The organism is Arthrobacter sp. GW822-FHT05G07 (assembly GCF_058799755.1).
In genome coordinates this window covers 1-49,138 of sequence record NZ_JBXALT010000019.1, presented here as the reverse complement: position 1 = coordinate 49,138, position 49,138 = coordinate 1, and the positions used below count along the sequence as shown (strand labels likewise).

49 protein-coding genes and 4 pseudogenes are annotated in these 49,138 nt (G+C 62.2%); 34 read left to right on the top strand and 19 right to left on the bottom strand.

Going from position 1 to position 49,138, the window contains the following annotated elements; all coding sequences use genetic code 11:
• The 7 genes from AC1RJY_RS23835 to AC1RJY_RS23805 all read left to right on the top strand — a co-directional run.
• Nucleotides 1-432 (top strand): hypothetical protein (locus AC1RJY_RS23835; RefSeq protein ID WP_498603683.1); only part of this gene is annotated, 432 nt, incomplete at its 5' end.
• Between the two features lie 14 nt (nt 433-446).
• Nucleotides 447-752, top strand: coding sequence for a hypothetical protein (locus AC1RJY_RS23830; RefSeq protein WP_349472055.1), 306 nt, complete (start codon nt 447-449; stop codon nt 750-752).
• A gap of 104 nt (nt 753-856) precedes the next feature.
• A complete protein-coding gene (locus AC1RJY_RS23825) occupies nt 857-1,159 on the top strand; it encodes a hypothetical protein (protein ID WP_253033878.1) in 303 nt (100 codons plus the stop codon).
• Nucleotides 1,160-1,430: 271 nt separating this feature from the next.
• Complete coding sequence (locus tag AC1RJY_RS23820; RefSeq protein WP_349472053.1) at nt 1,431-3,143, top strand: hypothetical protein; 1,713 nt, start codon at nt 1,431-1,433, stop codon at nt 3,141-3,143.
• Between the two features lie 441 nt (nt 3,144-3,584).
• Entirely contained in the window at nt 3,585-4,499 is a 915-nt protein-coding gene (locus AC1RJY_RS23815) for a ParA family protein (protein ID WP_253033881.1), read from the top strand.
• A complete protein-coding gene (locus AC1RJY_RS23810; RefSeq protein ID WP_253033911.1) occupies nt 4,496-4,867 on the top strand; it encodes a ParB family protein in 372 nt (123 codons plus the stop codon). The genes AC1RJY_RS23815 and AC1RJY_RS23810 overlap by 4 nt, the downstream gene beginning before the upstream one ends.
• A gap of 171 nt (nt 4,868-5,038) precedes the next feature.
• Nucleotides 5,039-5,860: a hypothetical protein gene (locus AC1RJY_RS23805; protein ID WP_253033883.1), complete on the top strand. Its 822-nt coding sequence runs from the start codon at nt 5,039-5,041 to the stop codon at nt 5,858-5,860.
• 28 nt (nt 5,861-5,888) lie between these two features.
• Here AC1RJY_RS23805 and AC1RJY_RS23800 read toward each other — a convergent pair whose 3' ends face one another.
• Complete coding sequence (locus tag AC1RJY_RS23800) at nt 5,889-6,458, bottom strand: recombinase family protein (protein ID WP_253033884.1); 570 nt, start codon at nt 6,456-6,458, stop codon at nt 5,889-5,891.
• A 231-nt stretch (nt 6,459-6,689) separates the two neighbouring features.
• On the opposite strand from AC1RJY_RS23800, the gene AC1RJY_RS23795 reads away from it, so the two are divergent.
• From AC1RJY_RS23795 to yiaA, 3 genes are all read left to right on the top strand, one after another.
• Nucleotides 6,690-7,199 carry a hypothetical protein gene (locus tag AC1RJY_RS23795; protein WP_253033885.1) on the top strand — a complete coding sequence of 170 codons (510 nt, stop codon included), beginning with the start codon at nt 6,690-6,692 and terminating at the stop codon, nt 7,197-7,199.
• Between the two features lie 1,041 nt (nt 7,200-8,240).
• Nucleotides 8,241-9,308: an IS110 family RNA-guided transposase gene (locus AC1RJY_RS23790; protein ID WP_253033886.1), complete on the top strand. Its 1,068-nt coding sequence runs from the start codon at nt 8,241-8,243 to the stop codon at nt 9,306-9,308.
• Nucleotides 9,309-9,901: 593 nt separating this feature from the next.
• The gene (yiaA, locus tag AC1RJY_RS23785) at nt 9,902-10,429 is read left to right on the top strand and encodes an inner membrane protein YiaA (RefSeq protein WP_253033887.1); all 528 of its coding nucleotides are present in this window, start codon (nt 9,902-9,904) and stop codon (nt 10,427-10,429) included.
• A 754-nt stretch (nt 10,430-11,183) separates the two neighbouring features.
• On the opposite strand, the gene AC1RJY_RS23780 is transcribed toward yiaA, so the two are convergent.
• The gene (locus AC1RJY_RS23780) at nt 11,184-12,020 is read right to left on the bottom strand and encodes an IS5 family transposase (protein ID WP_253033888.1); all 837 of its coding nucleotides are present in this window, start codon (nt 12,018-12,020) and stop codon (nt 11,184-11,186) included.
• A 97-nt stretch (nt 12,021-12,117) separates the two neighbouring features.
• Here AC1RJY_RS23780 and AC1RJY_RS23775 point away from each other — a divergent pair, with 97 nt between their 5' ends.
• The 4 genes from AC1RJY_RS23775 to AC1RJY_RS23760 are packed head-to-tail and all read left to right on the top strand — an operon-like array spanning nt 12,118 to nt 13,539.
• Nucleotides 12,118-12,393 carry a glutaredoxin family protein gene (locus tag AC1RJY_RS23775; RefSeq protein WP_253033889.1) on the top strand — a complete coding sequence of 92 codons (276 nt, stop codon included), beginning with the start codon at nt 12,118-12,120 and terminating at the stop codon, nt 12,391-12,393.
• 54 nt (nt 12,394-12,447) lie between these two features.
• The gene (ssb, locus tag AC1RJY_RS23770) at nt 12,448-12,990 is read left to right on the top strand and encodes a single-stranded DNA-binding protein (RefSeq protein WP_349472059.1); all 543 of its coding nucleotides are present in this window, start codon (nt 12,448-12,450) and stop codon (nt 12,988-12,990) included.
• Nucleotides 12,983-13,240, top strand: coding sequence for a ParB family protein (locus tag AC1RJY_RS23765; RefSeq protein ID WP_253033890.1), 258 nt, complete (start codon nt 12,983-12,985; stop codon nt 13,238-13,240). Before ssb ends, AC1RJY_RS23765 begins: the two co-directional genes overlap by 8 nt.
• A gap of 5 nt (nt 13,241-13,245) precedes the next feature.
• The gene (locus AC1RJY_RS23760) at nt 13,246-13,539 is read left to right on the top strand and encodes a helix-turn-helix domain-containing protein (protein ID WP_253033891.1); all 294 of its coding nucleotides are present in this window, start codon (nt 13,246-13,248) and stop codon (nt 13,537-13,539) included.
• Nucleotides 13,540-14,017: 478 nt separating this feature from the next.
• Here the strand turns inward: AC1RJY_RS23760 and AC1RJY_RS23755 are convergent, their stop codons facing one another.
• Together AC1RJY_RS23755 and AC1RJY_RS23750 are read right to left on the bottom strand one after the other, a co-directional pair.
• Nucleotides 14,018-14,338, bottom strand: a complete 321-nt coding sequence (locus AC1RJY_RS23755; RefSeq protein ID WP_253033892.1) for a hypothetical protein — start codon at nt 14,336-14,338, stop codon at nt 14,018-14,020.
• Between the two features lie 9 nt (nt 14,339-14,347).
• Nucleotides 14,348-14,587 (bottom strand): helix-turn-helix transcriptional regulator, encoded by a 240-nt coding sequence (locus tag AC1RJY_RS23750; protein ID WP_253033893.1) that lies wholly within the window; start codon nt 14,585-14,587, stop codon nt 14,348-14,350.
• A gap of 427 nt (nt 14,588-15,014) precedes the next feature.
• Between AC1RJY_RS23750 and AC1RJY_RS23745 the strand changes: the two genes are divergently transcribed.
• From AC1RJY_RS23745 to AC1RJY_RS23725, 5 genes and pseudogenes are all read left to right on the top strand, one after another.
• Nucleotides 15,015-15,404, top strand: coding sequence for a MobC family plasmid mobilization relaxosome protein (locus tag AC1RJY_RS23745; RefSeq protein WP_253033894.1), 390 nt, complete (start codon nt 15,015-15,017; stop codon nt 15,402-15,404).
• 3 nt (nt 15,405-15,407) lie between these two features.
• The gene (locus AC1RJY_RS23740; protein WP_253033895.1) at nt 15,408-17,048 is read left to right on the top strand and encodes a relaxase/mobilization nuclease domain-containing protein; all 1,641 of its coding nucleotides are present in this window, start codon (nt 15,408-15,410) and stop codon (nt 17,046-17,048) included.
• 29 nt (nt 17,049-17,077) lie between these two features.
• Nucleotides 17,078-18,274, top strand: a complete 1,197-nt coding sequence (locus AC1RJY_RS23735; RefSeq protein ID WP_253033896.1) for a hypothetical protein — start codon at nt 17,078-17,080, stop codon at nt 18,272-18,274.
• 59 nt (nt 18,275-18,333) lie between these two features.
• Nucleotides 18,334-19,374 (top strand): PDDEXK nuclease domain-containing protein, encoded by a 1,041-nt coding sequence (locus tag AC1RJY_RS23730; protein ID WP_253033897.1) that lies wholly within the window; start codon nt 18,334-18,336, stop codon nt 19,372-19,374.
• A 190-nt stretch (nt 19,375-19,564) separates the two neighbouring features.
• Nucleotides 19,565-19,868 (top strand): annotated as a pseudogene (locus AC1RJY_RS23725) (DUF4193 domain-containing protein).
• 88 nt (nt 19,869-19,956) lie between these two features.
• Here AC1RJY_RS23725 and AC1RJY_RS23720 read toward each other — a convergent pair.
• A complete protein-coding gene (locus tag AC1RJY_RS23720) occupies nt 19,957-20,670 on the bottom strand; it encodes a hypothetical protein (protein ID WP_253033898.1) in 714 nt (237 codons plus the stop codon).
• A 321-nt stretch (nt 20,671-20,991) separates the two neighbouring features.
• Between AC1RJY_RS23720 and AC1RJY_RS23715 the strand changes: the two genes are divergently transcribed.
• The 4 genes from AC1RJY_RS23715 to AC1RJY_RS23700 all read left to right on the top strand — a co-directional run bounded on the left by AC1RJY_RS23715 (nt 20,992) and on the right by AC1RJY_RS23700 (nt 23,514).
• On the top strand, nt 20,992-21,381 hold the full coding sequence (locus AC1RJY_RS23715; protein WP_253033899.1) for a hypothetical protein: 390 nt from the start codon (nt 20,992-20,994) through the stop codon (nt 21,379-21,381).
• A gap of 90 nt (nt 21,382-21,471) precedes the next feature.
• A complete protein-coding gene (locus AC1RJY_RS23710) occupies nt 21,472-21,822 on the top strand; it encodes a helix-turn-helix domain-containing protein (protein WP_253033913.1) in 351 nt (116 codons plus the stop codon).
• Between the two features lie 31 nt (nt 21,823-21,853).
• The gene (locus AC1RJY_RS23705; RefSeq protein ID WP_253033900.1) at nt 21,854-23,311 is read left to right on the top strand and encodes a DUF8370 family protein; all 1,458 of its coding nucleotides are present in this window, start codon (nt 21,854-21,856) and stop codon (nt 23,309-23,311) included.
• A gap of 8 nt (nt 23,312-23,319) precedes the next feature.
• The gene (locus AC1RJY_RS23700; RefSeq protein ID WP_253033901.1) at nt 23,320-23,514 is read left to right on the top strand and encodes a hypothetical protein; all 195 of its coding nucleotides are present in this window, start codon (nt 23,320-23,322) and stop codon (nt 23,512-23,514) included.
• An 836-nt stretch (nt 23,515-24,350) separates the two neighbouring features.
• On the opposite strand, the gene ald is transcribed toward AC1RJY_RS23700, so the two are convergent.
• Nucleotides 24,351-25,466 (bottom strand): alanine dehydrogenase, encoded by a 1,116-nt coding sequence (gene ald, locus AC1RJY_RS23695; protein ID WP_253033914.1) that lies wholly within the window; start codon nt 25,464-25,466, stop codon nt 24,351-24,353.
• Nucleotides 25,467-25,879: 413 nt separating this feature from the next.
• Between ald and AC1RJY_RS23690 the strand changes: the two genes are divergently transcribed.
• From AC1RJY_RS23690 to AC1RJY_RS23665, 6 genes and pseudogenes are all read left to right on the top strand, one after another.
• Nucleotides 25,880-27,136, top strand: coding sequence for an aminotransferase family protein (locus AC1RJY_RS23690; RefSeq protein ID WP_253033902.1), 1,257 nt, complete (start codon nt 25,880-25,882; stop codon nt 27,134-27,136).
• A 206-nt stretch (nt 27,137-27,342) separates the two neighbouring features.
• Nucleotides 27,343-28,113: an MFS transporter gene (locus AC1RJY_RS23685; RefSeq protein WP_263661286.1), complete on the top strand. Its 771-nt coding sequence runs from the start codon at nt 27,343-27,345 to the stop codon at nt 28,111-28,113.
• Nucleotides 28,114-28,152: 39 nt separating this feature from the next.
• Nucleotides 28,153-28,665 (top strand): annotated as a pseudogene (locus tag AC1RJY_RS23680) (MFS transporter); the annotation flags it as partial.
• Nucleotides 28,666-29,748: 1,083 nt separating this feature from the next.
• On the top strand, nt 29,749-29,967 hold the full coding sequence (locus tag AC1RJY_RS23675) for a hypothetical protein (RefSeq protein ID WP_253033905.1): 219 nt from the start codon (nt 29,749-29,751) through the stop codon (nt 29,965-29,967).
• Complete coding sequence (locus tag AC1RJY_RS23670) at nt 29,946-30,395, top strand: hypothetical protein (RefSeq protein ID WP_253033906.1); 450 nt, start codon at nt 29,946-29,948, stop codon at nt 30,393-30,395. The genes AC1RJY_RS23675 and AC1RJY_RS23670 overlap by 22 nt, the downstream gene beginning before the upstream one ends.
• Before the next feature lie 65 nt (nt 30,396-30,460).
• Nucleotides 30,461-30,961: pseudogene (locus AC1RJY_RS23665) on the top strand (transposase); the annotation flags it as partial.
• 78 nt (nt 30,962-31,039) lie between these two features.
• Here the strand turns inward: AC1RJY_RS23665 and AC1RJY_RS23660 are convergent.
• From AC1RJY_RS23660 to AC1RJY_RS23635, 6 genes and pseudogenes are all read right to left on the bottom strand, one after another.
• Nucleotides 31,040-31,723: a LysR family substrate-binding domain-containing protein gene (locus AC1RJY_RS23660; RefSeq protein ID WP_253033915.1), complete on the bottom strand. Its 684-nt coding sequence runs from the start codon at nt 31,721-31,723 to the stop codon at nt 31,040-31,042.
• A 48-nt stretch (nt 31,724-31,771) separates the two neighbouring features.
• Nucleotides 31,772-31,945 (bottom strand): annotated as a pseudogene (locus AC1RJY_RS23655) (LysR family transcriptional regulator); the annotation flags it as partial.
• Between the two features lie 276 nt (nt 31,946-32,221).
• Nucleotides 32,222-33,421, bottom strand: a complete 1,200-nt coding sequence (locus tag AC1RJY_RS23650; protein WP_253033907.1) for an acyl-CoA dehydrogenase family protein — start codon at nt 33,419-33,421, stop codon at nt 32,222-32,224.
• Nucleotides 33,421-34,668 (bottom strand): CaiB/BaiF CoA transferase family protein, encoded by a 1,248-nt coding sequence (locus tag AC1RJY_RS23645; RefSeq protein ID WP_253033908.1) that lies wholly within the window; start codon nt 34,666-34,668, stop codon nt 33,421-33,423. The genes AC1RJY_RS23650 and AC1RJY_RS23645 overlap by 1 nt, the downstream gene beginning before the upstream one ends.
• Before the next feature lie 174 nt (nt 34,669-34,842).
• Nucleotides 34,843-35,718 (bottom strand): 3-hydroxyacyl-CoA dehydrogenase family protein, encoded by an 876-nt coding sequence (locus tag AC1RJY_RS23640; protein WP_253033909.1) that lies wholly within the window; start codon nt 35,716-35,718, stop codon nt 34,843-34,845.
• On the bottom strand, nt 35,715-36,476 hold the full coding sequence (locus AC1RJY_RS23635; protein ID WP_253033910.1) for an enoyl-CoA hydratase/isomerase family protein: 762 nt from the start codon (nt 36,474-36,476) through the stop codon (nt 35,715-35,717). The genes AC1RJY_RS23640 and AC1RJY_RS23635 overlap by 4 nt, the downstream gene beginning before the upstream one ends.
• Nucleotides 36,477-36,648: 172 nt before the next feature.
• Here AC1RJY_RS23635 and AC1RJY_RS23630 point away from each other — a divergent pair, with 172 nt between their 5' ends.
• Both AC1RJY_RS23630 and AC1RJY_RS23625 read left to right on the top strand, forming a co-directional pair.
• Complete coding sequence (locus AC1RJY_RS23630; protein WP_342451805.1) at nt 36,649-38,070, top strand: NAD-dependent succinate-semialdehyde dehydrogenase; 1,422 nt, start codon at nt 36,649-36,651, stop codon at nt 38,068-38,070.
• 92 nt (nt 38,071-38,162) lie between these two features.
• Nucleotides 38,163-39,377: a thiolase family protein gene (locus tag AC1RJY_RS23625; protein WP_253033867.1), complete on the top strand. Its 1,215-nt coding sequence runs from the start codon at nt 38,163-38,165 to the stop codon at nt 39,375-39,377.
• A gap of 488 nt (nt 39,378-39,865) precedes the next feature.
• On the opposite strand, the gene AC1RJY_RS23620 is transcribed toward AC1RJY_RS23625, so the two are convergent.
• Nucleotides 39,866-40,699: an IS5 family transposase gene (locus AC1RJY_RS23620; protein ID WP_253033868.1), complete on the bottom strand. Its 834-nt coding sequence runs from the start codon at nt 40,697-40,699 to the stop codon at nt 39,866-39,868.
• Here AC1RJY_RS23620 and AC1RJY_RS23615 point away from each other — a divergent pair.
• Nucleotides 40,592-41,683: an NAD-dependent epimerase/dehydratase family protein gene (locus tag AC1RJY_RS23615; RefSeq protein WP_263661262.1), complete on the top strand. Its 1,092-nt coding sequence runs from the start codon at nt 40,592-40,594 to the stop codon at nt 41,681-41,683. The genes AC1RJY_RS23620 and AC1RJY_RS23615 overlap by 108 nt on opposite strands.
• On the opposite strand, the gene AC1RJY_RS23610 is transcribed toward AC1RJY_RS23615, so the two are convergent.
• The 6 genes from AC1RJY_RS23610 to AC1RJY_RS23585 form a co-directional block, all read right to left on the bottom strand.
• Entirely contained in the window at nt 41,606-43,477 is a 1,872-nt protein-coding gene (locus AC1RJY_RS23610; protein WP_253033870.1) for a hypothetical protein, read from the bottom strand. The genes AC1RJY_RS23615 and AC1RJY_RS23610 overlap by 78 nt on opposite strands.
• A 13-nt stretch (nt 43,478-43,490) precedes the next feature.
• Nucleotides 43,491-44,282 (bottom strand): hypothetical protein, encoded by a 792-nt coding sequence (locus tag AC1RJY_RS23605; RefSeq protein ID WP_253033871.1) that lies wholly within the window; start codon nt 44,280-44,282, stop codon nt 43,491-43,493.
• Nucleotides 44,283-44,342: 60 nt separating this feature from the next.
• A complete protein-coding gene (locus AC1RJY_RS23600; protein ID WP_253033872.1) occupies nt 44,343-44,678 on the bottom strand; it encodes a hypothetical protein in 336 nt (111 codons plus the stop codon).
• A 12-nt stretch (nt 44,679-44,690) separates the two neighbouring features.
• Nucleotides 44,691-45,884, bottom strand: a complete 1,194-nt coding sequence (locus AC1RJY_RS23595) for a MinD/ParA family ATP-binding protein (RefSeq protein ID WP_253033873.1) — start codon at nt 45,882-45,884, stop codon at nt 44,691-44,693.
• 172 nt (nt 45,885-46,056) lie between these two features.
• A complete protein-coding gene (locus AC1RJY_RS23590; protein ID WP_253033874.1) occupies nt 46,057-46,590 on the bottom strand; it encodes a hypothetical protein in 534 nt (177 codons plus the stop codon).
• Complete coding sequence (locus AC1RJY_RS23585; RefSeq protein WP_253033875.1) at nt 46,590-47,717, bottom strand: M23 family metallopeptidase; 1,128 nt, start codon at nt 47,715-47,717, stop codon at nt 46,590-46,592. Before AC1RJY_RS23585 ends, AC1RJY_RS23590 begins: the two co-directional genes overlap by 1 nt.
• A 277-nt stretch (nt 47,718-47,994) precedes the next feature.
• On the opposite strand from AC1RJY_RS23585, the gene AC1RJY_RS23580 reads away from it, so the two are divergent.
• Nucleotides 47,995-48,732, top strand: coding sequence for a hypothetical protein (locus tag AC1RJY_RS23580; RefSeq protein ID WP_253033876.1), 738 nt, complete (start codon nt 47,995-47,997; stop codon nt 48,730-48,732).
• A partial coding sequence (locus tag AC1RJY_RS23575; protein ID WP_498603674.1) for a hypothetical protein occupies nt 48,729-49,138 on the top strand: 410 nt, incomplete at its 3' end. The genes AC1RJY_RS23580 and AC1RJY_RS23575, both read left to right, overlap by 4 nt.

Genomic DNA, 49,138 nt, shown 5'->3' with positions numbered 1-49,138 from the left:
ACCGTTGTGCTGGGCCTCGTCTCCGCTGGCCTGCTATGGACTGTCGTGGCCACAGACGCCCCGTATTCATCCCCCCAGATGCTCGACTTCGCCACACAGCCCAGCGTTCGCATAAACACCTGGTTAGTGCTGTTCTACGTGGCCTACATTGTCCTTCCCCTGGTGCGGCCGGCGTACCTCGACTCCACGAAGAACCCTCTCCGGACAGGCCGGATGGCTTCAGGCATGATTGCCGGCGGTTTCACCCTCTCCCTCTTGCGCGCCGGAGCGTACCCCGTCGAGTGGTTTGGTAGCGGGAATGTGGTTTACCTGTACATGCTCATCTCCTATGCCTCCACTGCCCTCGTGGTCGTGGGACTCGCGCTGTTTGCTTACGCGCGCAGGAACAGAAAAGTGAAAACCGAGCTGGGATCTGCCCTCTCACTCGATTAGGAAGGCCGGGAGACATGACTACCCCTCAACAAGCGCAGGAAGCAGTCAAAAGCGTCTTAGCGGAAGTACCGCGGGAGCATGAGGCTGCCTATCGCGTCATCTACCAGGCAGTGAAGGTGTGCCTGGCAGATGGCATGGAGCGGCGGGCAGCTGCCGCCTACTTGGGAGTCTCGCGGTGGCGTATCGACCGCCAGGGACGCTACTTTCGGTCTTTGAGAGCGACCAGGACCTTGTTCCGGGATGCCATGGCTGCCAATCCTGCAACTGATCCTGCCGGCGAGTCCGTGGAAGCCATAGTCCGAAGAGCGTGGAAGAAGTAGCCCTCAAAGGGTCCCAAATCCCAAAATTCTTGGTTTCATGACATATTGGAATCATGCAATCTGGAATCTGTCACGAGCTTGCTGGGCGAGTCACACCCCACGCGATGACTCTTTCAAAAAGAGCGACACGCCGCGGCGACGTGCAGGGTTTCGTTTATCAAAACCGCTTAGATAGCACTATGGCAATTCAGAAGCTTGCTCAGGGAGGCCGCCCTTCCAAGGGGCCCCGGCACACGTTTGTGGTCAAGCCCGATCTTGCGCGGGCCGAAAAGCTGCGGGCCATTATGGAAATTCTTGGCACGAACGCAGTTGATTACCTGACACCGCTGGTTGCCAGGCATATAGATTCCATCGACCTTGAAGAACTGCGCAATCAGGAGACATTGCCTATACCGAAAGCCAGTTAATAACTGAAGGCCCGCACATGGCGGGCCTTCGTTAAGTATTTAGTTCAGATCTCGTTCTTGGCGGGATGTCGATCTGAACTTTTGTCCAACACCCACCCAGTGGGTGGATTTTGTCGTTCCCCCGAAGGAGTAACTGCTGTCTATGGTACCGGAAGTCAATTCCGCGTCAACGCACGCACGTAAGGGTGTCGCGGGCCAACCTAGCCCTCAGCAGGCGTGGATCCTTGCACCCCTGATCGCCGGCCAAGCGTCCTACCGCCTAGGCCGATGGATGGGCACCAGGTTCCAATACCCGCGGCCGGCAACTCCGCCCACCATTACGACGTCTCTGCCCGAGCACCCCGCAGCAGTCATGATCCACGGTACGGACGGTTCCGTAGCCACTCTCTGCATCGACTTGGATACATCCAAGGCACTGAAGAGCGTCGTGGACTCAGACGCAGCCCGGCTCAGGAAGCTTCTGAACGAAGCCAACGTCAGCTACGTGGAGGACTTCTCCCCCAGCGGCGGCAGGCACATCTACATTCCCCTTCAACAACGCCTCACCGCCGCCAAAGCCCGCGAGCTTGTCGAAGCCCTCGGCCTTCTCGCCGCAAGCCTGGACCCGAGCCCCCACCAGAACATCACCGACGGCTGCATCCGCGTCCCGGGCTCAAGGCACAAGGCTGGCGGCCACCAAACCCTCATTACTCCCCTATCCCAGGCCTACGCCACCCTCCGCGTCCGCAACTCAGCGCGTGCCATAGCAGCATTGCGCGCCGCACTGGCCCCGGAGCTGGCCCGCAACAAGGCCATCCAAAAACGCCAAGCCAAAGCAGCAACAACAGTACGGACCACTGCTGGACAGCTGCCCGTCGCTGGCCGCAGCGAAACCCCCCTGCGCCGGATTGCACGCACTGGCCTTTACGACACGGCTACGTACGCCAGCGCCTCGGAGGCCCGCATGGGTGTGCTGAACCACTTCGCTGCGTGCGGATGGACCCTGGAAGAGGTACGGAACGAACTCACCGGCCAGTTCCCGGGCCTGGCAGCCCTCTACGGCACGCAAGCCAAACAGGCGCGACTCCTTTCCAGCGAATGGGCCAACGCCCAGGCCTTCACCAACGCCGGCAGCACCCAAAAACGTAAGTCCCGTGAACCCGGAAAAATCAATGCCCTTATTAACAACACAAGCCCCACTGAACCCACAGGGGGGGCACTCAACCGCAGTTCCGCGTCAATCCACCAACTCGTAAACGACTTGGAAAATGTCCTGTACGCCGTCCTGGACCACCGCTTGGCAGCCAGGGGCCGCGAAGGACTCGGCCTCCGCCTCCTGGTCCGCGGCCTGCTGGGTTACATGAGGGCGAAAGAAACGGATCTTCTCGATGTCGGTTGTCGTACGCTTGCGGTCGCGCTGGGAAAGCACCATGTCACCATTGCCCGGTTACTTCCCGTTCTGGCCCAGGCCTCCGATGGAATTCTCACCAAAGTCGCGGATGCTCGCCACAAGACAGCAGACGTCTACCTCATTCAGTTGCCTCGGCACTATCAGCAACTAGCGAGGGAGCTGACGTGGCGCAAAGGACGCATCCATGCCGTGCGACCTGTGTTCCGAAGCCTGGGAGACGTGGCTGCCCTTGTCTATGAATCCATCGAACGAGCTAGGCACTCCCCCACCACCGCGGAGATTGTCCGTTTTACGAGCATCAGCCGCAACGCCGTATCGACCGCGCTGACCGAGATGGAGGCCCTGGGCATGGTTTACCGCGACCACGGTCACTGGAAGAGGAGGGCAGTTAATCTGACTAATCTGGCGGCAAGGCTGGGCGTGTTGGAGGACTACCAGGCCCACATCAGCCGTAACCGGTTCGAACGCGCCCGCTGGCACGCATACCTGGACCGTTTCCGGACCGTTGAGGTTGATGAAGGTGCACTGTACGACCAGGAACGGGAGGAGTATTGGCTGCCTCCTGGGGATGCTGCGATCTGGAACGCCGCATAGACGACGAACCGGGGGCTGCAGCGATGCCCGGGTTGCCTGTACGCATTTTTCCGGTTACCTCCGGCGCACTGAATATGCGGACGACGACAGGACGGGGGCTCCGAGAAAGCTGCCGCAAAACGGCAAGCACTGACGCCCAATGTGGACCGCTTTTGAGATTCATCCTCCGGTCTCCACCGGGGGCCGACAGCGGGGGACAGCGCGACGGAAGAGCTGCAGGGCGGCGCTCAATCGCTTACCTGCAGGGTTTCCTCATGTTGGTCATTCGCTTGCGAATGAAGCGTATACAGCAAAGCAATTGAAACTTGCTTTAGAAGTAAAACTTGCCATAACAGCTTTACTTTTTTGACTTGTGAAAAAAGTAAAGACACGCAAGCCAGCTTCACAAGTGAAACAAGTGCCGCCTGGTTACGCTGGGAACACTTGTGAAAGGAAGATTCGATGAAACACGATCTGGACCGCGGCGCGCTCAGCAGGGTAATCGCGGTAATCAACGGCAAAGGCGGGGTCTTCAAGACCAGCTTGGTAGCCAACGTCGGTGGACTCCTCGCGGAGGCTGGCTCACGCGTACTCCTCGTGGATTTGGACCCGCAGGGCAACCTTGCGGAGGACCTAGGTTATTCCGACAAGGGGGACGGCGGCAGGAGCTTGGCAGCGGCTCTCTGCTTCGGTGCAGAGCCGTCCCTGCTCACAAGTATCCGACCCAACCTGGACGTCATTGCCGGCGGACCCGAACTCGATGATGCAGCAGCGTTTCTCGGAGCCAAAGCCCAAAAGGACCGCGACGCAGCCCACCTAGCCCTGGCAAAGATGCTCGCAACCATCGCGGGGGAGTACGACCTCGTCCTCCTTGACTGCCCGCCCGGAAACGAGCCCCTCCAGGCATCAGCCGTCGCGGCCGCACGGTACGCACTGGTGCCGCTGAAGACAGACATGTCCAGCCGCAAAGGCGTCGCTGCGGTGGCAGCACGCATGGACAGCGTCGTGGGACTCAACCCAGCACTCGATCTCCTGGGTGTTGTCCTGGTGGGAACCGGAACCAACTCAAAACAGGTCCACAAAGTCACCCGCGACCACCTCATCGCCGACTTCGGCACCGACGAAGTGCTGTTCCCAATGACCATCCGACACGCAGAAGCAACTGCCCAGGCCTGCCGGGAGCGCGGGCTACTGGCGCACGAGCTCGAACGGGAACTTAGCAAAGCACCCAAATGGTGGGAGATTCGTCGCGGAGAAGCTAAAGCCACGAATGCAGGGCCAAGGTCTGCATCCAGCGTTGCTGAGGACCTGCATGCAGTCGCCATGGAAGTAACGCGGCGGGTAGCCGCTGCAGAGTCCCAGGAGGTTAGCGCATGAGCACCGAGCAGAACGCCGGCCGGCCCACCCTGGGCTTGCCGCCGCGACCCGCCGCAGCACCCACGACAGATGCACCACTAGCGCGCATGCTCTCCGGGCGCCGCCAGGAGGCGCCGGCGAAGAGGGAAGAACCAAAGGATTCCCCGACTGAGAACATGACGGTAAGCATCCCAACCGCTCTGCGCAATCGCGCCAAGGCCGCGTACAAGGCGACCAGCTACGCCGAGGGAGATAACACCTGGGCACATTTCGTTGCTAAAGCCATCGAAGCAGAAACCCGCCGCCGCGAAGCCGAACACAACCAGGGCGAGATGTACCCCTCATGGGGAGAGAAACTGCCCGGCGGCCGGAGGCTCAAGGATAGCTAACGGGGAAGTACGTCCCCCAAGCCAGATAGCAGTACCCGGGGGAGTGGTCGAACACCACAGGACCCGGGACCGGAACAGAGTAAACAGAGGAGAGAAGTGGGCGAGTCAAGTACCACTAAGGCCCGAATACAGCTGCCGACGTGGTGGGGAAACCAAAAGGATCTGGCGAGGTTGGTCACTTTGGTCAAGTCCCTGCACTCGTCCGCTTCCGCAGAAGCGCTAGAAAAGTTAACGGCCAGCAGGGCAAAAACTCGTGAGCTCAACGAGGCGAGAGTGGAGTCGTTGGCTGCGGCTATCGCAACCAATATTTCAAAAAATGGAGGGGACCCCGGTCGTTTCGCTGATCCAACGACCCTTATGGAAGAGGCCCGCATTCTGGGGTCGCTGGAAGAAGACGGCCATTACACCGCCGAACGCGCAGTTAAGGAACTGGATCTTGAGATGGCAGTCAGCCTAAAGACCTGGGACGAAAGGCGGACCGGTTCCCCTGACGTCCTCATTGAAGATCTGGACGAACGGGAAGTGAAGCGCATCGAACTATCCTTTGGCCAGCAGTACTCAGGTGGGACCTTCCTGCGGCTGGAACTCGGGAAGTATGGTAGTCAGGCGGAACTTGGAGGACCTGTTCACTGGGTTTCGTCAGCCGCCGGTCAACTCAAAGTTGAACTGAAGCGGCAAAGCAGCTGGCTTGGACGCCTCGTTGGTAGTGGATGGGGGCACACGCTAATCGCGGTACCCACCGCCGTGGTAATTGCGTTGCTCCTGCTGCCCTATGTCAAGAGCACATGGGATTTAGTGGCAATAGTTCTCGTTTTAAATGTCCTTGTATCGTTCGTTGCTGCTGCCGTTCTGCAGAAGTTCATCCCCAGATTTGAACTGATGAAGGACGGCAAGCCAAAAATAAAGACCTGGCTTGGATGGGTCGCCGGACTTCTCGGCACCGTCATCATAGGACTTGGGACAAATGCCCTGTCCAAGATGATGGGGCTGTAGAGGTCGGTCAGAACTGGCCGCTGTGAGTTCACCTTGGCGGGAGATGCCGATAGAGGGTTGTGCGCGCCAGTCCAGTCTTGGTGACTATTTCGCGGATGGGCACGCCCTTGTCCCGGAGCATCAAGGCATGTTCGAGCTTGTCAGGATCCACAACGGAAGGACGTCCGGTGTGACGGCCATGGGCGGCAGCTACCGCCCGGGCATGGGAGGCCCGTTCAGCGGCGTAGGTGCGTTCCATTTCTGCGAAGAGGGCCAGCATGACGACGGCCAGCTGCGCCATCGGACTGTCCGGAGTCGATGTGTCGATTCGGAGAGGATCGGCCAGTGTCCGGATCCCGACGCCACGTTCCTTTAATTCGTGAACCAGATTTAGCGTGTCCCGGACCGTCCGGCCTAACCGGTCGAGGGTGTGAACGACAATCACATCTCCTGGGCGCGCCTGGCGCAGCGCTTCATGCAGCCCTGGACGGTCCCTGGTGGCCCCGGACTTCTTGTCTACGTAGACATGCTCACTGTCAATGCCGGCGGCCGCCAGGGCGTCCAGCTGCCGCGCCACGTCCTGTTTAGGCGTTGAAACCCTCGCATACCCGATATCCATTGATGCACCGTACCTAAATTCGCTGTCGTTACGGTTGAATATGGCGACCATTGTGGATTGAATTCCGGGACAATCAGATTACGCGCCGTTCTGCGTATTCAGATGCGAGGGGGAGTGTCCCACCCGGGGTGTCCCGGTTCTAAGGAAGTGAGACATTTTTGTAGTACCTCTCATGCCGCCCACAATCCACGCAGTTGATGGCCGGCTAGGGGGGAGTAAGGGGAATGAGGAATGATTCTGGACATGACACCAGTTCGTACCTCAACTCAGACTAATCAGACTAAAGAGAACCGGAAAGGCTTCGTGGCCTTGATCTCGATTTCTGTTTTGACCTTCGTCGTCTTTGCGGTTATGGCCCAGCCACCTATAGCGAACTTCGTGGGAGCGATGTTCGTAGGAGTTGGAGGCATGCTGATGGTCGGGATTCGCTTTTTTCAGCAAAACGCTGCCAGGGCAGTTGAGGACGCCAAGGAAGCCAACCCAGACAAGGCTCCTGCATTAAAATCCCCGTGGGGCTCCCGCCCCATAACTGCCATGGTTGGCTGGGTGAAGCGGCCCTCATCCGCGGCGAGAAAAGCGGAGCGCGAACGCTTGAAGGCAGAAAAGAGCGAGGCGGCCGCAATTCAGAAGTCAGTCGAAGCCTTCGAAGACCTAGGGTTTGGCCTCTTGGGTCTCGGTGGTCTAATAGTCGCAGCAGCCGCCCTGCAAGGCTGTATTGAAGCAATTTTCGGAACTGTCTGACGAACTCTGATGCCCGTAACCCGACGCGCCTGTTCCGCCGTTCGGATAGCGATTGCATAGGAGTCTTCGGACTCCAACGATTCAGCGGCAACTCCGGGATGTGCCGATGTGGGTTCGCTAGGTCAGGCCGGCCCCTATCCCAGTTCTAAGGAAATGGGACGAAGAGATCTGAGGGAGTTGACCGGCCCTTGGTCGTAGTATCTGGGGCCGAAGGGCGAGTCAACGCAACTGCTACTTGCTTGGCATCCAGCTGTTCCAATCGTGCGTTGACCAGCTGCCAGATTGCCCGGGCTTACCCGGTGTCCCCAGGATGCCAGGCAGTCCTGGACGGCCGGCAACCCGGACGAACCTGGGGGATTCCGTGGGGTGCTGATGAATGGTTCGCAGGGCTCACAGGATCGGGCGTCCGCTGGCGCGGCCGGCTGTTGGGCCCGGCCCCGACGTCGCAGAGCTCCGCCTTGCCCGGACCTGTTGTGTCTACGACGTTTTTTGGCTGCTGTCCTGACGGATTGTACGTGTCCGCTCCGGCCCGTCCAGCCCCTCCTAATTCGTCGCTGATTTCCTTCGGGAATTTCCCGCCCTTGCCCTTACGGGTAGACAGGCCTCCGTCGGCCACAGCTCCGCAAGCTTCGCCAGCAGCCAAAACAACGAGGGAGAGGAGACGCTGGCCGATCACCTAAACCGCCCCGCTCACCGGCAAACATTGTGGTCCGCGCCCGCACCCGTTTCCACCCGCTTGACAGACTGTGAGTCTTTACTTGGCTGGTCCGGGACCGGCTGGCAGGGTTGACGTTGGTCGCTCCGCCGTGGTTGTGACTCATGACAAAACTGGCCCCCCGCGGGTGCCTTGCCTATGAACTGTCCGGCTGCGACGGGGTGACCGGCGCCTGCCCGGCCCACCTCAGTGGCTTGATCAGAAGCATGCCCGACCTCGCGGGGTCGTGGCTCATCACAGGTATGCCCCGAAGTGATCCCTTTCCGGGTCGGCGCCGGTCGTCAGCGACCGGATCATCGCCCGTGCAAGGAAAGGAACCGGACGCTGTGAGCACCATTGTCGCGCATACTCATCCGTTCGTCATCGGCGTGGATACCCACTCCAAAACTCACACCTACGCAGTCCTCACGGCGGCAGGTCAGCACCTCGGGACCGAGACGTTCCCGAACACTGCGGCGGGCCGTGCCCGCGCAATCTCCTGGGCCGGACGCCGCACCAGCGGTGTCGCCGACGCACTGTGGGTGATCGAGGGAGCCAACAGCTACGGTGCGCAGCTGGCGCGCAACGTCACCGACACCGGCTACCGTGTCGTCGAGGCCGCCCGCATGAGCGGTGGCCGGCGCGGGGTCGGCAAGTCCGACCCGCTCGACGCTCAGCGCATCGCCGCCACCGTGCTGTCCCTGCCAAGTGATCAACTGCGGATCCCGCGGCAGGATGAGGGCGTGCGTGCCGCCACACAGATCCTCCTGACCGCCCGCGACGAGCTCGCCGGGGAGCGCACCCGAGCAGTGAACGCGCTCACCGCCCTGTTACGCATCACCGACCTCGGCATTGACGCCCGCCGGCCCCTCGGCGCCCGTACGATCGCCGAGGCCGCGCGCTGGCGCACCCGGGAAGAACCTCTCGCCACCGCAACCGCCCGCACCGAGGCGATCCGTCTGGCCAAGCGCGTCCTGGAACTGGACGCCGAGCTCGACCAGAACATGGCGCGCATCAGCGACCTCGTCGAAGCCAGCCCGGCCGCCGGGCTGCTTCAGAAGACCGGTATCGGCCCTGTCACAGCAGCCAGGACTCTCGTCGCGTGGTCTCACCCGGGCCGGATCAACAGCGAGGCCGCCTTCGCCGCGATCGCCGGCGTGAACCCCATCCCCGCATCCTCGGGCAACACCACACGGCACCGACTGAACCGTGGCGGAGACAGGCAACTCAACCGGGCGTTGAATGTCATCGCGATGGTCCGAATGGTCCACGACCCCGACACCCGCGCCTACGTCGACCGCCGACGCGCCGAAGGCAAGACCGACCGTGAGATCCGCCGCATCCTCAAGCGCTACCTCGCCCGTAGCATCTACCGACACCTCAACACCGCACCAACCTCCAAAATTGGGGGTTGACGAGATATAGAAGCTTCATAGAAGCGTCGGGGGAGAAGGGAACTGCCGGTCACCTAAGCCGCCCCACCCACGTGGAAGGAACACAACCATGAGCGACAGGAGGTCCCGCGAGCCCTACTCGGGAATGCCGACGGAGAGGGGCCCGCCTCCTAAACGACTCGCATGCAAAGTACAAGAGACTCGGCGGCGTGCGTGGCGTCGACCGTGAGGACCTCTACCAGCTGCATGCGTACTCCTCGACGTTTGAAGCATCGATCGCAGCGCGGGCCTACCCGGCAACCAGCGCCGACCTTCCAATGGATGAGCGAAACACCCCGTGGCAGACCAGCAACAGGACGCTTTCGTTCCTAACTTTGCCGACCGAGAAGGATCGTTGCGTACCAAAGCTGGCGCAATGGCTCGGGAACTCTGATGCCTTGCGCTGACCCGCCCGGCCAACCAGTCTCCACCGTGTAGAACGCTTCGTCGAGGGTGGGACTTTCTTTCGCCTAGTGTTTAGTCAAACCGATTGAAAAATGGTGTTCATCGATTCAGACGCTTGAATACGCCGGAAGACATAAGTAATCTGCTCGATCCAACCAAAGGAAAATTACATGGCTGAATCTAAACTTGTCCCGCAGAAGCCCACTGGAGCATTCATCGGCGCTAGCTGGGTTGCGTTGCTCATTGGAGTGTCGTCCTACCTCATCGGTCTTTGGAACGCAACGAGCATGGAGCTTAACGAGAAGGGATACTACTTCACGATCCTACTCTTCGGACTGTTCGCGGTAATCTCGATCCAAAAGACGATTCGAGATCGAGCTGAGGATATCCCAGTCACGAATATCTACTACGGCGTGGCATGGTTCTCCGTTATTGCGTCACTTTCGCTACTGGTCATCGGTCTTTGGAATGCGGATATGCTTCTGTCTGAGAAGGGCTTCTACGGTCTCGCCATGCTGATGTCTCTCTTCGGAGCTATCACCGTTCAGAAAAACGTGCGAGACATGGCAGTGTTTGCCGAAGTCGAGAAAACCGAGAACCCAAAGCGAAAGCTCTTCTCGGGTCAGGACATGCCTGCCGCACCGCCTGGGTCTACTAATCGCCCTAGCTCCAATCCGATCCTCGGCAGACCAGAATGAGTTGAGGCTTTTAGGTATCGAGGCTGGTGTGTTTGCAGGCTGGGTTGTTGAGAAGATGATGCCCAACCCAGAAGATCGCCCTCCTAAGCCGGGAGCCGGACCAGCTTGATCTGGCACAACAAAGAAGAGGGACGACCTGCGGTCGTCCCTCTTTCTTATTCAGTTCGAAAGGCTGACCCTCCTCCGCGGCCAAAGTCCTTCTCGCGTGCAGAGCCGCGCGGCGCCTTGGCGAGTCCCCGTGAGGGTCTTCTTCAGAAGGGATGACGACCTCCCTTCCCACATTCGGAGCGGACTTTCGTGATCAGGCCCCGTTGCAGGCTCCAAAGCACCCGGGGTCTGCTGCCAGGACGTACCTGCGGAATGACCACGCCAGCTGTCATTTTCAGAAGCTGACTGCACTGACTTCCCGTGATTTCGGGGTAGTGCAGATGACTTCTGAACACTGGCTGCTCGATACTCCTCTGCACTAACGCCGCTTCTGCTCGATACTCACCTGCATAAAGGTCACTTCGGCCCGGCACTCCGCCGCCCAGTGGCTTAGTGCAGAGGACTCCTGACATTCAGTGCAGACGACTTCTGAAACTGACACTACCGCCACTTTGCTGACGGCCTGACGTCCCGCTATTCGCACTAAATTCAGCGGAAAAACCCCTAAAACACCGGCAAAAGAGCTATCCATTCAGTTGAATGATTGTTAGAATTGGAGTAGCAAGTCAGCCAGCCGAACCTAACTGAGAACGTGTTGGGAAAGGGCTCATTTTGGTGTTCCTGGCTGCCAGGGGCGGCGTCCGGAGGCCGGGGCCAGCCGCCGGGCCATCAGGCCGATCATGGCCCACTTGACCATCGCCTCGGCATGGGCGGGAAGCCGTTCGTAGTCATGGCCCAGGCGGCGGCAGCGGACCAGCCAGGACAGGGTCCGCTCCACCACCCAGCGCCGGGGCAGGACCTCGAAGGTGCGCTGGCCCTCGGGCTTCTTCACGATCTGCACGGTGATCCGCAGCAGGCGGCGGGCCAATTCCACACACCTGCCGGCGTAGCCCCCGTCGGCCCACACCAACACGATCGAGGGCATCTTCATCCGGGCCTTGTCCAGGACCAGGCGCCCGCCGTCACGGTCCTGCAGGCTCGCCGCGGTGACCAGCACGACGACCAGCAGGCCGAGGGTGTCGACAACCACATGCCGCTTCCTGCCGTTGACCTTCTTGCCTGCGTCGTACCCGCGCGATCCCTTGCCCACGGTGTCGGCGCCCTTGACCGACTGGGCGTCGACGATCCCGGCCGAGGCCATCGGGTCCCGCCCGGCCGCATCCCGGGCGGCAGCACGCAGCGCGTCGTGGATCCGGTCGGTCGTGCCGTCTGCGTTCCAGCGTTTGAAGTACCAGTACACGGTGTCCCAGGGCGGAAAGTCATGGGGCATCATCCGCCAGGCGCACCCGGTCCGGTCCACGTACAGGATCGCCTCCACGATCCGCCTGCGTGGATGGACCGCGGGCCGGCCCCCGGTCTTGACCGGGACCATCGGCGCGATCAGCGCCCACTGTTCATCGGTCAGATCCGAAGGATAGGGGCGCGGAGTTGAAGCATCCTTCATATTCCAATGCTGGACCCGTCGCCCGGTTCAGTCACCGGTAAGAGACCGACAACTTTCCCAACACGTTCTAAGAGTGATACGAAACCGAGGACTGAAAATGACTCTCACCATCTACACCAAGCCCGCCGGATGCTTTGGCTGCACCAAGACCAAGCAGAAGTTCGCAGAGGCCGGCATTGCCTTCCATGAAGTGGATGTCACCACCAACCCGGCAGCCTTCGAGTACATCACCGAAGAGCTCGGCTACTCCCAGGTCCCCGTCGTCATCTATGACAAGGACGGCACCGAGAACCACTGGTCCGGCCTGAACCCGGCCAGGATCGATCAGATCATCAGCATCGAAGCAGTCACCGGCCGCGTCCGCGACGCCTGAACAAACCCCCACCGGAACCGCCAGAACGAAACCAGCAGAGAAGGAACGAAACCAATGTCAGGCGAAACCAGCATCACCGTCATCGGCAACCTCACCAACGACCCCGAACTGCGTTTCACCCCGGGAGGATCCGCGGTCGCGAACTTCACCATCGCCTCCACGCCCGGCATGTTCGACCCGGCCTCCAAAGAGTGGGAGGACGGTGAAACTTTGTTCCTGCGTGCCACGGTCTGGCGCGAAGCGGCGGAGTACGCCGCCGCCTCCCTGGCCAAGGGCAGCCGCGTCGTCGCCACCGGCCGGCTCAAGCCCCGGTCGTATGAGACGAAGGCGGGGGAGAAGCGCACTGTGATCGAACTCGAGGTCGACGAGATCGGCCTGTCCCTCCGCTACGCGGCCGTCCCCCGGGGGTTCACTAAAAGTGAAGGGTCTTCCGGTGCGGACCCGGGTCCGGAGAGTGCGGTAAATGGAGGCATTCACCCGGCGGACGGGTTCGCCATCAGCGCGCGGGAGTACGCCGATGATGACCCCTGGTTCGGTCTGGACGCAAACCCGGGCGGCCGGATTAACACCACGGACCGGGAGGTGTCCGGTGCCTAAAAAGATCGCCGCCTTCACCCCGTACTTCACCGGGGAGGAAGCCGGGCAGGTCCGTGCCGCGTTCCTGGCCGCGGGGCACCTGGAAGGGGATGCGAGCGTGTCGGACTTCATCGTGCGGGCCACCCTGCGGGAAGTGAAGCGGCTGCAACGCAAGCACAACGGCGGCCGGACATGGGAGCCGGTTCCGGCCGGCGGGCTGCGGCGCGGGCAGCGCACGAAAGATGAACTGCTGCACCGGATTGAGGGCTGACCGCCATGGCACGTGACTGTGAGGATGCAGCGGTTGTGCCGGACCCGGAATGCCCCGGAGTACAGTTCCCGCGGATGCTGACGCCCGCCCGGGGGAAGGAGATCCTGAACGTGGGAATGCCGGCCATTTACGCGCTGCTGGCCTCCCAGGATCTGCGCGGTGTACAGCTCGGTGGCCGGCGTGTGTGGCGGGTCAGTGACGAGGACCCCGTCGCGTACCTGGAACGGGCATGTACAGAAACGCAGGACCGTATCGCCGCCGGCACCATGGAGGCCGCGCCCGGCGGGGACGGGGACTAAAAGTACGACCGCGCGGCCGTTCCCTGAAGCTTCCGCCGGCAGCGTTTGTCCGACAGCCGATATTAACCAGCCATGTTCCCACCAGCAGCGTCCAGGGATCGCCACCTGGGTATCAACCAGGACGCCATCAAGGCGCCCGCCGCGGCCACTCCGGACCTCGACTGACCGGCTCCGGGCAGCGCACCCTCCGGGGCTGGAGGGCCGGGACAAGGACGCCATGCCGGGCGCCGCTTCGACCATTGCCAATGCCTGAGCATCACACCCCGGGACGCCCCGGGACGCCCCGGGACGGGCCGGATGACTGGACGCAAAGGCAGCCCCGGGCAGGCACTGGCCGTCACGGAAACGTGGCGGCCATTCCTGCGTCCAGGGGGTCCTGGGAGGCGTGCGGTGTGGTCCGGAGCTGAGACAGCCGGCCCCGTCTTCTGGCGGAACGGGGACGGCTGTGATGGGCCCCGGGGAACGGTCCCGGTTTCTGCTACCCCTGTTCGATGGAAGCTTCCAGGGGGTCCCCGTGGGGCGGGGTGGCGGTGGTGGCTGCGGTGGTGCGTGCGGCTGCCTTGCGGCGGCGGCCGGCCGCGGCGGGTTCGAGTCCGAGTTTTTTGAGTTCCTCGGCGCTCCAGCCGTCTTTGGTGGCGCGCACGTAGGCGCGGTTGGCGTGGCGTTCGGCGTTGGTGAGTTGTTCTGTCAGGTCGGCCACGCGCTGGCGTGCGGTGACCAGGTCGGTGACGGATTCGATGCGGGAGTCCAGCAGTGCGCGGGCCTGGTTGCGGGTGGATTCAATGTCGTGGTTTGCCATGGTCCAACCCTAGCTTCCGGCCGGGACGTTCCGGCGGCACCGGGAGCCGGGTCCGTGACCGGGAAGCCCGTGCAGGTGCGCGTTGGCCGGGTCCGCCAGCCAGTCGGCGAGGTCGCCGGTGTAGTACCCGATGCTGCGCGGTGTGAGCTGGAAGTATTCGGGTCCGATGCCGTGCCGGCGCCAGCGGCGCAGCCGCGCCACAGGGATGCCGTATTCGCGTTTCACAGTGGTCGGTGAGATGAGAGCCATGACTGTACCTTTCGCTTGCCCACAGCCGAAGTTCCTTTCGGCACGCCCGAAAGCACTGGGCCGGTGAGGGAATTGGCCAGTCGGAGGCGCCGGAGCGTGGAATACCGGAGCGGAGCGAGGATATGCCGCGAAAGCCGGCGGTGCAGACTTGCCAAGGAAGGACCGGGCAGTAGCCTGACCAGCCGAAACGGAACGACGCAGTCGTTTTCCAGCGAGCACCGCGCGCAGCGTCCGCATCTTTCATGCCCACCCCGCGCACAGGAGCGGCAAAGCAGAAACCACGACCCGTCCGGAGCAAGCTATACGTTTACACGGGTGTAAATGGCGTGTCGCTCACGGCCCGGTGGTTGTTTGCTTGGCACACTGGCTTGTGTGGTCCCCGGGTTTCGGGGTCGCTGCGCTGGGCTGTTAAGGGATGGGGGAGTGCGTGTCTGAGGAGAGTGCGCCGCGTTCCCGGATTTCCAAGCGACGCCGGGAGAACAAGCCTGCCGGGTCCAAGAAGCGCCGTGACTTGTGGGTCACCGTCGAGGAAGAAGCCGCCCTGGTTGCCCGTGCTGTCCGGGAGAAGGTCACGGTCCCGAACCTGCTTATCACCGCAGCTTTATCGGAGGGGTCGGAGACGCCGACGGAGCGTAAGGCCGTGATGGCTGAACTGATGTCTATCCATACGTTGTTGGCGCGAGTGTCGAACAACGTGAACCAGATCGCCCGGCACGCCAACGCGGGGGATGAATTCCCGCAGGACGCACGCGCAGTTCTCGGGTATGTGCGCGAAGTGGCGATGCGGATTGACCGGACGATTGAGGGGCTGATGTAGGACATGATGCCGAACATTACCCGCGGGTCCCGGATGTCAGGTCTCCTGGTGTACCTGGCCTCCACCGATGCGGATAAGACGAAGAACTCCCACACCGACCCGCACCTGGTGGCAGGGGACGCGGCGATCATGGCCTGGTACGACGACGGGGTCCTGGACCGCGACGACGCGGTCGCGATTGCGAGGCACTTGGACCAGCCCCGCAAGGCCTTCGGCGTTGAGGTCTTGCAGAAGGATTTCCGCTGGGACCCCGTCAGAAAGGAACGCGTACCGAACGGGTACAAGGCCGCCGATGTGTGGCACTGCTCGTTGAGCCTGCGCGCCGAGGAGGGTGCCCTGACGGACCAGCAGTGGGGCGATATCGCCAATGACTTCGTGGACGCCATGGGCTTCACCGGGGCCGGCGGGAAAGCGCAGTGCCGGTGGGTTGCGGTCAACCACGGCACGAGTGAGAACGGCAACCACCACGTTCACCTTGCCGTGTCCCTGGTCCGTGAGGACGGGACCAAGGCCTCCACCCATGGTGACTACAAAAGGGCGCAGCAGACCTGCCGGGAACTGGAAACGAAGTACGGCCTCGAAGAGCTCTCCTCCGTGCACGCGACCCGTGGTTATGACCGGGCCGAGAAGGCCACCGCGGTCCGTGATGACCGCGAAATGCACCGGTCATCCCTGGCGCGGAAAGTCCGCGCCAGCGCCAGCTCCTCGGCGACCGAGGCGGAGTTCGTCCGCCGCGCCCGTGACACCGGATTGTTGGTCCGGCCCCGCTACGCGAAGAACACCACGGACGTCATCGTCGGGTACTCCGTCGCCGAACGCCCCAAACAGGGTGAGCGGCCGATCTGGTTCGGCGGCGGCACCCTCGCATCAGACCTGAAGCTCGGTGCCCTGCGCGAGGAATGGCCGGACTCCCCGCATCTGGCAACGGAGGCCGCGGCGGAATGGAACGCCGCTGCCCGCAACAAACGCACGGTCTCCAGGACCGGCCCCGAGAACGCAACGCCACCGGCGGAAGCATGGGTGCAGTACACCCGGAACGCCACGGCACTGGCGGACCAGCTCCGCACGATTCCGCGGGATGATCACGCGACCTGGGCGAAAGCAGCGCGGGAAGTATCGGGGGCATTCGCGGCCTGGTCTTACCGGCTGGAGCCAACGCCCGGGCCGCTGGCCGCCACCGCCGCTGAACTGTCCCGCACCGCCCAGCTGCGGGCTCCCCGGCAGCACGGCAAACCCGTCGCGCTGCCGTCCATTGCGGGGACGGCGATGTTGTTCATGGCCGCGTCGAGCAAGAGTAAGACTGCAGCACAGACTGCACTCATGGTGCAGCTGATCAACACCGCCTTTGCGGTGTATGAAATGCACGCCCAGTCCGGCCGGACGCGCGAAGCGCAGCGCATCCGCTCAGTGGTGGAGAACCAGCTGGCCCCGTTCACCGGAACCATGCCGAAGGCTGTACCAGTAGGGGCTGCACAGCAGCCCTCTGCAGAGGCCGCAGCGCCGCCCCGGGCGATCGACATTGCCCGGCGCGGCATGGTGCCGATCCGTCCGGGATCCGCGGTGCCGACGACGCTCACGCCGGCAACGCCGGCCAGGACCTACCAGCCCGGCCGACGCGACTCAGGGCCGGGCCTCGATCGATAAAGACCACCACCAACTGCAAGGGGAACAGCATGAGTGAATCAGATGGAATGGATGACGTCCTGGACGGCGGACTGCGGCAGTCGCTGCTGGTCGCCTCACGTGTTGCGGAGACCTTGGCCCGACGCCGGCAGGAAGCTCAGCGGCAGCAGGAACACCAGGACGCCCAGGTGGCGCACGAAGCGCAGGCACGCCTCGCCGCTGAACGCAGCGCGGCCCACGCGGCGCTGGCACCGGTGGAGAAGGATCAGTGGTGGGACAAGGCACAGCCCAACGACATCGCCACGGCACACGCCGTAGCGACAAGCTGGAAGGACCACGACCCGGCCGCCCTGGCAGCCTCGGAAAAAATCCGGCAGGAAGTCCTTGCCCGGTACGGCATCGACACCCACGACGTCGGCGCGGACGCCGCATACCTTGAATCGGGCATCGAAACGATCAGCGCAGAGCAGGCCCGACGCGCCGCGGCCGCCGAACACCGGAAGGGCATGGCTCTCATCGCGGCCGCCCAGGTCGAAGAACTCCGGATGAAGGCAGAGAAGTTGGCGCCGGAAATCGCACGGCACGACGTTCCCTTCGAGTATCTGAGCAACCCGGTCATGGTCCAGACGTTGCAGGCAGCACAGGATGCCAGGACCCCGGTAGCCATCGAAGCGGCCGATGCCGCCGTGAAGGAACGCCTGTACCTGATCGGCAAAGACGGTGTAAACGGTCCCACCATCGACCAGCTGCGGGAAGAAACCACAGCGAATTTCAATGGGGCCGGCGAAGACCACTTCAAGGACGCCGCCTTCGTGGATGCCGCCAAGGACTGGCATGAAGCGAAGCTCCTGGCGGAGGGCGGCTTTACAGGCACCCAGGAGCAGCCGCTGGAGCAACGCTATGCCCGCACCGAAGCCGAACTCTTTGCCCGCATCGAAGGCATGGGGCGCGAGCTCGAAAACCGTGTCACCGGCGGCGACAGCGCACGGGCCAACGACCAAAGGGAAAAGGCCGAGACCGCCGCCGCAGCGGAGTATGGCTCCGCCGGCCATCACCAAGCTTTCGCAGCGTCCCTGGCCGGCACCGCAAGCGAGGAACAGGTGAAGGGCAGGCTCGCAGCCGCCAGGGGTGAAGGAACGCACCCCAGCGCAGCACTCGCCCCCGGCAAAGGCCCAGCGAAGGCGCGGAAGACCAGCTCCGGCGCCACACTGGGGGCGCAGAAATCAAAAAGCGGTCCCAGCCGCTAGGGCTGCCGCTTCACAGCAGCTGCCGTGCGAGCCTGAGTCTGATCGATAGGATCGAACCCATGACAGACGCCCGCGACCTCGCCCTCCCCACCGGCTACTCCGACCTCCTCGGCGATCTCCAGGACCGGGTCCGGGCCACACGCACCAAGGCACTGCGGACCGTCAACACCCAGCTGATCGAGCTGTACTGGTCCATCGGGCAGGCAGTGCGTGTACAGCAGGAGCAGCAGGGGTGGGGGAGCCAGGTCATCAGACGTCTCTCCGAGGACCTTCGTAAGGAGTTTCCGGATATGAAGGGGCTCTCAGCCCGCAACATCCAGTACATGACGACATTCGCCGGAACTTGGGCCGAGGGACCAATTGCGCAGCAGCCTGCTGCGCCATTGCCCTGGGGCCACATCATGGTCCTCCTGGACAAAAAACTCGGTCCCGCCGCCACCCACTCCTACGCCGCCGCAGCGGTGGAGTACGGCTGGTCCCGGAACGTGCTGCTGAACATGATCATGAACAAGACCCTGGAACGCACCGGGGCCGCGCCATCGAACTTTGCGCAGCAGCTTGCTGCGCAGGATTCCGAGCTGGCCCAGCAGGTCGCCAAAGACCCCTACAACTTCGAATTCCTGGGCCTGTCCCGCGAGGTCGCCGAACGTGACCTTGAGCAGGCCCTCATGGACCGCATCACCGACACCCTGCGGGAAATGGGGCCGGGTTTCGCGTTCGTCGGCCGGCAGGTCCACTTCGACGTCGGAGGCGACGACTTCTACCTCGACCTGCTCTTTTTCCACGTCGAGCAGCTCCGCTACTACGTCATCGAGCTGAAGACCGGCAAGTTCCAGCCCGAATACGCCGGGAAGCTGAACTTCTACATTGCCCTGGTCGATGACAGGCTCCGCCGCGAAGCCCACGCCGACACTGTCGGCATCCTGATCTGCGGCAGCAAGAACGAGCACACCGTCCGCTACAGCCTGGGACGGGCCACCTCGCCCATGGCCGTGGCATCCTATACCTACGACGCCCTGCCGGCGGAGGTCCGCAATGAACTGCCCGACGCCGGCCGGCTCACCGCGGCCCTGGACTGGACCGAGGACACGGAAGACTGACGACCGCGGCGGCAATGGGTACTTCGGGGACGGCGCTTTGGCACGTTGTCCGTCCGCATCCCCGGTCAAGGGGGCAGGACAAATTGCCGGGCTCCGGGCGCGGCCGGCCGGTTCCCCTCGGGGAATACCGGGGCCATGGTGTGCGTTGCAGTTCCGTCAGAGAAGAACACCAGAAAAGAGAATCACCGCAGTGGCAGCCGATTACGACGAAGTACGTTCCGACGTCAAGGAATCCCAGGACCGCTCCCTGGAGGCGCTGCAATCCGCCAACGCCCCGGATGCCCGCAGCGTCGTCCGCGACCTCGACGAATCCGACGCCCTGGATGACGCCATGACCCCCCGGCGGGGAGTTTGTCGCCGAGGAACTGATCGTTCAGGTGATTCCCCAGGCCGAGGACGAGTTCACCTGTTACTCCTGTTTCCTGGTCCGGCACCGGTCCCAGCTCGCGCGCGAAAAGAACGGCCACTCGTACTGCAGCGAGTGTGAAGGCTAACGCGCAGCCCCTCCCCATCCCGGAACCAATAGCAGCCTCCACGGCGTGACACAGCCCGCAGGCCAGGCATCCCGACCGGGGGAGCGGATCAGCGGGCGTAAGGGGCAACGTGCCTTTCATCGTTGAAAGGTTCGAACCAGTGCTCCAGTGCCATGGGGGCGAGCCGGAGCTGCTGGTTCAATCGTTCATCGTGCTGGAAACCGTCGAGCGATCTGTCGTACAGCATGTCGCTGTCGGTGTCTTCGAGCATCCTGTCGGTGAGGATGCCCCGCCAGCCCGGGTCAAGGTCCAGGTCGTGGGTGTCTGCGGTGATCTCGACCTGGTCCAGGAGGCACCGTACGGCCAGCTCCTGGGCCACGCAGCTCGGCGGCGTCCAGCCGGCGGCCAGTTTCATGGTCATGTCAGCGGCTACGACCAGGAAACGCCGGGCAAAGAGTCCGTTGTACTTTTCCGCGTACTGCGGCGGCAGGCCCGAGAGAACCCAGGTCCCGGTGATGTCTTCGCGCGTGATCGACTCTTTTTCCTGCAGCGTGTGGATGTCCTGAAACAGCTCATCGATGAGAATCACGGAGGCATGCCAGATGGCACCGGCCAGCAGGCGGGCGCGGCCCAGACTCCGCCGGCGGTCCTCTGCCGGAATACGGGCCATCCAGTCCAGCGTTTCGGAATCCAATCCGGCCAGGTCCTCGTCCGACAGATTCCGGCGATCCGGAATGTAGCCGAGGTCTTCCAGGCTCAGGCCCTGCAGGCGATCGGCGTCGGCGTCCAGTCCGGCAATGATCAGCTCGCGTTCCTTGTCCATGCAGCAGATGCTATCCTGACCGCCGATGCAACGCTTTACTCCTGTGGACCAGGGAGAGGCGGGTGGACACAGCAAATGGTTTAGTTGAACCTTCAACTAAATTAGCTTACATAACGACGGCTATCGGCACCCAAAGTACCGGAGTAGAAGTAGCTGCGACTCTCGGCGCCTCGGCGGCCAGCTGACGCCTTTGCGCGTTTCAGGATCCTAACGCTGACGAGGTGCGTCGAAGAGAACTTCAGCATGGCAGGGAGACCGACGCGCTTCCGGAGGGGTAATTATGGCTTGCAGTGAATATGACCTGCATGCCATAATTAGTACATGATTCTCTTCTGGCCGGACAGTTTCGATGAGCAACTCGATCGGTTGGAAGAGAAGGCTGACGCAGGAGACGAGCGGGCCGAGCTTGTCTTGGATTACACCATTGCGGCGATGGACTATTTGCGAGGGCTGCCTGAGCCGCCCACGGAGGACTCCCTGCGCCTGAAAGAAGTGCGGCAATCAGGCCGTCATCAGGTGTGGAGGGTCGCTCACCCCTTTCATGCCGGCATTGCAGTTCGTGTTATTTGCTGGTTCCCGCCGGGGCAGGCGACGGCGGTTGTGGCTCTGTTCTCCGGGGATAAGGCCAATATCGGGGACATTTTCTACGACAGCGTGGGGTCGCGTGCTGATCAGATAGTTGATCTGTGGGTAGCTGGACAAGAAGACTAAATTTAATAAACCTCAAGTAATTCAAATATAAATTAATCTAAGAATACAATCTAAGAAATGTAAATCTAGTAAAAGAATGAGTTGATCCTGATGGCGATTAGGGGCTTTAAGGAAGGCAACGACAGGCTTGACCGGATGCTTAAGCGTCCAGGTGCTGCGGAACGCGTAGCGCGAATCCAAGAAGAATCTGTGCGCGCTGAGCGCGTCCATGCGATGAATCTAGCGATGATTCGTAAAGCTGGGGATTTGACCCAGACGGATCTGGCAGAGCGCCTAGGTGTGAATCAAAGTGTCATCTCCAAGACCGAGCGTCAGCATGACATGCTTCTATCCACGCTGCTTGAGTATCTAACTGCCGCTGGTGCCGACGAAGCGAAGGTCGTCGTTAAAGTCCGTGGTCAAGAGGTTGAGTTGGACCTCAGGACGATACAACGTCACTAAAGGAACTCGTCTAACAACATATAGAGGTGAAATGCGGTTTTCGAAAGAGTTTGATCTCGCTCTAACGAGCAAAGACGATTGGTTCGACACCATACCGACGCAGGACAGTCCTCTATACGTAGACCCCTATCTCATCTTTGATGATCCTGATCCATTTTGGTCCGAATCGTATGATCACGTCGTTTCCTTCTTCGAACTCGCTGCTGACCTTGTTCTCAAGTCCGGCGGCCAAGAAGATACGCCCGCGTGGAGGAAAGCAGAACGTCTGCTCCATTTTCCAGAGCCTAAGGAGTTTGCTCTCGGCTTGGCGATGGCAAGTCCGGCCGGCTCGGGAACCGGGAAAATGTTTGCGAGAAGGATCGCTACGACGCTTGGCTTGGTTGGCAAGGAGGCTGTGAAGGACCTTTCCTCGATTGCGGGTTTTGCTCTCTTCTGCGAGGGCTTCGGGCGAGACCGTACCAGCGATGTACTCTGCAACATCCTCAAGGCGAAATTTATTGCCTATACACAAGAAGTTGCCGCAAGGCATGACATCCCAATGTCCAAAGTTGAGGTGGTTCATGCCGCCTCGGATCTGAAGAGAGGGAGTTGGTCCGATCTTAAAGTCGACCTGCCAGTGGCCAGTGGTGCGGGGGGAGTCATCCTTACTCCTCGGCGCTTTTTAAAAGACATACCTCGAGTAACACCAGACGGCTTCTGGGACTGGGCAGAGCATGCTGAGTTTGCTGCGCTTAGAGACGATTTGAACTTTGATCTTTCCGTGAGCTTGACGAAATCGCAGAAGGTCGAAGCCGCGAGGAAGGTGGCGAATACACGGCCAGATATTGCCATCAGCTACTTGCAGAAAGAAGCTTCCCGAGCCCACGCGCCCTACGACGTCGAGAGGGATCCCCAGGGCCTGGTCTACTGGTACGAGTCCGGGCAAAAGCTGGCCGCTCTCGCAGATGTATCTGCGTTGAAGGCAGGCCTGCCTTGCGACGACATCGGTTTTCAGGCATGGGTGAAGACATTGGCTGCTACCTTCCAGTATGCTGTCGAAGAAAGTGATGGATGGCGTCTTCTTTGGAATGACGACTACAGAGCGCATCGTCCTGAGAAGATCTGCCAGGCGGTGGCCGGCATGATGTGGCGATCAGAATGTCAGGCAGCGGGTGTGGACTTGAGTCGTGAAGTGGACATGGGCAGGGGCCCTGTGGACTTCAAATTTTCGAAGGGGTGGACTCGGCGCGCCCTGCTTGAAGTCAAGTACATAGGGAGTACAAAGTTCTTTTCTGGCGCTGAAAAGCAGTTGCCACAGTATCTGCAGACTGAGGGTATTTCTTTTGGCATTTACCTTGCGGTCGGATTCACTGACGGCGACTTTAGACCTGAGCGACTCAAGCGAGTAACGGATACCTGTACTGCCTTGTCTGCCGCGAAAGGGGTAACAATCAAGCCTCTTTTCGTCGACGCCCGTGTCGAAAATAAGAAATCTGCATCGACTCTTTAGGAAAGCACATGCCAACATTCCAGATCACATATGCTTCAAATGCGCTCCGCGAACGGCTCCCTGAAACCATTGAGGCTGATGACTATCATCAGAGCGGCGGATTCTTCATTTTTGTATCGAATGATGAGGATCCCTTGTCGTTGTCAACAGTCAAACATCGCTTGGCTGCAAAGACCGTACTGCACATCGAACGTATGGGATGACACCGAAAGCCTCGCTAGGAAGGACCTTCCATTGCGGGAGCGTTCTCCGGAACAGGTCGGAGGCGAATGTCCGGTCTCAGTGAAGTTGGCAACGCTCACGTGGGGTTGCCAAGTTGACTGAGACAGAGACAGGACACCGGACAAGATAAAAGAAGGATTGAGTTGAAGCTTCAACTAAAATAGCTTACATAAGATCCGTTATCGGCGTTAGAGTGGGACGAGTAGAAGTGGATGAGATAACTCGTCTCAACCTTGCGGATCGAAACTATTTGCCTGCTTGCTGCAGAGCAGTTCCGTCGAGCAACCGCACGTGGTCGTCGGCCAGACATTCGTAGATCAGCCCAGGGGGAATACGGGCGCTTATTTCGACCTTGTATGACCGAGGACAGTACCAGGTAACTAGTACCCCAGGCGGTTCGCCTGTAGGTATTTCCGCTACGAGCCGGTTCTGCCTTCCGATTCCCGCGGAAATAGTTTTGACCAATTCATTGCCGCTGGGAGACATGGGCTTCATGAGAGAGTCACAGCCGGTGGGGTCCTGAAGCCCCCTGGGTGACGGCGTCGTCCGGCCCTACGTCAAAACCCTCCGACCTCTCAAAGAGCCGCCGTGGTTCGGCCCCCTCTGAATCGAGCCACAGCACCCGGTCGTCCCCCGTAACGGCGTCGACAGTTCCGTGCCGTACGACTTCGCCGTGAAGCCGGATTACCACTCGTTGACCAACGAGGGGATGCCACGCGCGCTGCAAGTGAAATGCCACTTATGCCCTCACCTCTACCTGATGGACCCGTGCCCGGCCCCGGAGGGATTCACCCCGAGGCAAGTCACAGGACATGGATTACACGGATACCAGGTCCTGCCAGGAGGCAAGCTCGAGCCCGTGGGCGTCGCTGACGGACTTGTGGGCGACCCTGCCTGCGGCCACATTGAGGCCTGCCGCAAGGACCGGATCCTGCGCCAGCGCGGTCTTGACACCCTTGTTCGCCAAAGCGACAGCGTAGGGGAGGGTGACGTTGGTGAGGGCATAGGTGGAGGTGTTTGGAACCGCCCCCGGCATGTTGGCCACACAGTAGAAAACGCAGTTGTGCACCTGGAAAGTAGGGGACTCATGCGTGGTGGGACGGCTGTCTTCGAAGCAGCCTCCCTGATCGACTGCGATGTCAACCAGCACACTTCCCGGTTTCATTCGGGAGACCAGTTCGTTACTGACAAGCTTGGGGGCTTTTGCCCCCGGAATGAGCACAGAGCCAATCACCAGGTCGGATTCGACTACTGAGCGTTCGATTTCATAGCCGTTGGAAGCCACTGTCTGGAGACGGCCCCCGTACTGGGCATCCAGTTCCCGCAACCGACTGACATTGATGTCCAGGATGGTGACGTTCGCGCCCAGGCCCAGCGCCATGGCGGCGGCGTTGGTGCCTGCGACACCTGCACCGAGGACGGTCACCTTCGCCGGCCGCACGCCCGGTACGCCGCCGAGCAGAACACCTTTGCCTCCTGCAGGTGCCATGAGTGAGTTCGCGCCCACCTGGACGGCGAGCCTGCCTGCCACCTCGCTCATAGGCGCAAGCAGGGGCAGGAACCGTCCGGTTTGAACGGTTTCGTAGGCGACGGCCGTGACGCCGGATGAAAGGAGGGCTTCGGTCAGATCAGGCTCAGCAGCCAGGTGGAGGTACGTGAAAAGTGTGAGACCCTGGCGAAAATGACGGTACTCCGCCGCTACAGGCTCCTTGACCTTGAGGACCATGTCTGCGCGGCCCCAGAGCGCGTCGATGTCCTGGACAATCTCAGCGCCGGCGAGCACATACTCCTGATCCAGAATGCCGGAGCCTTCACCCGCGCCGGTCTGGACGAGGATCTCGTGGCCGTTGGCCTTCAGCTCGTGCACGCCAGCAGCAGTGATGGCCACGCGGAACTCATTGTTTTTAATTTCTTTGGGAACGGAGATGATCATGCCGATGCTTTCTGAGAGTGGAAAGTGGTTGGAAGACAACGACGGGTTCGGTGTCTCATGGCGTGTATCGCTCACCTCACCGTGAAAGATTGACGAGTCTTCAGGCGCTACTCTTCCACCTAGATTACGGCTCAGTCCAATACCAAAGGGTCCTTGACTGATGTCAAACAAATCATCAATGAGGGCGGCGGGCGGCGGGAACGCTGCGATCTGGCCATTTATGATTGGTTCCACATTAATTGTTTCAGGTTTGGTATTTGTTTGTCATCGATGCACAGAGGAAGCTGGTGTGGGGGGCAGCACATGCGCAGCGGACATGGGCCGTTCTACAACGCAGTCGCGTTCTATGCCTGCTCGTGGGGAAGCTAGTGCCAGCCGCGCTGAGCTGCACGCCAATATCTATAGGAGAAGAAATGTCAAGACAGCAGGCTCTGTGGAGCGCCCAAGCTCACATGCCAACCGTGCTCGCCAACGAACCAACGGTGATTGTCGAGGCCCATGGGGCTTATATCACGACTGACAAAGGCGAACGTTACCTCGATGGGGCTGGCGGGCTTTGGTATGCCAACGTGGGCCACGGCCGTGAGGAAATCGCCGAGGTGGCAGCGGCGCAGATGAAAAAGTTGGAAACCTGGCACGTATTCGGCCGTTACCTCAACGACCGCGCAGTTGAACTGGCAGAAAAGATCGCAGCTCTTGCGCCTATCGTCGACCCGAAGGTCATCCTCACGAGTGGTGGGTCCGATTCCGTCGACATGGCATTGAAACTGGCCCGGCGGCACTGGCAGTTGCAAGAGAAGTTTGAAAAGTTGACTATCGTCAGCCGGCACAACAGCTATCACGGTCTTCATGCCTTTGGGACCAGCGTCGCGGGCCTCGAATTCAATAGGGTTGGCCATGGACCCGGTCCGCTCATCCCAGACACACTCCTCGTTGATCCCTTCGACATCGACCTGGTTGAGAAAACCATCCGGGATTTCGGCGGCGAACGCATTGCCGCTTTCATCGCAGAGCCAGTAATGGGCACAGGCGGTCTTGTGCCTCCACCAGCCGGCTACTTTAAAAGGATCAAGGAACTCGCGGCGGAGTATGACTTCTTGGTTGTGGCCGATGAAGTGATTACCGGATTCGGGCGTCTCGGTACATGGTTCGCATCCGAGCGATTCGATATTCAGCCCGACATGATCACCTTTGCCAAGGGCATCACGTCCGGTTACATGCCGCTGGGCGGCGTGCTCGTCGCCCCGAAGATTTGGAAGCAGTTCTTCGAGGGTCAGGACGCTCCGATTCTGCATCAGGGGCTCACCTATTCCGGCCACGCCACGGCTGCGGCCGTTGCGCTCAAGAACCTTGAAATCCTTGAACGGGAGGATCTTCTCGGACGGGTCCGTTCGCTCGAACCCATCCTGGCCCAGGAGTTGGAGTCGCTCCGCGGCACCCCGGGCGTCCAGGACGTTCGCTACGTTGGCCTGATGGGCGGCGTTGATCTTGCACCCGGTATCTCCGGCGTAGAAGTGGTGGCGGAGATGGAACGCCGCGGTGTCCACCTGAGGAACCTTCCGAATGACATCCTCATGATCTCACCTCCGTTTATCGTGACGCAGGACGAGCTCAGGCTCATTGTGAGCACTATTCGCGACTCGCTTTCCACAGTCCTGAGTCGGCACTGATTCTGGGGAATTCCCCTAGGCCAACCTAGCCAGGTTGGCCTAGGGCCTCGCGCACTAAGGCCCCGTTTCAAGCATCAGGACTTGCGTGCCAGTGGTACCGCAGCCAGTAATAAGGGGCCCGGAAACCTGTGGAAAATATCGCTGCCACAACCTGCCTTCGATCATTGTCAGATTAACCGCACATTTACTTCAAGGGAGAAGTTTCGTTGATACCACCTCAGAAGAAGGGGTCTGGCGCTCGTCGGGCCGCCTTAGGCTCATTTATAGGTACCACCGTAGAATGGTATGACTTTTACGTATATTCCACTGCGGCAGCCCTCGTGTTCGGGACGGTCTTTTTCCCCGATACAGGGGATAGGCTGACCGGCATCGTAGCTTCTTTTGCCACCTTGGCTGTTGGGTTTTTCGCGCGGCCCTTGGGGGGAATCGTTTTCGGCCACATTGGAGATCGCTTTGGCCGGAAGAACACCCTCGTAATCACCCTGACGATGATGGGCATCGCCACCCTTCTGATCGGTTTCCTGCCTACTTATGCTCAGGTAGGTTCGTTGGCCCCTGTACTGCTTGTCATCCTGCGCTTCATCCAGGGATTGGCTGTAGGAGGCGAATGGGGTGGGGCAGTACTGATGGCAGTCGAGCACGCTCCGGAAGAAAAGAAAACCTTCTACGGAGGCATCGTCCAAGCAGGCAACCCTGCAGGCGCCCTGCTCGCCACCGGGGCATTCAGCATTCTGACGTTGAACGGCAAAGAGTTCCTGCTCGAGTGGGGGTGGCGCCTGCCATTCCTCGCTTCCGCCCTGCTAATTCTGGTCGGAATTCTTATTCGCATTGGTGTCCAGGAATCCCCGGTCTACGAGAAAGCAGAACGGAGCAATGCCACCGGCCAGCAAAAATCGCCACTCCGGGAAGCGGTCGGCAAGAACTGGCGCACGATCCTCCTGGGGATTGGAACTCTGCCGGCGGTTATCGGTGGCTAATACCTTGTAACTACCTTCGTTACGGCATATGCCACAGGACCGGAGATCGGTGCCTCAGAGACATTGATCCTGAGCGCACTGTCTGCCGCCTCCCTTGTTGAACTTGCGTTCACCTTCATCGCCGCACATTTCGGAGACCGATTTGGAAGAATCCGGGTTGTAAAATTTGGGGTTATCGGCATGGCGATCTTGGCGGTACCGCAGTTTCTCGTCTTCGACTGGGGAAATGAAACCGCGATCTTTGCCGTGTTTATACTCATGCGTGTCGCGATATCCAGTATTTACGGGCCCGCAGCCACCATGCTGGCCCAAATGTTTCCGCCAACTGCGCGCTACACGAGTGTTTCGCTTTCCTATCAAACGGCTGGTGCAATCTTCGGTGGACTTTCACCTCTCGTCTCGGCGATGCTGCTCCAGGCAACCGGGAGTATCTGGCCGGTTATCTTGTTGCTGCTTGCGATGTGCGCACTCAACTTCATTTGTGTAGCAGTTGCGCCGCAGAGGAACGATGCGGAAGACCTTGCCCGAGAAGTCGAACCAGCACACCAGTAACCAATCTCGGCCGTGGATCGGTGGTTTTGTTCCTAGTGACAGCCCCGTATTGAGGCACGGATAAATGGGGCCCGCGGTCTGCACGGTGACCGCGGGCCCTCGCCAGTGCACTCGAACAGTCGCTGCGGATGTGGCGGCCGCTTTTCCAAGTGGCCGCCACTCCCATGCACCAGCCCATCATGGAATCGTGGACCGCAATCGCGACGCGGTCCCCGCCAAGCTAAGCCAACGCAACCCCGACGAGCTATCCGAAGCCATCCCCTGTTGGACGCATTCCACGACCCGAAATGGGGCCCTTCGCAGTTAAGCATGGTTGGGCTGGAGGCCCGGCAGAGGCACTGGCGGTCGGTGTTGTTTAGACCGAAGACCGGGCCACCGGGGCGCGGAGAACGTGGCCTTGGAAGTTGCCGTTTCGTATTTGGCCGTGTTGACCGGGAGGTGCGCCCGGGCTTGCAGAGCCGTAGATCGTCCGCGCCGCAGGCCCATTCCGGTGGCGGACGGTGTGCCTGCGGCGCGGATGATCTGCAGCGGGACGAACCCGCCCGGAACTCCCCTTGGCGTACCGGGAGCACGTCGCGAAAGGACCACGGACCCTGAACAACCCGAAGGACAGACCGATGACCACTAATTCCTCCCGTCTGCCCCTCACCGCCACCTACCGGGGCGCCGGAAGGAAGCGTTCGCGCACCCATCGCGGGACGAGTCCCAAGCCCTGATCCAACCGTTGATCCTCGAAATTTCCGGCAGGATCAGCCGCCGGGTTGCGCTCCTGGAGGCGTCATCGAGTGACCCGGCTCAAGGCTCCGAGGACCTGGCCGCCCTCGCATGGATCCGGCAATCCCTAGAAGATATTGAAGCCACCATCCTTGGACTGTCGGAAGCAAATCGCCGCCGTTCTCCAGCGTCCCCGAATCCGGCCCCTTCTTCTGCCGGAAGCCTGGTCTCCTAAGTTCCGCCGGACCGGCCGCCCGCCTGGATTTCAGCCCGGACCATGCCGGCAGGCTGCCGCTCCTCCCCACGACGCCAGAACATCTGGCGTGTCCGAAGTACTCATCACCGCCCTGAGAATAAGGACTCATCACCATGCACGCACCACCCGAACGTCTCCTCATCGCCGTCCACACCCGAAAAGAACTGGACGCCGCCCTGGATAAAGCGGTGGATTTCCTGAAGCCGGCGGCGGTAGCTGAACAAGTCGGCATCTCTGTCACGCGGCTGGCACCGGGCCGCTATGAAGCGCGCCTGGACAGCAACGTTCCCCCGGGCGTGACACTCGAAAAGTGGGGGAACGAGCCGCGATGAACGGACGGCAGAGGGATCTCTCCGGCGCGCCGGCCGGCAGCGTGTTTAATCTGCTCTGTCCCGCTGCCCGCCGGGCCGGGTGCTCGCTGCGCACGGCGGCTCTGAACGCCGGGCCGGGGAGAACCGGGTTGAAAGAGTCGCTGACGGAATGCGAAATCGACATCTTCCTGTCCCTGGTCCGCGGCGACCGCGTCGTTGTGAGGGATCACGAAACCGGGGCACTGTGGGGCGGCTGGATTGACATGACGTTTTCCGACCACGGATTCATCTGGGTGATCACCGACGTCGGTGAGCGGAAGCTGCTCGACATCGGCGTGCACACGCTCTGGCGGCCGGAGGAGTCCGGAGCGTGTGGCAGCGTTCGCCGGGAAGCCGGTCGCCTTGAGGACGACAGGGCTCTGACCACTGACATCAGCCCCGGCAACTAGAATACGGTGCTGAGCCTGTTCCTTGCCCGGTCCAAGAGCGTGTTCCCGGCCCGCAGGAGCAGCCGCTGCCGGAGGCCATCACCACCGTGTGGGAACCCGCCGTGGTCCAGACCTGCATTGTTCACCTGATCCGCAACACCTTCCGCTATGCTGCCCGGCAGTACTGGGATGAAATGTCCCGGGATCTGCGCCCGGTCTACACCGCGCCCTCCGAAGCCGCGGCGAAGGAACGCTTCGGGGAGTTTTCCGGCAAATGGGGCAGGCAGTACCCGGCGATCACCCGGCTGTGGGAAACGCCTGGAGCGAGTTCGTGCCGTTCCTGGACTACGACGTGGAAATCCGCCGGGTCATCTGCAGCACCAACGCCATCGAATCCGTCAACGCCCGCTACCGGCGCGCGGTCCGGGCCCGGGGACATTTCCCCACCGGGTAGGAGGCCCTGAAATGCCCCTACCTGGCCACCCGGGCACTGGACCCCACCGGCAAAGGCAGGGCACGATGGGCCACACGATGGAAGCCGGCACTGAACGCCTTCGCTTTTCCCCTTCGAAGGAAGAATCAACTAAATGCCAACCGCGGATCCACCGTTAAACAGACACTCCCGAGTTCACCGACCCCATAGTAGAAATATGGCAGGCGAACACTTAGGCTCCCGGCAGTTCTTGAGGCAAAACCTCTTCCGCCAGGCTGAGGATGGTTTTGAGTCCGGGATTTTGCGAGTCCGTCTTCCAAGCCATCCGTAGTTGTACGCCGTCGATCTCGTCGGAAACAGGGATGAATGAAACTCCATGGTGATCGGTATTCTCCGCCACGGAGGAGATGGTGAGCATTGTCCCTACCTCTGCTGAGACAAGCGCCAGTCCGGTGTACGAGTCCGGGGCTTCTTGAACAATGCGGGGCTCGAATCCCGCTGCATGGCAGAGGCGGAAAAGGCGGTCCGTGAGGACCGACCCGGGATGGGCTGGCAGGACGACGAACGGCTCGTCTTCGAAGGCCGAGACTGGGGTGCTGTGCCTGCCTGCGAGGGGATGGTTTTTGGGCACGGCGAGCATAAGTTGCTCGTTGACCAGAACTCGCGTCTCGATGCCTGCGGGAATGTGATCCCAGCGGCCAATACCGATGTCCACCTCGCCCGTCAGAACGCGGGACATGGCAGGCTGTGCGTAGTTTTGGCTGGAGAGTTCGAGCACGAGGCCGGGAAGCCGGGAGCGTGCGGCGCGAGCGAGGCGGCCGACCATCACGTGGGTGGAAGCACCCGCGAAGGCAATCCTCACGCGGCCGGCTTCTCCACGGCCGGCCGCGGCGACGTCCTGCTTGACTCGTTCCACCTCTGCAAGTATCCGTTGGGCGGGGCCAATAAGCGCTTCGCCTGCTGCCGTAAGACTGACCGAGCGGGTACTGCGTTTAAATAGTTCAGCGCCAAGTTCATGCTCGAATGCTTTTATCACGCGGCTAACCGGGGGCTGAGCCATATGGAGCCGGCTGGCGGCTCGCCCGAAATGTAGTTCCGTGGCGACCGCCAAGAATATTTTGAAGTCCTTGATCTCCATGGCCTCATTATATCTGGATCAAGTAACATTGCTCCCCTCATCTATGACAAATGAATTATGGCTTTCAGGCTCCTCTTCCCGGCCCCGATGAGGCTAGACCGGTCACTTCATCAAGCACTAGCACTGAGGGATGGCGTCGGCTCGTTCCTTCCGCGCCTCTGGAGTACGAGCTGGACAAGGTCACCAGGCTGAGAAGCCAAGAAAGCACGGCCGTCCCGTCGGACGACCGTGCTTTTTTGTTACTACAAGCCCCGCCGGAAGCGCGGCCGGAACAGGTCAGGAGAAGGCCGAGATGCCGGTGATCTCACGCCCCAGGATCAGGGACTGGATGGAATCGGTGCCTTCGTAGGTGTGGACCACTTCCATGTCGGTCAGGTGGCGGGCCACATGGTGCTCCAGCAGGATTCCGTTGCCGCCGAACATGTCCCGGGCATCCCGGCACAGCGTCCGTGCCTTGTCCCCGGTGAACATCTTGGCCAGGGAAGCCTGCTCATTGCTGAGCCGGCCCTCGTCCTGAAGCGCCGCGGTGCGGAAGCAGATCAGCTGCATGGCGGTGAGGTCCGCGAGCATGTTGGCGAGTTTATTCTGCACGAGCTGGTAGCTGGCAATCGGGCGGCCGAACTGGACCCGTTCCCGGGCGTATCTGACCGCCATCTCGTAGGCGGCGGTGGCATGGCCGAGCGATTCCCAGGCCACGGTGCTGCGGGTGGTGTTGAGCACCGCTCCGACGTCGCGGAAGGACCGGGAATTGGCCAGCAGGTTTTCTGCGGGGATCCGCAGGCCGTCGATCTCGATCTGTGCCTGCTGGACGGCCCGCTTTGCCATCTTTCCCGTGATGGCCTCGGCGTGGTACCCGGCGGGGTAGCTGCCGTCGTCGTTCTTTTCCAAAACGAACGCCTTCACCTTCGCATCGGCGGTGTCCCGGGCCCAGATGATGACGAGGTCCGCCACATGGCCCAGCCCGATCCAGCGTTTGGAGCCGTTGATGACGTAGTGGTCGCCGTCCCGGCGCGCGGAGGTTTCCAGGGCCACGGAGTCGGAGCCGTGCTCCGGTTCCGTCAGTGCGAAGGCGCCCAGCTTTTCCAGTTTGGCCATCGCCGGGAGCCAGCGTTGCTTCTGCTCGCCGCTGCCGAGCAGGTTGATGCTGCCCATCGCCAGTCCCGAATGGACGGCGTTGAAGGTGTTGATGCTGCCGTCACCGCGGGAGAGTTCCATCGCGACGAGGCCGGTCTGCAGCCGGGTCAGGCCCGGGCAGCCATAGCCCTGGATCGCTGTGCCGATGATTCCCAGCTCCGCGAACTTGGGCACCAGCTGATACGGGAAGTCCGCCTTCTCCCAGTATTCGTTGATGACGGGGGTGACGTCTTGTTCGACGAAGGAACGGACACGGGCGATCAGTGCCCGGTCGGTGTCATTGAGGTAGTCGTCCACTACATAGAAATCGGAATTGACGGACAGGTCCGTGGCGGCGGTCATCAGTGCTCCTCAGGGGATCGTGTGGGAGTGCCGGCAAGGGCGCCGGCCAAAACGGGCTCGTCCGCGCCGAGCCAGGCCCGGACCAGCCCGGCGCCGCTGTCCAGATCGGGCGGGGTGAGGTCGTAGCTCACGGGGGTCTTGGACAGCCGGATGGGGTTGCGCACCCCGGGCTGCGTGCCCTCTCCGTGCCCTACCGTCACGACGGGCTCCAGACCGATCCGCTCGGCGAATGCGATCCCGGCGTGCAGGTCCTGGATCGGTGCGCACGGGAGCTTCGCGTCGGTGAGGATGTCGAACCATTCGGAGGCGGTCCGGGTCGAGAGGCATTCCACCAGGAGCGGCCGCAGTTCCGTGCGGTTGGTGCTGCGCAGCGGTGCCTGCTCGAAACGCGGATCCACGGCCAGTTCCGGCCGGCCGATGGTGGCGCAGAAGGTGCGGTACTGGGCGTCGTTGCCAATGGCGATGACCAGCTTCCCGTCGCCGGTGTCGAAAGGCTCGTAGGGGTAGATGCTCGGATGCTCGTTGCCCAGCCGGGCCGGGGCAACCCCGCCCAGCACCACGGCTGCGGTCTGGTTCACCATGCCGGAGAGTGCGGAGGACATCAGGTTCATTTCCACCAGCTGGCCTTCCCCGATGCGGTCCCGGTGCCGCAGGGCAGCGAGGATGCCGATGCAGGCATGCAGGCCGGTGATGACGTCGAACACCGCAACTCCGGAACGGAAGGGCTCGGTGTCCGGCGCTCCGGTGAGGTCCATCAGCCCGGACAGCGCCTGGATCAGCAGGTCGTAGCCTGGGAGCTGTGCACCGCCGGTGGTCCCGAAGCCGGTGATTGAGGCGTAGACCACGTCCTTGTTGGTGGCCGCGACGGTGTCATAGTCCAGGCCGTAGCGCACCAAGTCACCCGGTTTGAAGTTTTCCACCACGACGTCGGCCCGTTCCGCAATGCGCTGGGCGGTCCTGCGGTCGTCCGCATCACGGAGATCGAGCTTGATCGAGGTCTTATTGCGGTTGATCGAGAGGAAGTAGGTCGAGTCATCGCCGCGGGTGGGCGGGCGCCACGCCCGGGTCTCGTCCCCGGCCGGGCTCTCGATCTTGATCACGGTCGCCCCGAGATCGGCCAGCAGCATGGTGCAGTACGGTCCGGCCAGCACCCTGCCGAAATCTGCGATCAGGATGCCGCTGAGCGGGCCATCTGAACTGCGGCCGAATACCGACCTCTCAGCGGTGGCGGAGTGTTGGCTGTCCATCAATGGGCTCCTCGCATAGTGTTCTCTTCCTCCACCATGACGGACCGCATTGCTATCCGTCCAATACCTATTGATGGCGGTTTTATTGCACGACAGACATAATTGGCCGGATCAACAACAGAGCGCGCTTACCTGGCCATACTGACATCACGCTCGGTTGCTTGGGCTCACTGTTCAGGAGTAGTCGTAGAACCCTTTGCCGGACTTGCGTCCAAGCTCGCCGCGCGCCACCATGTCGCGGAGGATCCGGGGCGGGGCGAACCGCTCGCCGAGCGTTTCATGCAGGTATTCGGCGATTCCGAGGCGGACGTCCAGCCCGACGATGTCCGTGGTGCGTAGCGGTCCGGAGGCGTGCCGGTAACCGAGTTCCATGGCGGCGTCGATGTCCTGGGCACTGGCCACACCCTCTTCCAGCATCCGCATGGCCTCCAGCGCAAGTGCAACGCCCAGACGGGAACTCGCGAAGCCTGGGGCATCGTGGACCACGATTGGAGTCTTGCCCAGCCCGCGAACCCAGCCGGTAGCGGCGTCGGCAAGTTCAGGGGCGGACTGCGGGCCAAGCACGACTTCCACAAGCGTGGACGCCGGGACCGGGTTGAAGAAGTGCAGCCCGCAGAGCCGCTCCGGCCTGCTCAGTGGGGCGGCCAGCCGGGTGACGGACAGCGAGGACGTGTTGGTGGCAATCCAGGCGTCCGCGCCAAGGCTGCGCTCAACATTGAGCAGCGCTTCCTGCTTGAGCGTGAAGTCCTCCGGAACGGCTTCGACAACAAGGCCCGCACCGCCGAAGTCCATGGCGTCCGTCGAGATGGCGAACCGGCCGAGCAGCGAGCCCAGATCCTCCGTCACGGCCGCCCTCTCAATGGCCTTGGCCAGCGTTCCGGTGACACGGTCCCGGGCCGCTGCGGCCGCCGCCGTGTCGCGTTCGACGACGGTGACCTCCGCTCCGGAAACCAGGAAGGCGTGGGCGATGCCGGCACCCATCCGGCCTCCGCCGAGAACACCTACCTTTGTGGGGACGCCCGGGGTTTTTATTGAGGTGGAGTTGGTCATTTGGTGGTTCCTTTGTGTTTTTTTCGGTCCAGAAATGCCTGCATCCGCTCAAACTTTGCCTCTGATTCAAAGAGGATGCCCTGGGCGAGTTCATCGATGGCCGGGTGGGCGGACCTGGGCGCGTGGAGGACACTCTTGGTGAGGCGGACCGCAAGCGGATCCTGGGACGCGATCCGGGCCGCGAGGGCGAAGGCCGCGGAAATCAGTTGGTCCGGTTCATGCAGTTCAGTGACGAGGCGAACCGCCATCGCTTCTGCGCCGTCGAGCACTTTGCCGGTGAGCAGTATTTCCTTCGCCAGGGGCTCGCCCACCAGTTCCACGAGGCGCCAGCCTGCGCCGGCGGCAGCGAGGATGCCGAGCCCGGTTTCGGGATTGCCGATCTTTGCCCGTGCTGTGGCGATCCGGAAGTCCGCCGCATAAGCCAGTTCAGCACCACCGCCAAGCGCAAAGCCGTCGATGGCTGCGATCACCGGCATCGGCAGCCGGGCGATCCGCTGGAAGAGGCCCGAATTGATGCCGGCCAGCGCATCATCACGGCGGCGTTCGCGGAGCTGGGCGATGTCCGCTCCGGAAGCAAAGATGCCCCCGGAGGCAACGTGCGCCCCGGAGAGGATGAGGATTCGGGGATTCCGCTCCAAATCGGCGCAGACGGTGTGCAACTCGTCCACCATGAGCCGGTCTATGGCGTTGCGGACTTCCGGCCGGTTGAGTTCGACGTGGACGGTCGCGCCGGCGTCGTGGATCTGGATCGTCTTCACCCGCCCACTGTGGCATTACTCATTAGTCATCGTCCAATACCTAACATTGGTCAACTTATTACTTTTGAGTCATAGATGGGCCTTTAGGGAAATGGGTTACGGCGATTGATCCATAATGATCATTGATCACCCTACTAATAAGTATTGGACGGCATAGCCGGAAGCTGGGATCGTGAGTGCTAAGACAAGGCCGTACCCGCAGAAAGAGTTCCGGACCATGAGCAACTACGCGACCATCAACCCGGCAACCGGAGAACGCGTTGCCGCGTTCCCCACCCTCACCGACGAGGAAGTGCAGGATGTACTCAAGCGCTCCTTCACGGAATACCGCACCTGGCGCTGCGCCCCGCTGGCGGAGCGGGCCGCAGTACTGAGCCGCATCGCCGAACTGCACCGGGAACGCTCCGAGGAACTTGCCGCGCTGCTGACCCTGGAGATGGGCAAGCCTATCGCCGAGGCCCGCGGTGAAGTTGCCCTCGTGGCCTCGATCTACGCCTACTACGCCGACAACGCCGAACGCTTCCTCCGCGATGAACCCTTGGAGATCAGCGGCCCCGGCTCGGCCGTCGTCCGCACCGAACCTATTGGACCGCTTGTCGGCATCATGCCCTGGAACTTCCCCTACTACCAGGTCGCCCGCTTCGCCGCCCCCAACATCGTGTTGGGCAACACCGTGATCCTCAAGCACTCACGCAACTGCCCGCAGTCTGCCCTGGCCATCGAGGCTGTCTTCCGCGACGCCGGGCTGCCCGCCGGTGTCTACATCAACGCCTTCGCCACCAGCGGCCAGATCGCCACCATGATCGCCGACCCGCGCGTGCAGGGCGTCTCCCTGACCGGCTCCGAGAAGGCCGGATCCGCCGTCGCGGAGGTTGCCGGGCGCCATCTGAAGAAGTATGTGCTGGAACTGGGCGGCTCCGACCCGTTCATCGTCCTGCCGGATGCCGACCTGGACAAGGCCGTCGCCGGCGCCGTGGCGGGCCGGATGTACAACGGCGGCCAGGCCTGCACGGCCTCCAAGCGCTTCATCATTGTCGGCGACATCTACGACGAGTTCCTGCGCCGCTACACTGAAGCCATGTCCAAGATCACCCCGGGTGACCCCACGGATGCCCAGACGTCCTTCGGGCCGTTGTCTTCCCAGGCCGCTGTCGACGAAATCGCCGAACTCGTCCAGGACGCCGTCTCTAAGGGTGCGACCGCCGTCACCGGCGGTGACGCCCCGAACGAAGCGGGCGCCTACCACCCGGCGACCGTCCTGACCGGTGTTACGCCGGAAATGCGGGCCTACTCGGAAGAGATCTTCGGGCCGGCCGCAGTCGTCTACCGGGTGGATTCCCCCGAAGCTGCCGTTGACCTGGCCAACGACTCGCCCTTCGGCCTCTCGAGCTCCATCTACAGCGCCGACGTCGAGGCCGCCCGGCAGCTCGCCGACCAGCTGGAAACCGGAATGGTCTGGATCAACAGCATCAGCCGCAGCGCCCCTGACCTGCCCTTTGGCGGGGTCAAGCGCTCGGGCGTCGGACGGGAACTGGCCCAGTACGGGATCAACGAATTTGCCAACAAGAAACTCATCCGGATCCCGACGGCCTAAACACGCACTGCAATCGCTGCCCGACGTCCTCAACAACGGCGGGCAGCGCCAACCTGCGCCTGCAAGCGGCTTCAAAGGAAAACGAGGAAAGTGTGAACCAGGCCTATATCTATGACGCCGTGCGGACACCGTTCGGCAAGTTCGGCGGCAGTCTCGCCGGGATCCGCCCGGATGACCTGGCCGCGCACGTGATCGGCGAGTCCGTGAAGCGTGCCCCGAAGCTGGATGTGGAGCGGATCGATGAGGTGGTGTTCGGCAACGCCAACGGCGCCGGGGAGGAAAACCGCAACGTCGCCCGGATGGGCACCCTGCTCGCCGGGCTGCCGGTGTCCATCCCGGGCACCACGGTCAACCGGCTGTGCGGGTCCTCGCTGGACGCGGCGATTATCGCCTCCCGCCAGATCAGCACCGGGGACGCCGAGCTGATGCTCATCGGCGGGGTCGAATCCATGTCCCGGGCCCCGTGGGTGCTGCCCAAGACCGAAAAGCCCTACCCGGCCGGGGACCTGACCCTGGCCTCCACCACGCTGGGCTGGCGCCTGGTGAACAAGGCCATGCCCGCCGAGTGGACAATTTCTTTGGGCGAGGCCACCGAGCGTTTGCGCGAAAAATACGCCGTGGCCCGTGAACAGCAGGACGAATTCGCCGCCGCCTCGCACAACCTGGCCGCCGCGGCCTGGGACGAGGGGTTCTACGACAACCTCGTCACCGTGGTCCCCGGCACGGACCTGGTCCGGGACGAGGGCATCCGGCCCGGGTCCACCGCGGAAAAGCTCGCGGCCCTCAAGACCGTGTTCCGGAACGAGCCCGAGGGCGCCGAGGCCGGCGGGACGGTCACCGCCGGAAACGCCTCCCCGCTCTCGGACGGCGCGTCCGCGGCGTGGATCGGGTCCGAGAACGCCGCCGGGCTGCTCGGGCTGGAGCCTCTGGCCCGGATCGCCGGGCGCGGCGCGCACGCCAACGACCCGCAGTTCTTCGGCTACGCCCCGGTGGAGGCGGCGAACAAGGCCCTCGCCAGGGCCGGCATCGGCTGGGACGAGGTCGGCGCCGTCGAATTGAACGAGGCGTTCGCCGCGCAGTCCCTGGCCTGCATCAGCGCCTGGGGCATCGACCCGTCCATCGTGAACCGGCACGGCGGCGCGATCGCCATGGGCCACCCGCTGGGCGCCTCCGGTGCCCGGATCCTGGGCACCCTGGCCCGGTCCCTGCAGGCCTCTGGGCAGCGCTGGGGCGTCGCCGCGATCTGCATCGGCGTGGGCCAGGGCCTGGCCGTCGTCCTCGAAAACGTCACCGCTCCGGCTAGCTAGGGCTTCGGCACTGAAGCTGCACTCGTCTTTGATGAGACAAAAAGCATGAATGCGGCAACTTAAGTGAAACTGCGCCAACTTAGTTGAAACAGGACATTAACTGGCATGCGCGGGTATTCGTGGGCCGGGAGTAGGGCCCTGCGTGGGCGCCCCAATCGTAGGCAGCAGGAATGGAAGCCGGCGGCCCGCATCGAGCACGTGGGGTGTGAGTCAATGGATTCGACCTCGCTCAAGGTGCGCTGGCTCCGGATGACCGCATCCATGGCGGAGAGGGTGGCAGCCCGTTCGAGTCGGGCCGGGTCCGGGGGTCCCTGCTTTTGGCAGGGACCCCCGGACGCGGCCCTTGGTCAGAGAAGGCAACCGGGTGGCCTCGGGCAGTCATCTATCGCGAGTGTGCTGTTCGCGTGCTGCGGCGATGTACTGGGCGTAAGCGGCGGCCGAATCGGTGGCGTGGCGTTCGATGGTCTTAGTAAGTGTTGGGAAAGGGGTCACGGCGCTTTGGCGGGTTGCCAGGGCCGGCGCCCGGGGGCCGGAGCGAGCCGGCGGGCCATGAGCCCGATCATGGCCCATTTGACCATGGCCTCGGCGTGTCCGGGGAGGCGTTCGTAGTCCCGTCCCAGGCGCCGGCAGCGGACCAGCCAGGACAGGGTGCGCTCGACGACCCAGCGTCGCGGCAGGACCTCGAAGGTGTGCTGCCCGGCCGGTTTCACCACGATCTCGACGGTGATCCGCAGCAGCAGGCGTGCGAACTCCACCAGTTTGCCGGCATAGCCGCCGTCGGCCCACACGAGCACGATCGAGGGCATTTTCATCCGGGCCTTTTCCAGCACCCGGCGCCCGCCGTCGCGGTCCTGCACGCTGGCGGCGGTGACCAGCACGACCACCAGCAGCCCGATCGTGTCCACCACGATGTGCCGCTTGCGCCCGTTAGTCTTCTTGCCCGCGTAGTACCCGCGGGAATCGCGGCCGACGGTGTCGGCGCCCTTGACGGTCTGGGCGTCCACGATGCCGGCCGAGGCCATCGGGTCTTTCCCGGCATCGTTGCGGGCCGCGTCGCGCAGCGCGTCGTGGATCCGGTCGGTGATGCCCTCGCGGTTCCACCGCTTGAAGTACCAGTAGACGGTGTCCCAGGGCGGGAAGTCGTGCGGCAGCATCCGCCAGGCACACCCGGTCCGGTTCAGGTACAGGATCGCCTCCACGATCCGGCGCCTCGAATGCTTGGCCGGCCGGCCTCCGGTCTTGACCGGAACCATCGGCGCAATCAGCGCCCACTGGTCATCGGTCAGGTCCGAAGGATAGGGACGCGGGGAAGAGCCCTCCATGCCTCCACGCTGAACCCGTCGGCCGCGGCAGTCAACAGGCTCGCCCCACTTTCCCAACACCTACTTAGGGACAGAAAGATCCTCGTCACCGGGGCCTCGGGCCGGATTGCTTCGGCGCTCAGTATGAAGCTGGCCGGGCAGAACGAGGTGTGGGGCATCGCCCGCTTCGGCAACGAAAAGGTACGCGGGGAACTCCAGGAAGCCGGCGTGAAGACCTGCTCCGTCGACCTGGTCAACCCTGATTTTTCCGGGCTGCCGGAGGACTTCGACCACGTACTGCACCTAGCCGCGTACCTTGGCGGCGGTGATGATTTCGGTAAGGCACTGGACATCAACGCGGTCGGCACGGGCTTGGTGCTCTCGCACTTCCGCAGGGCGGCGTCGGCGCTGGTGATGTCCACGACCGGGGTCTACCGGCCGCACCCGGACCCGTGGCACCGGTACACCGAAACCGATCCGCTGGGGGACCCGATCAACCCCTCCACCCCGACCTATGGGGTCACCAAGGTCGCCCAGGAGGGCACCGCCCGGCTCTGTGCACGCCTGTACGGCCTGCCCGTGGTGATCGCGCGCATGAACGCCTCGTACGGGCCCCGCGGCGGGCTTCCCGTGACGCACTTGGACAAGGTCGCCGCCGGCGAGACGATCCGGCTGCGGTCGGACCCGGCTCCTTACAGCCCGATCCACGACGACGACATTGCGGACCACATCGAGGGGCTCCTCGCCGCTGCTTCCGTGCCGGCCACGGTGGTGATGATCGCCGCCATCCCCGAAACCAGGGCAATGCTGAGCCCGATCCACTCAGGACCGGTACGGTTCCCGCCCCACAAACCACGGCGGGAAACCTCACCACCGACAACAACCATGCGTCCCATCAGACCTACTCCCCTGCTTTCGTACTGCTCATTACCGTCCGCTGATGTGATCGGTATCAGGCACCATCGAGTTCACGCCCTGACGGCCGCGCAGTGCGGCCTGCCGTGATGCTTCACGCCCGGCCAGCAGGAACGCTGTCGCCCCGCCGGCGGCAATCTTGGCTGAGCCTCGTCCTACACTCGCCGCTCCGCTGCGGGCAGCGGCAGCAGTTTTTCCGGCCGGAGTACCGGCCCGGTCATCCCGCTGCGCCTGGGCAATGGTGCGGGTATCAGGTGCAGCCGGTGCATCCTGGCCAGGGGCTCCCATCGCGGCGGCCCCCTGTCTGGTGGCGCCGGCACTTCGACGGCCGCTGCCTGTAGCCGCGCCGGCCCCGGCTGCACCATCGGTCAGACCCCCGTCAGGACCGGCAGAAAAGCGAGGCCCGCCTGATACCTGGGCTGCCGCCCCGCTGACGGCGGCACCGGTGCGCCCACCGCCGGCCGGGCCGGACTGTGCCTGCATGGTGCGGCGCTGACGGATCATCGCACCGATCCCGGCACCGGCCCCGGCCACCATCGCCGCCCCGGCAATGGAGGGACGGTTAGCACCCAAAGAACTGGCCGAGGATGGCAGTATCGGGACGAATTTGAACAGCAGCGCGGGTGAGAACGCGAGGACGACCATGGCGGCGGCTGCGATGAACACCGAGGAGGCGTTCACCAAGGCGTCTCCGGTACCTTCGCCCTGGAACGCGGGGCGGTTCGAGATGAAGCTGAACAGCGCACCCATGATCAACAGAATCAGCGGCTTCGACAGAGCGATACCCAGCCACAGCGAACCGGCCTTGGCAACCCGGCCGCGGTGTTCGGGATGGATCATGAAGCCGATCATCAGCGCAATGCCTACGCCCAGCAGTGACAGCGCGAGTGGCTGCAGAGCGAACAGCCCCAGGAGCGCCCAGGCCCCGACGAAGAGCAACCCGAACAGCAGCACAGCTGCCAGCGGTCCGAAAACGCCACTGGACTCATACGAGGCGAAACGGGAAATGCTTGTGGCGAAGTCCCCGATCTGGTTTGAGGTCCATGGGCTGATCGAATCAGTAACCTGAACCAATGCGTTGTTGCCCACGTATCCCAGAACCGGGCCGAACAATGCCAGCAGAACCGCGAGTGGGGCGTACCAGATCACCGATTCACGCATGGCGTCAGGATCGATTTTTTCATCCGAGTAGTCCCGGAAGAGTTTGAAGAACATCAGTGCCAGCAACACGATCCCGACGCCGGAAAAGACTGACCAGGTGTCTCGGAAGCCGTCATCGACCTGAAACTCTGAGACTTTCAAAAGGTTCACTAAAACCTCGTTCGTGGCCGTCACTCCGGCTTCCTTGGTCGAGTTCGCAAACTTCTCAAACCCGTCCTTGGCATTGGCGATAAACGCCACTGTGTCCACCGCGCCCAGCACAAACTGCCCGCCAGGCTGTGTAGAAACAGCTGTACGCAACACAGCGCCAGCAAGCGGGGCGAATTCGTTCCATGTGCTCGATACCGCACATATGCCCAAGGCAGCTGGCGGTGCCCCTTCCCGCGCCAACGATGAGCAAAACTCGCGCTGTCCTTCTGCAGGTCGGTAGTCCAAGGATTTCTCGGGGGTGTCCAGAAAACTGTTGAAAGCGCGGGTTGCCATTCCCGTGCAGTCCTGGCCGATCATCGTTGCACCGAGAAATTGAGGCCCACAGACGTTCTTGGCGAGTTCGCCGTTGAGACGGTCACGAATGCCGTCGCGCTGGTCTGCCGGCAAGCCCGCCAGCCGCTTCAATTGATCGGCATTCAACTTTTCTGAGGCGTTGATGTCATCCGCTGCTTGAGCGGATCCGGCTGTGAGAACACCGAAGCCCAAGAAGAGCGCGAGGAGTGCGGCAGTCAAGCGGATCCTGCTGCTAGCGCGTAGCGTTTGCATATTCCACCCAGCCTTCTTTACTCAGGTTTTCGAAGTAGCGGCCGACCAGCCCGTTATCGAGAGTGGGCATCTCTCCGGTTGCAGCGCCGACGAGACCGCCCGCAGGGCCTTGGTCAGGGAACTTGTCGGCAAGTTCTGTGTCATCAATACGCACCAGGGCGTCAGAGATTTTCCAATCTCCGTCCCAAACGAGTTCCAGGGAATCGGTACCGAAGTAGCCACCGGGTTCTGCTTCACCGCCGCGGAGACCGCCATAAACCACCTGAATCAATGCGCGGTTCTCGGCTTCGCAGGAAACGAGCCGGTAGAGGCCCCCAGCTTTGACATCAACGCGGTCGAGCCAGCCGCCATCGAAGCTCTTGAAGCTTCCGGACGCGGCCGCCGTCGTGTAGGTGTCGCCAAGCAGAACTGCATCCTTGATCCATGCTTCGTCCGAGGCCAACGTCTTCATCGTGGCTTTCTGGGCTTCCCAGGTTTTAGTGTTCACATCGTGCAGGACCGGTGTGTAGTTGGCTGCTGCTTGGGCGGCGGAGTCGCAGGTGCCGTTGTAGCCGATGGGCGTTTTGCCGTCGGCGGCCGTTGTGGTTCCGCCTTCTCCGATGCTGATTTTGGAGACTGGAAATCCGAGCTTGCCAGCGACCATGTCCGTGCCAGCGGTGGGTTCGGGCTGTGAAGCCTGTTCCGTGGGGCGGAGATTTATCAGGACGACGGCGACTGCCACGATCACCACGACGGCGGCAATCGCGATCAGTAGCTTCCATTTCGTTCTCATGGTCTGGTTCCGTTCTTCGGTAGGAGACAGCTGCCAACGATGAAGTGTGCCACCAGTTGGCTAGGCTCCTGCTGCGGCAGTCAGTGCGAGGATGCCGCCGATGATGACGCTGGCGCCGGCGACGGCGGCGAAGGCGACACCGCTGCGCTTGGCACCGTCCGCGCCATCTGCAATGTCGTCCGAGTGGCCGCGCTGCCGTGCGATTCCCCACTTGCCCAGGTTCATCAGGAAAGCGGCGGTGACCAGGATCAGCACCAGTGCCCAGAGCCCGCCGAGGATCAGCTGGATCGCGCCTTGGAACTGAACTCCGAAGACGTTGATGTTGGGGGTCACCCCGTCCAGGGGGTTATCTGCGGCCGCGGGGATGGTGACGTTGGTGAGGATGCTCTTGAACATGGTGTGGGTTTCCTATCGGTTGGTGGTGTGGATACGTGCGTGGGCGTTGCGGTTGTCTACCTCGAGCAGGCCTGCGGCGATTTCTGCGGTGACGCGTTCGAAGGCGCGGCGGGCGGGATCGCCCACGAGCTGCCAATCGATGATTGAGCCGTTGTCCAAGGCCGCGTCATAGGGGATATCGATGATGGACCGCACCGTGGATTCGAGCTGGGCGCGGAGGTCCGCTTGATCGGTCGCCGAGACTTTGGCGCCCCCGCCCTGGGTGATGACGACGACGGCGTTGGCGACGAGGTTCTTGTAGTGCGGGTTGCCCTGGCGCTCGGACATGGATTCGAGCTGTTCGATCATTCGCAGGGCCGAGACGACGGCGTTTCGCTGGAGCCGGACAGGGATCACGAGCTGGTCTGTGACGTCGATAGAGGCCAGCCAGTTTTCGGAGCGGGTGTTGTTTCCGGTGTCCAGGACGATGGTGTCGTAGAACCGGCTGACCACCGTGTGGATGCGGTTGAATTCTTCCGCGCCGATGGACTTCATCCGATCCGGGTCTTCGTCCGATGCCAGGACGGAGAACTGGTTCTTGCCCTGGTGGCGGGTGTAGTAGGAGAAATCGCCTTTACGGGCCTCGATGGTTTCGAACTTTTCCAGCACGTTCAGCAGGTCCCACACGGTGCGGGTAGAGCCGTTGGCGTTGGTCCGCACACCGAGGGTGCCCATCATTTCGTTGTTGTCCCAGACGATGGCGTGCTGGCCGGAGTGGATCCCGAAGGTTGATCCGATTCCCACGCTGCACATGGTCTTGCCGACCCCGCCCAGGGGCTGGGCGACCATGATGCGCATGGGCCTGGAGTAGACCCGTTGGATCGCGGAAAGGTCGGTGCGGCGGGCCAGCTCGGCTGCGCCGACCTTGGGCTTGATCAGCCCGAACGTCACGGTCCGCAGGAAGGCCTGCCAACCGGTGGCCGGTGGCAGTTCATCGTTCATGTTGTCTTTTTGCAGCACTGATGCGCTGCGCCGGCCGCTGACCAAAGGGGCCGCCTGAGCTTCCACGGCCGCCTGCTGGGCCTGTGCCGGCTCACTGATAGCAACGGTCACTGTCGCGGTTTCCTTGACGGGTTCTGCGGCGTTATCTTCTGCCGACGGTTCGGGGTTCAGCAGGCTGATGGGGGCGCGTGACTTCCGCTCGGCGCCTGACCAGTTGGTGCTCATCGGGTCTTCCTTTCGGGGTTCTGACTTCTGAAAATCTCTGGTGCCGGTTCCTGGAACAGGACCGGGACACTGCTTGCGGCCGTGCCCTGCGGGCTGTGCCGTTCCGGGACGGTTAGCGGGTCGGTGAACAGCGGTGCTGTGCCGAACTCGTCAGCACCGGCGGTGGGCGTGCTCACTGGGGAGTCACCGGGCTGATGGACGTGACAAGCCAGGGATCGTCCTGGCCGATGCGGTGGAGCATCATCGTCCACGGCCCGGCGTTGGTGTCGAAGGACGCCGTAACCGTCATGGGGTTTTGTGCCTCCCGGGTGATCGCGGGACCGTCCGTGACGGTGGAGAACGGAACACGGGCCGGATCGATGTAGCGGGCGTCTTCCTTGTACTCGGTCGCGAGCATCGGTTCCAGATCCTTGAACCAGGTCTTCTCCTCCACCGAAGGCCGGCCGAACAGGACCATGGCCTTCGCGGCGGTCTCTTTGACCCTCGTCTCGGCGGCGGCATCCCAGGTGACGTTAGGGCCGTGGTACTGCTCGGAGGCCTCGTCATGCCCGTGGCCATCACCGGCTGAGTGCGCGTCAGCATCCGCCGTGATGGTCGGGGCCGGCGCGGCCGCTGTGGTGGTCGTCTGTGCGGCTGGGGTCCCGGCGCAGGCCGTCAGCAGGGCAGCGGTGGCCAGCAGGGCCGGGGCGAGTGCGGTTCTGCGCATCACAGGATGCCTTTCTCTTTGAGGATCGGTGTGGGGTCGATGGTGGCGTTGATCGGGATCATCGGATTCGGCAGGGCCCCGGCGTAAAACTCCATATGCAGGTGCCGGCCGAAGACGTTGCCGGTCGCACCTTCAGTCCCGAGGGGGGTTCCGGCGGCAACGGTGTCGCCTTCCTTGACCTTTAGAGAGCCGGCCTCCATGTGGTACATCCCGATGGTCAGCTTCCCGTCCAGGGTTTGGCCGGTGATGCCGGTTCCGAACTGGCCTTCAAGGTTTCTGATTTTCACGATCTTCAGATCCGTGATCGCCACAATCACCCCGGCCTGGCCAGGAGTGGAGAAGTCGATTCCGTAGTGGAAGTTGGCCAGCACTCCCCCGGCCGTACCGGGAGGGGCCGGCCGCGGGCCGTACCCGCTGGTCATGACAGCCTTCTGCAGGGGCTTGACCCACTTCCCGGCAATGTCGCCGACAACCTGGTTTCCCTCGACCGGGCACACCCCGGACGGGTCCACCATGGAAGCCGACTCCCCGCCGAGTGCCTTAACGATCTGCGTGGCCTGTTCCCGGAACCGGGTGTAGTGGTGTGGATCCGCGTTCCGCTGCGTGCGGTGGATGGCAATGGTCGGTTCAAGGTTTTCCCACCCCTGAACGTTCTGGAGAGCCTTGAAGAAGTTTGTAGCGCTGGTGTGGGGGTCCATGCGGTCTTCGTAGGAACCCCACGAACCATTTGCGCGCTGCTGGAACAGCCCCCGTGAGTCCGGGCCAGCACCGTCACCGAAATCAATGACCCGCAGCGTGGACTCGCCAATGGCAGCCTGAACACCGATTAGCTGTGCGGCCACGGGCAGTTTCAGATCCTCTGCAGCCTTCATGATCGCGGCCGCGTTCTTCATCTGCTCACCATCGAACCCGGCCACTGTGCTGCCAGGGACCGCTGATGCTGCGGATACAGCTGACGTGCCAGGTGCCGCACAGGCAGAAGCGGCCTGAGCCGGCGTTCCGCCATCGTCAAGAACCACAACAACGAAGCCCAGGGCGAGGGTGGTAGCGGCGGCAACAGGAACGACGACTTTTCGAAACGCCTTACCTGCAACGGCTGTTGCTGCCCCAGCAGCAGCGACACCCATTAGGACGACCGCCTGATTCTGTCGGCGCGAAACCAGCAGCCGATGAACAGGTAAGTCCCGCCCCTGCACCGCATAGTGACTCGCATATCGCCCCTCCCCTGGGCTATTCCGAGGCTTGTCCCCCGGACGGAAAACCCATCCCGGCTAAACTCAGCCGTAAAGCTAGGATGGATTTGAAACCAACGGTTAAGTATTTGCGGATGCTTAACTATTGGGATCATTCTAGCAGAATCAATCGTGCGCGTCTTGTCGTGTTTGCCCCATCCAAGGAGTGTTTGTGCCTGTCTCAGCCTCAGAGTTCAAGAGCTGGCTGGACGCTCAGTCCATCAGCACTTCCCCTGCCGCTCTGAGCGCTCTGACGGGGCTGCACCGAGGCACGTTGGGCAACCAGCTGCGGCGTGGAAACGTTGCAGAATCGACGGTCGTTGCCGTCGCTCGCGCGTCCGGAGCGAACGTGCTGGAGTCCCTTGCCGCCTTTGACCCGTACAGGAACATGTACACCAGACAGATTGAGCCCACGCCGGCAGAAGTGCTCAGCCAGGTCCACCACGCAGACCTCATGGCCGAGCTACAATTCCGCACCTCGAAGAAGTACTACCCGCGGGATCTGCGGAAACATATTCCGCTCATAGACTTCCCGCACGAGGGATCCAATCGGGCATGGATTGACGCCATCGACTCCGGCGACATCAGGCACCGCATGGCAGAAGAGACTGGCATGGCCCTGACATACATCTTCACGCAGCTCACCGAAAACAAACTGACCCCACCGCTTGCGGTAGCAGCCTCCAGGGCAGCAGGCACTTCCTTCGCATCAGGTCTGGTGGTCGTCGGCCTCGTGCTTCCGGCTGAGGCAGGCTGGCAACCACGCGCCAGGGAGGACGAGCTGCTTGAAATCACGGACGATGCACTTGTCGAGCTAATCTCCGGCCGCATAAACCTGCTGCAGCGGCGCGTCAAACAACGTAAGGAAGCCCAGGAGTATGCGGAAAAGATGACGGAGCTTCTGGGATGAATCCACTAGGTGTCGTCCCGGTGACGCTCATGCTCATCCTTCTGGGCAGTCTTACGTTCAAGCGTATAAATACACCCGCATCCGGGTTTGAGCACGCCTTGCGGGAAAAGGCGAGCAGAATCGCTTTGTCGGGCATCTTTCTCACCACCGCTTATCTGCTGCTGGTACCGCCCGTGTACTACGCGCTGGATTCGATCATGCCGATCACCAACGCTACCGACCTCATCTCCAAGTACTGCGCACTGGTAGCCGTCGCCTTTCTGGGCGGGCACCTTAGTGTCGCCTACGGATCCCCCTTTGCCCGTCGTTGGACAGTGGGCGCTCCCGGAACCGTTGTGCTGGGCCTCGTCTCCGCTGGCCTGCTATGGACTGTCGTGGCCACAGACGCCCCGTATTCATCCCCCCA

What these genes read in the sequence shown, in the direction of transcription:
- AC1RJY_RS23830 (WP_349472055.1), top strand. Translation starts at nt 447, where the DNA reads ATGACTACCCCTCAACAAGCGCAGGAAGCAGTCAAAAGCGTCTTAGCG.
- AC1RJY_RS23825 (WP_253033878.1), top strand. Translation starts at nt 857, where the DNA reads ATGACTCTTTCAAAAAGAGCGACACGCCGCGGCGACGTGCAGGGTTTC.
- AC1RJY_RS23820 (WP_349472053.1), top strand. Translation starts at nt 1,431, where the DNA reads ATGGGCACCAGGTTCCAATACCCGCGGCCGGCAACTCCGCCCACCATT.
- AC1RJY_RS23815 (WP_253033881.1), top strand. Translation starts at nt 3,585, where the DNA reads ATGAAACACGATCTGGACCGCGGCGCGCTCAGCAGGGTAATCGCGGTA.
- AC1RJY_RS23810 (WP_253033911.1), top strand. Translation starts at nt 4,496, where the DNA reads ATGAGCACCGAGCAGAACGCCGGCCGGCCCACCCTGGGCTTGCCGCCG.
- AC1RJY_RS23800 (WP_253033884.1), bottom strand. Translation starts at nt 6,458, where the DNA reads ATGGATATCGGGTATGCGAGGGTTTCAACGCCTAAACAGGACGTGGCG.
- AC1RJY_RS23795 (WP_253033885.1), top strand. Translation starts at nt 6,690, where the DNA reads ATGATTCTGGACATGACACCAGTTCGTACCTCAACTCAGACTAATCAG.
- yiaA (WP_253033887.1), top strand. Translation starts at nt 9,902, where the DNA reads ATGGCTGAATCTAAACTTGTCCCGCAGAAGCCCACTGGAGCATTCATC.
- AC1RJY_RS23780 (WP_253033888.1), bottom strand. Translation starts at nt 12,020, where the DNA reads ATGAAGGATGCTTCAACTCCGCGCCCCTATCCTTCGGATCTGACCGAT.
- AC1RJY_RS23775 (WP_253033889.1), top strand. Translation starts at nt 12,118, where the DNA reads ATGACTCTCACCATCTACACCAAGCCCGCCGGATGCTTTGGCTGCACC.
- ssb (WP_349472059.1), top strand. Translation starts at nt 12,448, where the DNA reads ATGTCAGGCGAAACCAGCATCACCGTCATCGGCAACCTCACCAACGAC.
- AC1RJY_RS23760 (WP_253033891.1), top strand. Translation starts at nt 13,246, where the DNA reads ATGGCACGTGACTGTGAGGATGCAGCGGTTGTGCCGGACCCGGAATGC.
- AC1RJY_RS23755 (WP_253033892.1), bottom strand. Translation starts at nt 14,338, where the DNA reads ATGGCAAACCACGACATTGAATCCACCCGCAACCAGGCCCGCGCACTG.
- AC1RJY_RS23750 (WP_253033893.1), bottom strand. Translation starts at nt 14,587, where the DNA reads ATGGCTCTCATCTCACCGACCACTGTGAAACGCGAATACGGCATCCCT.
- AC1RJY_RS23740 (WP_253033895.1), top strand. Translation starts at nt 15,408, where the DNA reads ATGATGCCGAACATTACCCGCGGGTCCCGGATGTCAGGTCTCCTGGTG.
- AC1RJY_RS23735 (WP_253033896.1), top strand. Translation starts at nt 17,078, where the DNA reads ATGAGTGAATCAGATGGAATGGATGACGTCCTGGACGGCGGACTGCGG.
- AC1RJY_RS23730 (WP_253033897.1), top strand. Translation starts at nt 18,334, where the DNA reads ATGACAGACGCCCGCGACCTCGCCCTCCCCACCGGCTACTCCGACCTC.
- AC1RJY_RS23720 (WP_253033898.1), bottom strand. Translation starts at nt 20,670, where the DNA reads ATGGACAAGGAACGCGAGCTGATCATTGCCGGACTGGACGCCGACGCC.
- AC1RJY_RS23715 (WP_253033899.1), top strand. Translation starts at nt 20,992, where the DNA reads ATGATTCTCTTCTGGCCGGACAGTTTCGATGAGCAACTCGATCGGTTG.
- AC1RJY_RS23710 (WP_253033913.1), top strand. Translation starts at nt 21,472, where the DNA reads ATGGCGATTAGGGGCTTTAAGGAAGGCAACGACAGGCTTGACCGGATG.
- AC1RJY_RS23705 (WP_253033900.1), top strand. Translation starts at nt 21,854, where the DNA reads ATGCGGTTTTCGAAAGAGTTTGATCTCGCTCTAACGAGCAAAGACGAT.
- AC1RJY_RS23700 (WP_253033901.1), top strand. Translation starts at nt 23,320, where the DNA reads ATGCCAACATTCCAGATCACATATGCTTCAAATGCGCTCCGCGAACGG.
- ald (WP_253033914.1), bottom strand. Translation starts at nt 25,466, where the DNA reads ATGATCATCTCCGTTCCCAAAGAAATTAAAAACAATGAGTTCCGCGTG.
- AC1RJY_RS23690 (WP_253033902.1), top strand. Translation starts at nt 25,880, where the DNA reads ATGTCAAGACAGCAGGCTCTGTGGAGCGCCCAAGCTCACATGCCAACC.
- AC1RJY_RS23675 (WP_253033905.1), top strand. Translation starts at nt 29,749, where the DNA reads ATGCACGCACCACCCGAACGTCTCCTCATCGCCGTCCACACCCGAAAA.
- AC1RJY_RS23650 (WP_253033907.1), bottom strand. Translation starts at nt 33,421, where the DNA reads ATGACCGCCGCCACGGACCTGTCCGTCAATTCCGATTTCTATGTAGTG.
- AC1RJY_RS23645 (WP_253033908.1), bottom strand. Translation starts at nt 34,668, where the DNA reads ATGGACAGCCAACACTCCGCCACCGCTGAGAGGTCGGTATTCGGCCGC.
- AC1RJY_RS23640 (WP_253033909.1), bottom strand. Translation starts at nt 35,718, where the DNA reads ATGACCAACTCCACCTCAATAAAAACCCCGGGCGTCCCCACAAAGGTA.
- AC1RJY_RS23615 (WP_263661262.1), top strand. Translation starts at nt 40,592, where the DNA reads ATGCTTGGCCGGCCGGCCTCCGGTCTTGACCGGAACCATCGGCGCAAT.
- AC1RJY_RS23620 (WP_253033868.1), bottom strand. Translation starts at nt 40,699, where the DNA reads ATGGAGGGCTCTTCCCCGCGTCCCTATCCTTCGGACCTGACCGATGAC.
- AC1RJY_RS23605 (WP_253033871.1), bottom strand. Translation starts at nt 44,282, where the DNA reads ATGAGAACGAAATGGAAGCTACTGATCGCGATTGCCGCCGTCGTGGTG.
- AC1RJY_RS23600 (WP_253033872.1), bottom strand. Translation starts at nt 44,678, where the DNA reads ATGTTCAAGAGCATCCTCACCAACGTCACCATCCCCGCGGCCGCAGAT.
- AC1RJY_RS23595 (WP_253033873.1), bottom strand. Translation starts at nt 45,884, where the DNA reads ATGAGCACCAACTGGTCAGGCGCCGAGCGGAAGTCACGCGCCCCCATC.
- AC1RJY_RS23590 (WP_253033874.1), bottom strand. Translation starts at nt 46,590, where the DNA reads ATGCGCAGAACCGCACTCGCCCCGGCCCTGCTGGCCACCGCTGCCCTG.
- AC1RJY_RS23585 (WP_253033875.1), bottom strand. Translation starts at nt 47,717, where the DNA reads ATGGGTGTCGCTGCTGCTGGGGCAGCAACAGCCGTTGCAGGTAAGGCG.